The following is a 56,671-nucleotide window of genomic DNA, read 5'->3' as shown; positions in this document are numbered from 1 at the left end:
TTCCGAAGCTGCGGCCCCGCTCACACGCGAGGTCAGCCGGCAACACAAGATCGTGCACGAAGGGGCGGAAATCGGGGTGATCAAGGATTGGGACTCAGGGAAGGTGACGTTCGAAGCCAGCATCACAGACCCCAAGGCGCGCGAACACATCGTGGCGAAGCTGCAGGAGCTCATAGCAGGGGAGGTCGACCGTGCCAAGGGGAATACCAGCCCGTAACGGGCCGAATAGGGGTTGACCTGGTGGTTGGCTTAGAACTATTAGCGGAGCTGCACGACCACACAGAGGAGCAAACACCGTTTATTACCCAGCTTCAACTCCAAGGAGAGTAGGCACTTACGTTCACATCGCCCTTAGGGGCGAAGGCATCATGACTGTGGCAGCGCAGGCGTGCTGTTCCGCTAGTAGTAGCCCTAGGTGGGGACCTCCACAGTCGCCTCCAGACGACGAAAATTGGCAGGAAACGTGCTGTTCCGCTAGTAGTACGGGAGTCGAGACCCCCTGAGTTGCCCCAAACGGCTAACGATGGGTGTAAATCGTGCTGCTCCGCTAGTAGTAGTTCGAGCACATGAGACACTTCAATCGCCCTTCTGCGACGAGAGACGGTGGACACCGTGCTGTTGCGCTAATAGTCGGGGCATGGTCTTGGGGGCCGGTATGCCGATCACGGCTCCCTAGCCGGCGCGGAAGTGGGGCCCCAGCCTGGCAAATCGTGCTGCTCCGCTAGTAGCCCGTGGAGACAGACTGGCTATTCGAGAGCACACTCCGCGTCGGCAGGCGCCACACTCGCACCTTGAATGCAAAAATCGTGCTGTTCCGCTAGTACCTGGCCCTCTGTGAACAACTCTCTGGACAAGGCTGTGGAGAACCTGTGCAATGGCATAGCGGTGTGCCACTCCGCTAATAGCGCTGCCCACCTTCCGCTAATAGCGGAGGAGCACTCCGCTAATAGCGCACCAGCACAGCAGTCCGCCTGTAGCCCGCGCCAGCAAAGGCTCTCAGCGCTCCTAAGTCCCCTTTCTTAAGTCTATAAAAGTCTTGTCTTAAGAAGAGGCGAGCACCGACCTGAAAAAACGCAGCGAGCTCCCCCTCGCCAAGGATAGGGACGAAAAATCGCGCTGCTCCGCTAATAGTGCACCTTGACTTCATGGAGTGCGCAGCCTGTAATCACGGCCAACAACCAATCACGCATGGCCACCAAACCCCGATCACCGTCCGCAACTCAGCCCTCAGTCGAAATAGCGGATGAGCTGATTGAGGTGCCAAAATTCGGACTGACGGACACAACGAAGCGGCTGATCACCGAAGAGTTGTTCGACGGAACTCCCATCCCGCAAGCTAGCAATCGACTGCCCCGAACACTTGCCCCCCGAACACTCGCAGCAAGAAAAGAACGTGCCCAGCTGCCCAGGACTCAGGAGGACCACGAGGAACGCTCTGAACTGGACCGCAAGGTACTGCAGGAGGTGCTGCCGTTTTGGGACGACAACAGTAGAGGGGTCCCAAATCCGTTCATCAGGAGTGGCATCTTTAGCGTAAAGACGGGAGTCGCGCGAGAGTACCTCGACAACATCCGAATCGACAGTCTTTCGAACTACCAGGTCCGATATGAGGGCAAGGAACTACAGCAGGACGACCTCACGGTTTGGATGGCACTGATCAACCTCGCTCGCAACCAGCCAATCGCAGACAAGATCTTTTTTAGCGGCTATGAGCTCATCAAGGACATGGGTTGGCGCATGCACTCCGAAACCTACGAAAAGGTGAAGCAGAGCATTCAGAGACTAAAGGTCACGGCTATCCAGATTGCTACCTCGAATGGCGCGGCCGCATACAGCGGCTCCCTGATTCGCGCCTTCGGCTGGAACGAGATGGACCCACAGTCTGGCAACGCTAAGTGGATGGTCCGATTTGAGCCATCGGTTTCCTCACTGTTCATGGAAGACACAACGACTCTCCTCGAGTGGCAGACACGCAAGGCTATAGGCACAAGGGCAACGGTCGCGCTTTGGCTCCATGCCTTCTATTCGAGCCATCGCGATCCCATCCCGCTTCCCCTCAGCAAACTGTACGAGCTCAGCCGCTCCGGGGCCAGCCTTAGCACTTTCCGCCGAAACGTGAAGAACGCTCTGCAGACATTGAAGGAAGTCGGCTTTCTCACAGATTTCGACGTCAAGAAGGGCGACATCGTCTACGTGACGAAGCGACTCAAGGCAAAGGCCCTTGGCAACCAAAACGCGCTGCTCAGCTAATAGTTCGGTGCCTTTTTGCGCGAACGAGAACGCTGCACCAACGCCACCGAATCCGGATCCCGACAGTGGATCACCAGACATCGTGCCGCTTAGCTATTAGCGGATCAGCACGATAGACCGCCCAATACATCCCCATTCGGGCGGATATACCCCCTCGCCACGCGCACCAGCCGCCCAAAATTGCCCTATTCGCACTCGCAACCGCGGTGTGGAAGCTTTTGTAGGGGCAGCATGCAGACAGTCCAATCCACGGCATCGAAGGTCTTGCTCAACGGCAAACTCGTTGAAGCCGGCTCGCTGCGACATACGCCCCAGCAACACCAGGCGGATCTTGAGCGGATTCGAGACGTCCATGGCCATGCTCTGTGCCACTGCAAGCCACCGGGCCTTCGCCTTTTAGTCAAACGACGTGGTCCGCTGCTCCACGTGGCAGTATGGCCGGGTGAAGCTCATATGCACCGCGCAGACTGCCCATTCTTCAATGAGCAGGCCCATTACACCGGTCGCCCTGGTACGGTGTCCAAGACCGACGAACACCCCGAAAGGCCGCTCACGGCCTATAACTCGGCACGCAATCAAAATGCCGACCGCCCCGAGGCGGCCAGTTATGACATCTGGTCGCTGATCCACCACCTGTGGGAATCCAGCAGGCTGCACAGCTGGGTGCCTGGCTGGCACCGCGACTGGACCATGGCAAGGCATGTGCTGCTGCACAGCGCAGCATCCACGCGCATTGACGGTGTCGCCCTTGCGGACATACTTTATGTCCCGCCAATGTTCTCGAAGGAACGCAGGGGCGAGATCGAAGCGCACTGGGCGAAGTTCGCACGGCCACTCTGGGAACAGCCGAGGGGAGGGGAGCCAGTTGCTTCAGGTTTCATCCTAGGCCTGGTCAAAGAGATTGCGCCTACCGCAGCTGGCCACGTGCTCCGCCTGAAGCAGCACGGACCTGCGATCCTATTGGGGCGGGCACTGTCGGACAACCTCACGCGTATGTCTCGCCGCGGCTGGGCCGCAGCCACACACCCGGAGCCAGGAGCAGCCGTTGTAGCGCTCGTCAGGGTTGAGGCGTTGCGCGACAGATCCATCGTCGCCGCCGACTGCGTGCTGATGCGCACGACCAGCCGTCTGATCCCGTCCAACTGCAACGCCGAAGATTCCATAGCCGACCAGCTAATAGACACAAGCCGTGAATTCAGCCGGCCCTTGTCCTACGCACAGGCTAGCAATGAGCTTCCGACGTTCGTACTCCGGGATTCAGGAAAGACGCTCACCGAGATGTACATCTTCGGCACGGGCATGCCCGCGCACCAGCTGCTTAAACGCACGGAGACCCTGCTCATGGAAGCGCCCCGACGGAACACGAAGCTGTGGATTTGGGCTCGGAGAAACGATCCCCATCCGCCGGCCCTCCCTGAGATCGATAGGAGGGTCCGATGATGGGACTGCAGTTGATGCGACCACTGCTCACCTGGCTTCAGGGTAAAACAGAGCCACAGTCAGCAGTCATCCTGGCGCCTGTTCGAGCTGCAGCTCAGTGGCTCCATCCCCCCGTGCAGGGTGCTTTACCTACCGTTGAAAAGCATGACCTGTGGGCAGCTGGCGACACGTTGCTGGCCAAGGACGCACGCTTCAGCGGGACCATCCGCCAAACCGCCGGCACCCTGACCATTGCGGGCCATGTCGAGGGCCAGGTCCACCAGCCCAAGGACAACCAAAGCCTTCTCGTGGTTTGCCCTGGTGCAACCCTCAAAGGGGCCGCGGAGGTCGATCGCATTCACGTCTTCGGTGAGCTCGATGCGGTAGTGGACGCCACTGCAGTCTTCATTGCTCGCACTGCAACGACCAGTGGTGCCATCACGTACTCAGATCTGCACATCGTCAAGGGAGGGCACAACAAAGTTGACCTTGTACACCGCTGAACCTCTCCACCTCAACCAGCCAATCACCCATCCTGAACGAAGTCGTTCGACCCCTGAAAGAGAAACCATGAACACCAGCAGCACTACAACCGACGCACGCACCATTTCCTCCGACACCCTCGCCCAGATCACCTCTGTGATCGGTGCAGGCGTCGCCTTCGCTGGCACCTTCACTTCCGACCAGCCCGACGCAGGGCTGAAGATCGAGGGCACCTTCGAGGGCGCCATCAACTTCACCAAAGGTGGCGCAGTACACCTCGGCGCCGGCTCGTCGATCACGAAGGGCGATATCGATGCCGACTGCATCTACATCGAGGGCGACTTCGAAGGGAAGCTGCATGCGCGCAAGGCCCTGGAGATCGCAGGCACAGCCTACGTCAAAGGCGAGATTTCGTACTCCAACGACATCGATCTGCACCGTGGTGCCCGCGTGAACGGCAGCATGGCCTACAAGGGGAACCACACCCAGCAGCATGCAGCGCCCCAGTCCCCGACCGCCGACGTCCTCGTGATGAACCGCGCGCACGCTGCGACCGGCACCACTGGCAATTGAATGTCCGGCCTGGTGTGCAGAGAGGGTGGGGCGCCAACTCGGCGCACCTTCCTTCTGGCGGCCGCCTTCGCGCCCCAAGCATTCGCCCAGCCGCAAGACCAAGAGCAAAGCAACCAGTTCTGGAATCAACCTCGCTGGGTGTGGTTGACCAGGCCAGCAACCGGTGAGGAAGTGCGAACCATCTATTGGGCGGATGGCCAGCTGGTGGAGGAAGGCTATCGCAGGATCTGCTGGTTGCTACGGGATCGGCAAGCGGGGAAAGGGATGTACATGAGCATCGTTCTGTTGGACATGCTCTACGCCACGAACTCCTGGCTGACCTGGCACGGCATCCAGAGACCGATAGAGACCACCAGCGGCGCTCGCTTTCAAGAGACAAACGACAAGACGGAGGGCGCTGTACGCAACTCCAAGCACCTCGAGGGGCGCGCTCACGACGGTCGCATTCCTGGCGTCTCGCTGGAGTCGATGATGAAGTTCGGCCTCTGGCTTGGTGGAGGCGGCGTGGGCTTTTATCCGGGGAAAAACTTTTGCCATTGGGATGACGGGCGCGTACGCGCCTGGCGCGGATAGGCCGCCTTCCTTGACCCTAGAACGGTGCTTACCTTGAATTCTTCGATTGCTCATCGGCTCCGCCAAGACTGGTTCGTCGGCGCTATGTTGGCGTTGCTACTCCTGCTCATCCACTTGGGCACAGGCATGATCAGCTCGCTCGAGACCTGGTTCTACGACAAGGCACTGCTGAGCATGCAGAAGCGGCCGACAGAACAGATCGTGATCGCCGCGATCGACAACCGGAGCATCGAGAAAATCGGCCGCTATCCGTGGTCCAGGGAGGTGCACGCGAACTTGATCGACGCGCTATCTGCCGCCGGCGCCAGCACCATCGTCCACACGGGGTTGTTCCTGGAACCACAGGAAAGCCATGGGCTGAAGTGGATCCGTCGTCAGGTGGAGCTGGCCGAGTCCCAGACCCCCCTCGCTGAAAAGCAAATCCTGGGCTCGCTGCTTCGAAAGGCGAATGCTGAGCTCGACGTAGACGCAGCGCTTGCTCGAAGCATCCGCAGGGCCGGCAACGTCCAGCTGGCTTCGCTCACGCAGTGGGCTACCGGAGGGACTGGAACGGCGCCCCCATCCAGGACGCCGTCGCCGGAGTGGTTCACGTCCACCCATCCTGGCTTCAGCGTGGCGGCGCAGCGCGTTCTGCTGCCTATCGAGCCCTTCAGGGACAGTACCGCAGGCATTGGGAGCCTGGCGGGCTTGCGCGACGGCGATGGCCGCACACGGCGGGCGCCCCTGTTCATCAGCCAGCAGGGTGCCGCAATGCCCTCGCTTGCTCTCGCCACGGTGGCATTCGCCGCCGGACAAGACATCCGCAGCATCGACACCTCACAGGGGACTGGCGTCACAGTGGGCAACATGCACATCCCCACCGACGCGCATTCCATCACAATGCCCATGAAGTACGCAAGCAAGCGTGGAAGCCCTGCGTTTGACACGGTGTCGGTGGCCGACATCCTCTCCGGTCAGGTGGGTGATGACGCCGTACGCGGCCGCATCGTCGTGATCGGCGCAACGGCATCCGGCCTGGCTGCTGCTGCAAGCGCAGTCGCATCCGCGGACGATGCTTTCCCCAACCAGGTGGATCACTTGGCGCAGGAGATCTCCAGCTACATGCTCGGTCATTCCCTGTACCAGCCCAGCTGGGCCTGGGCCCTGACCGCAATGGCCTATGTGCTCAGCGCCATCTACGTAGTTGCACTGCTCCCTCGCCTGGCTGCCAAGCACGCCATCACCATCACCTTCGTGGGAGTCCTGCTCATCATAGGTGGGGTCTACGCTGGCATGTCTTCACCACTTCGGGTGTGGATTCCCATGGGTCTTCCCGTGGCCACTCTGGTGCTCGTTCACATCGCGCTCATGAGCAAGCGGTTTGTGCTTGCAGAGGCCGGGAAGCAGCGCTCTGACAGCGAGGCTTCTGAAGCCAACCGGATGATGGCTCTGTCCCACCAGGGGAAGGGTGAGCTTGATGCTGCGTTTGACCGCTTTCGCCGTGTCAATCACGGCCAGGATCTCGTCGCGAACCTCCAATCACTGGCGCTTGATTTCGAGCGAAAGCGGCAGTTCAGCAAAGGCCAGGCGGTCCACGAATTCATCCTGGGTGTCGACCCAGAACACGAGCACTCGCGGTCAGAGGCCAAGAGGCTCGCGGCGCTGGGGAACAGCCTGTTTGTGGCCGGGAACGTTGCGCAGCGGAGTATGGTCAGCACAGCAGAGGGGATGCGGTTCACGAACCCGACGTTGGGCCGCTATGAACTCGTCAGCGAACTTGGCCGCGGTGCTATGGGTGTCGTATACCTAGGTCGGGATCCACGATTGAGCCGCGACGTGGCGATCAAGACCATGGCGCTCGGTATGGAGTTCGACGGGAACGATTTGGTAAATGCCAAGGAACGGTTCTTCCGCGAGGCGAGGACGGCCGGCCGGCTGCATCATCCCAACATTGTGACGATCCATGACGTGGGCGAGGACCAGGACCTGGCTTACATCGCCATGGAACTGCTGCGCGGACAGCCGCTCGACAGTGCGATCTACAGGCAGGGTGGCCTGCCGATGAGGCAGGCTATTCAAATCGCCGTAGAACTCAGTCTGGCACTGGACCATGCGCACCTGGAAGGGGTCATCCACCGTGACATCAAGCCTGCGAACGTCCTGTACGACTCAGCCACTGGCCTGCTGAAAATCACGGACTTCGGGATCGCCCGGATTACGGACAGCAGCAAGACCAAGACCGGAGTGGTGATGGGCACGCCGGCCTACATGGCGCCGGAGCAGATTCAGGGGCACCCAATCGACGGCCGAGCAGATCTCTATGCGCTTGGTGTCATGCTGTTCGAAATGCTCGCGGGCAGGGTGCCTTTTGACGGCGACTCGATGAGCGACCTGGTGTACAAGATCGTGCATGAAGCGCCGCCAACGCTCAGTGAGTTCGTCGCCGCACCATACGGGCTGCACATCGTAATGGCAAAGGCGATGGCAAAGGATCCTAAAGCTCGGCATCAAACTGGGCGTGAGCTGGCGGGAGATCTGCAATCAGTGCTCGACCAGCTTCGAGATTGAAGTGTGCCTCGGGCACGCAGATCGAGGCGCCTAGAAGAGTCCGTGGCTGCCCAGGCTGATCCGCGCGGATCGCACTCCTTCGATGGCGACTTTGCTCGGCTTGCGCGCCGCGATTTGGCCAACACTTCACCCGCTTGCGGATTTCGAAAACGACTGGTACAAACGAGGCACTTGCTCTTAAGCAGTTCGTGCTGACGATTCAGCCCCCGGTCTCTCGACCGATTCACCCTGGTCTAACGACCTTCATCAACCCGGACGGGATCACACCCGTCGGGCAGTGGACCGTCCTTTTTTCATTTTGGAGAAATGACATGTCCACTTTCGCTGATAACGCTGCGCGCTTCCCTCTTCAAGTTGGCATCAACCTCGCTGCCAACCCTGGTCGCGTGAACGATGAAAGCTTGGAGGACCTGGAAAGCGTCGCCAAGATCTTGGTCCGCGCCGGCCAGCGCACCGCTCTCGAAGCGGTTGTGCTTGCCGACGGTGTGTCCGCGAGCGCGAAGGGCGTCATTGCCCGCGTGCTCGATAAGTCCAAGCAACGCCTCCACTGATGGAGGTCACCCGAAAGGGTTACAAAGAAAAAGCCCACCACCCCCAGTCACGGGGGTGTGTGGGCTTTTTCTGTTTCGGCCTCGCCAGCGCTACAGAGGCAGGTTCCCCAGAGCGCGGAAGCGGCCACGTGCCGGTGACCACAGAAGCGTCCCGCCGCGGGCGCATCTCCGACCTCGCCACGCAAGTCGCGCAGCAACAATGCTGACATGCACGAAATGTTGAATCTCAGCTTTTGGGGGCTGGCATCCAGAACTCCTGGCGCGCTTGGCTACTGCCGGCCGCACTTCGCTTCACTCCACCATTTCGTAGAGTGTGCAAAGTTTGGAGACGGGCTGCCCGAATTGCGAGAGGCGGCCATGCTGATGCCGAGCGTGAAAGAGGTGGTGAAGTTCAGCAAGGCCCACCGTGACCACTGGCGCAGCGACTGGGCCCTCATCCGGTCAAAGGTCATCCTCCAGGGCCTGGCCTTGCTGCAACACCAACATCCGGATCATCCCATCTGGATGGACCGCACTGCGACGCTAAAGTCGGACCTTAGCGCCCTCGGCCTCTCGGAAGTGGTGGCCGAGAGCATAGCCGGTGCGCACCTGGCCCAAATGTCAGGTGCCTACGTCGCGGTCCTGGGCGCGAGCGCGGTGCCGTCGGAAGAGGTGAGCAAGAGGGTGAAAAACCTGCACAAACGAACTGGCGGGCAGTGGCAACTGCTTCATTGGCAAGGCAGGCATGCGTCCTGGGCGGTGCACGACTGGGCGGTGGCCCACCGGATGCCAGTCAAGTATACGGGCGTGGATGGTGCACGCCTGTCAGCAGGCGCTCTTGAGGCACTACTCACGGCAGCGCACCAGTTCATCATTTTCGAGGAACGCGGAGGCCGCGGCATGGACGGTATCATCGCCACCGTCAAGCGAGCTGGAAAGCCATGTGAAGTCGCCCTCTGGAGCAAAAACAGCGGCACTTTGAACCTGTTCTAGCAAAGCCGTAAAGCCAGCGACACACCCGCTTGCAAGCCTTCTATCGGTGGATAGAATCCCACCATCAAAGTGCACCTGCACTCTGCAGCGTTGACCTATGTCAACCCCAAGCGATCCGGGCCCGCACCCTGCGTGGCCACGCGATCAAATCCAACCCCCATGGGCACCCTGCCCATGGCGGAGTGCCCGTATTTCGACACGGGTGTCAAATGAATTTTCAGGCCCTGAACGATGCGGCCGAGCGGGCGTATTCGAAAGGAGAGAACATCATTGTCTCTCTCAACGGATCGCCTCATGTGGTCTACCTGCCTGGCGGCGCGCTCACCGCGTCCCCGCTTGAATGCGTGGGCGAAACTATTGCCCTCGACGAAGATTCCTTCGCCGTTCGCGGCTTCTCCGAAGCAGTCCCGGCAACCATGTCGGCGAAGTTCTTCGAGGAGGAGCATGGACATGTATAGCGAGAGCCCTATTCGGGTCACGCTGCCTATCGACCTTGAGCGTGCCAGGAAGCAAGGCAAGGCCAAGGCTGCATCCACGAAGCGACCGGCTTCAGGGAGCAGCGCGACCACCAAGGCCGAGGCGAAGACGAAGACCAGGCCGCAAGCCAAACCTCCTGCCTCGCAGCCGCGCAACGCTGAACGCAAGACTGCGGCGCTTGGCAATCTCCTCTTCCCAGACGGCCTCTGATCCCAAGGGCTTCCGAGGGAACTGATCCCACGACTGCGCCTGGCCGCATGGCGGGCGCCATTCCCAATCCATCCATGGAAAAGCACACGGAAACCTCACACTTCCCTGAGCTGATGCGCATTGTGCGCGACAGCCTCAACCAAACCAACCATTCGGCCTCGGTCGAAGTCACGGAGCCAGGCAAGGACGTGCTTCACGGCCTTCGAGTCCACCTCGACGTTGACGTCTTCAGCTTCGCGGTGCGCCACCGCGACGACGTCGACAACCTCGAACCGCTCAACGTTGTTGAGCATGCCCGGTTGCTGGACCTTCTCTACGCGGCCCGGCAACACATGTCGCAGGACCACTGCGGCCACTTCAGCCACTGGGTCGTTGGCCGTCATTCATCTGCCGGTGTTCCGGTGCTCTACCGCTTCGCGGTGTACGAAAGCAGCAGGCACTCCGGTGACTGGCTGATCACGCAGTCCTCGGTGTAGAAGCCGACCAGCTACTGCACTGGAGGCCCCAAATGGGGCCTTTCTCAAACGCCTTGCTGCGAAGGTGCTTGCGAAAGGTTCTCGGACCATTTCTCCAGATTTAGACGGCAACGCTGTCTGACTGCGCGCTATGTGCGCGCCTATCAACCTTCACAGGGATACCAATCCCTGTAGGGGGACGGGTCTCTCTGTGCTCAATGGAGAAACCCGATGCGTATTCACACGCGCAAGGCGGTGAAGGACACCAACACGTTCTTCCTGCCTGGCTTCGAGCCAACCGACAACCTTGCAAGCACCAGCCCGGGCATCGATCAACTGCTCGGCAGTGTCGGGCCGGCTAAGAGCGTGCAGGTACACCCGATCGCGCAGGCCGCCAGCAAGGTGGCCAGCCAGATCATCCAACCAACAATCATTGAGGCCCCGGTTGCAATATCTGCGATCGAGGCGCTCTCCCTGTCCGATACCCCGGAGCAGGACGTAGCGGCCAACAAGACATGGCCTCACTTCAACGCCGACGCCGGCGTGCCGCCATCTGGCGAAGTCGAACGGCTGCAGCGCAACGTCGACATCCTGCGCCTTTCCAAGCAGCTGGACCGCGAGCAACGACCACCAACGCCGCAAGAAGCTGAGTTCATGCTCAGCTTCACGGGGTGGGGTAGTCTGGCGCGCGTCTTCGCGGGTGGCCACGAAGGCAAGTCCCTCGGCAAGTTGCACGATGAGTTGCGAGCCATACTGACGGAGAAGGAATGGGCATCTGCGAGAGCCTCGACACCGAACGCCCACTACACGGACCCCGGAATCTCACGCGCGCTTTGGGCGATCGTGAAGCAACTCGGGTTCAAAGGGGGCAGGGTGCTGGAGCCCACAGCAGGTACCGGCCTGATCCTGGCGGCCATGCCGCGCGACATTGCGTTGCGCAGCGACATAGCTGCAGTGGAGATTGACTCTGTTGCGGGGACGGTGCTCAGGCAGGTCTACGAGCCGCACGGTGTGCGTGTCCAGATCTGCGGGATTGAGACTGCACGGCTTCCAAAGGGCCGGGCCGACCTCGTGATTTCGAACGTGCCTTTTATGAACGTAAAGGTGCCGGATACATCCAAGTCGGACTATGCCGATTGGACTATTCATAACTATCTGTTTGGAAAGGCCATTGACTTGGTGCGGCCGGGCGGATTGGTGGTTTTCATCACCTCCTCGCACACCATGGATGGCAACCTGGCCGTCCGCAAGTGGCTGGATGTTCATGCCGAACTGATCGAAGCGATCAGGCTTCCGAGAGGGGCCTTCAGCCGCCAGGCGCGTACCGAAGTGGTGGCGGACATCATCGTGCTGCGCAAGCGCGCGACGCCCAAATTCAACGCTGCAAGCCAATGGGCTACAGCTGCGACAAAGGCACCGGTAGAGATGCTCATACCCGGGCAGAGCCTGATGATGCCGGGCTATCCAAACATCGAGCTGCGGCGCGATTTAAACCCCTGGTTCATCAAGAATCGATCGCGGGTCCTGGGCCAGCTGAAGCTGGAATCAGGGCAATACGGCGGCGGCGAGAAGATGCACTTGAACCCTGTGTTCAACGGCACCGACGAGCAGCTGCATGCACATCTCCTCGATCTGGCCGCGACGCTGCCGAGTGACGTGTACACCGAGGCAAGTGGCGAAAGCGGGCACCTTGTGCGCGCGGCCGCTACCGTGACCAAGGTCCTGCCAACATGCGACGCCAGACCCGGCGCATTCGTGTTGCATGGTGGCCGTCTGTGCATCAGTGAAGGCAGCGAGGCCTGGCTGGATGTCGACGAGCTCTATGCGGGAAAAGTACGCGAGCGAGTGCTTGGCTTCATCCAGGTGCGAGACGCTGCGCGTGCACTCATTGACTATCAAAGGGACAACGCCACCGATGATCGTCTAAAGCCACTTCAGCAAACACTGAATGCGGCGTATGACAGCTATGTTCAACGACACGGCTATCTGTTTGAGAAGATGAACGTGCGCGCATTTCGGAACGATCCCGATTGCCCGCTGGTCCTCAGCCTTGAGCACTACGACCCGGATACCGAGACAGCCAGGAAAGCTGACATGTTCAGCCGTCGTACGGTCAACCAGCGAAAGCTGGCCGCCCGCGCGGATAACGTCAAGGATGCGATGCTGCTCAGCCTGGCTGAGCATGGCCGCATCGAGCTAAAAGATATGGCGCAACGGATGCGCAAGACGACGGACTTCGTAGTACGCCAGCTTGCAGAGCAAGGCCTTGCATTTAAGGACCCGAGCAACGGACGTTGGGTCGAAGCCGATGCCTACCTATGCGGAAACATCCGCGAGAAGCTGATAGAGGCGGAGGCCGCCGGCTCAGCATTCATCAACAACGTGAAGGCGCTGGAAGCGTCCTTGCCGAAGCCACTTCTGCCGGGTGAGATCCAAGCACGTCTCGGAGCTCCCTGGATACCGACGAAGGTCATCAAAGACTTCATTATCGAGACGCTCGAGCTGAAGGAAGCGAAGGACGTCGAAGTCACATACACAGCGACGGGGGCCGTTTGGTCAGTGAACGCAGGGCACAGCCGGGACTACCTGGGGAGCCAGGCGCTACGCGCAGTGAAGTGGGGCACGCCAGAGCGAAGTTTCGCTACTCTTGTGGAGGCGGCGCTGAATCAGCAACCGCCTATGGTGACCACCACTGTGAACGGAAAGTCAGTACCAGACCGCAGAGCCACCATGGCCGCGCGTGAAAAGTTCGAGGCGATCCGCGAGCACTTCAGGAACTGGGCCTGGAGCAACGACGAGAGGGCGACTGAACTCGCTTCAATCTACAACAACACGTTCAATCAGATCGTGCAGAGAAAGTGGGATGGCTCCCATCTAGCGCTGCCAGGTCTGTCCGATGTGTACGAGCCATATCCTCATCAGCTCAACGCCATATGGCGGATCATCACCAGCGGCAATACGCTGCTGGCCCACATGGTTGGTGCCGGAAAGACCCTGACCATGATCGCCGCGTCGATGGAGATGCGGCGCCTGGGCAAGGCTGCGAAGCCTCTGCATGTGGTGCAGAACAACATGCTGGAGCAGTACGCTGCGGAGTTCATGCGCTGTTATCCGACGGCGAATGTGCTGATAGCAAGCAAAGACGATCTGAAGGGAGACCGACGGAGGCAGTTTGCGAGCCGGGTGGCCGGTGGAGACTGGGATGCCGTTATCATGACAATGGCCAGCTTCGAGAGGTTGGCCTGCAGACCCGAGACCGTACAGGAGTTTGTCGACCAGATGCTGAGCAAGGCGCAGCTTGCGCTGAACCTCGCATCGGATAGCCAAAGCAAGCGCTCGATCAAAGAAATGGAGAAGCGCTTGAAGACCATCGAGGCGAAGGTGGCGAAGGCCATCAGCGCTCCGGACAAGGACTCTGTTGTGCACTTCGATGACCTCGGAATCGACGGATTTTTCATCGACGAGGGACACCTTTGGAAGAGTTCCTTAAAGATCAGCAAGATGCCCCGAATTGCCGGTCTACCGACCAACTTTTCCAACAGAGCACTCGACCTTACAGTCAAGATCTTTGCACTGGAACGCACGTTGGGCCGGAGGCAGGAGAACATCTGCATGGCCACTGCCACGTGCATCACAAACTCGATTGGCGAGTTGTTCGCGATGCAGCAGTACCTCCAGCCGGAGACGCTTGAGAAGCTCGGCCTGGCTGAGTTCGATGCGTGGGCTGCTACGTTCGGAGAGACGGTTACGGGTATGGAGCTGGCGCCGGACGGATCGGGCTATCGCCTGAGTTCGCGCTTCGCAAAATTCGTGAACGTCCCTGAGTTGATGTCCATCTTCCGCATGGTCGCCGATGTTCAGACAGAGGCGATGCTGAAGCTGCCGACACCGAAGGTGGCTGGCGGAAAACCAAAGGTGGTCGTAAGTCCACGAACACCGCTGCTGCAAGAGTTCACGGAGTCTTTAGTCAAGCGTGCAGACAAGGTGCGGTCACGATCCGTGAAGCCGGACGAGGACAATATGCTCAAGATCACTCACGAGGGGCGGATGGCCGCTCTCGACATGAGGCTGATCTACCCAGATGCCGTAGTGGGTGATGACTCCAAGCTCGCAATGGTGCGGCGGGAGGTGATGCGAATCCACAAGGCGACGGCGCACAGGCGCGGAACTCAGATTGTGTTCTGCGATCTGAGCACGCCGAAAACAGTAGGCTTTTCCGTCTACAACCAGTTGAGGGAAGATCTCATTGCCGCGGGCATGCCTGCGCAGGAGATTGCCTTCGTTCATGACTATGAGACAGACAAGGCTAAGGAGCAGCTGTTCAAACAGGTGCGCGCTGGCAGTGTCCGGGTTCTCATGGGGTCAACCTCCAAGTTGGGAACTGGCACAAACGTGCAGGACTTGCTTGTGGGTCTCCATCACGTCGATGTCCCATGGCGGCCCTCTGACATTGTTCAGCGAGATGGCCGCGCCATTCGGGTGGGGAACACCTGGCCTGAAGTGGAGTTGGTGCGCTACTGCACAGAAGCAAGTTTCGACGCATTCGGATGGAATCTGCTAACTGTCAAAAGTCGGTTCATCGAGCAGATCATGGCTGGCGAATCCACGCTCCGTGAGGTAGCTGATGTATCGGTCAGCGCGCTCACGTGTGCTGAGATAACCGCCATCGCCAGCGGCAACCCGCTGGTACTTGAGAAGGCAACGATCGATGCAGAAGTGCAGCGGCTCTCGGTGCTCCGAGATATATGGAACCAGGACCAATGGCGCATCAAGAGCCAAGTCCGAAACAATGCGGCAAGGGTCGATTGGTTCAAGAGCAATATGCCAAAGCTGCGGCAAGACGCGCAGCTGGCAGCCCGGGCGGAATCGGAAGGGATTGCCTTCGTTCCGGCTAAGGGCTCCATCGCAGACGCTGCGTCGGAACGTGTGACCTTGGTCGAGCGGATTGGTGCAGCGTGCTTGAAGGCCTCGCAGCTGTCAGTGTCGATGGGAGATCTGCGCATCGGCTCACTCGGCGGCTTCGAGTTGAACTTGAGGCGATACGACCGGGCGAGCAAGAGCATTGAGCTTGTGCTGCCCAACAGCGGCGACAAAAAGATGCTGGATGATCCCCTGGTGAGCGACGTTGTCGCCAACGGAAGGAGCGTCGTGGCGATGATTGCGGAGGTTGGGCAGAGCGTGCAGTTGGCCGAACGGACCGTGACCTCGCTGGAGGAGAGCAATACTGCTCTGCAGGCCCAGCTGTCCAGCGAATTCGATCGCCAAGAGCGGCTGCTGGAGCTGGTAGCGCGGCAGGTGGCCATCAGTGCAGAGCTCGACCTCGACAAGGACGAGGCGGGCACTGCAGGCTTGTCCGAGGCGACGGAAGAAGTGGAAACGCAAGCTGTCGAAGCCTGAGGGCAATCGCGACAGAGTATTTGGCCGCACCCGATGAGGGTGCGGCCTTTTTTTTGGTCTCCACCGGCACCGCATGCGCTTGGAGAAGCCGAGCAATCGCGCTAGGATCCAGCCCAGTTCGACGCTCCGTCGATACCGCCGTCTACCTGACGGCCCTGCGCTCCACGCGCATCAATTCAACCCCTGGGTGTTCTACCCGCGGGTGGACTCCCAGTTCATGAGGAGTCCCATTGGATCCACATCAGCACCACGCTCGACCTGGCCCAGCTGGCGCCGCACGAGCGCTCTTCCCTCTCGGCACAGCCGGCATCACACCAGGTGCGCACGAAGTGTTCACGAAGCTTGCACAAAGCCCATTCGCGCTTTTGATGCGTCACCAATCTGGTGATTGGGCCCAGCTCGATGAACACGACCAGGAAGCCAATCGGCTAGCTGTTCTGCATGGTCATCGTGTCTTCTCCTGCTACCAGGTGGGAGATAGCAAGAAGGTGTACGTGATCACCGAGGCCGATCGTTCTTCGACAACGATCATTCTTCCAGAAGAATATTGACCGGCGCTTTCGCGTCCCCTTCAACACAACGGGGCGCCATGCTGGTGCCCCTCATTCGGAGTTAGAGAATGAACTTTCAAGAAATCTTCTCGATGATGGCTGCCATCGTCGAGATGCCCAACTTTCCCTACCTGCTCGCGTACAAATCGGACTTCTACAAGCTGGACCGAGAAGCACTGCAGCGGGATTGGACTCCCATGTCGCGCTTCCTTTGGGTCGTCCGCCCCCATGGATCTGATCTTTGCCAGCTAGGGGTGCATCGCAAGATGAACGAGCATGTGATGGCGGCCATCGAGTGCGGCCTTCGCGACAGCGCGGCCGGGTGCGCGATCTACCTGCTTTCCTCGAAAGGGGTGCGCTTGCTCACCAGGACCGAGGCGTTGGCGGAGGTCGACAAGATGGAGTACGACGTCCGCCCAGGGGAGGTGTTCGATGCCGGCGGGAAGCTGCTTGCCTCCTTCGTGGTTGAGCCCTACTACGCGGGTGGAAGGACCCGGGCTGTAGTTCGGTTCGGGAGCGCACACGGCGTTTCGATTCCGGCCTGGAGACATAGCGCTCTTTGCGCTATCGCGCTCAGCGAAGTGATTGTCCATTCGAGCTCGCTGTTTGCGGTCCTCGACAAGGCCTATCTCGACGAAGTGTGCATCTCGGACTTCGAGCCCTCTGAGGAGGAGGTGAGCTGTGCCTAGCAATCGCCATTGCCAGTTCATGCGCTACGTGCGCCAGCTATACGGCTGTCGTACTGAGCAGCTGATGTTTGTCTTGGCGCGGCCTGACCGCTACTCGCCAGTCTTCCGGTCGGCAGCTCTTCGCAACCTTGTGGCCCGCACGCCAGTCAACGTCACACAAGGGCGCCCCTACCTGGAGCGTCGCCGCCTCGTTCGCTGCCACTATGGCGTTTGAGCGGGATCATCAACCAATCAACAGGTCTCACATGACCCTTCACGTTTTTACCTGCAGAACTAGCAGGAGCCGGGACGTTACGGTCGAAGTCGGCTTTCAAGCCGATCGCTTTGACTTCTTCGCTCGGGTATACCTCGATGGCGAACACCAGCCCTCCTTTAAGAAGTCTGGCCTTCCAGATGGATCAGGCGTCTCCGAGTGGCTTGGTGGGCAAGGGATATCTACTCCAAGCGCGATTGTCGAAGCTGTCGATTGCGAATTTGCCGACTCGCGTCTTCAGGCGCCGGCCTGCGACCGCCGTATTCGCTTCTACTGAGCAAGAACCAGCGCAACCCTGTGCGCACCCCGTGGCCCCCCGCTGAAGAGCGGGGGGCTTTTTCTTTGGCTGCAGAGCAGCTAGATGCCCTTGACAGTTCATTGCCTCGGGGTACTTTGGAACGGTATCGACCATACCGATGAATCCATTGCGCACCATCAAATTCCCCATCTTCGGCTCGCGGCTTCCAGGCGAGGGAGGCTTCTTTGGAGCTGTGATCAAAGGCCCGGCCGGCGACGGTACGGATGACTACGTTACGGTGGTTTCTGACCGAGAGGTCGGCGAGTTGGAAGGCATGGTGTGGTCCGATGGCGACCTCTGGCAACCTGTCGACGCGGTTGGGGACGATGGGCTCGCGAATACGGCCGTCATGGAAGATGCGGGGCTGCAGCTGCCGAGGCTGGCGCGCAGCGCGACCGCCGACGGCCACAGCGACTTCTACGTTCCGTCCGCACTGGAGCTTCGCGCTCTGCAGGCGGTTGTGCCTCATCTGTTCGTTGCGGCCTACTATTGGTCTTCGACTGCATTAGCGGGGACGCCGGACGCTTGGGCGGTGTGCATGGAGCGAGGACTGATGCTGGCAGTCCCGAAGGGCGAGAAACGACGAGTCCGGTTGATCCGAAGGATTCCGCTTGCGTTGTTCGAAGTGGTATTTCCCTTCCCAGGCGATGCAGTCCATTGAGCTCGCGTGCTTGGCATCCGACCATCGCCACTCGCACAGATGGCGAGCACCACAGGGAATTGACGTGAGCGCCTTTCTACCTACACTGATCGCACTTGTGGCTCGCCGCAGCATCGTCTTGATGACGATCCCACCAAAGCAGCAACTTCAATAGTTCTGCACTCCTTCATCACCCATCGGGCCACATGCCCGTCTGGGATGTGGCCTCTTCAGAGGACACACCAACATGAAGTTCGTCAAGCATTTCGTCCATACCCAGACCTTTGATCGCGCTGGGCTGGTCAAGGCGAAGACCCGCAGCCATTTCAAGCGCATTGAGCGCAAACAGCAACGTGCAGCACTGCGCGCCGAGCTCCACCGCGCTCTGGTCGAAGAGCGCCTCGAGGAGATCCGCTGCAGTGCCGAGGCTGCAGCAGCGTCACACCTGGCGCTGGTCGAACGCACCCTGCGCAAGGCTCGTACTTCGAGCAAGCGCCATGTGCGCAGTCAAAAAGCCAGCGCTCGCAAGAGCGACGCGCACAGCTTTGATCGCCATTCGTTCGAGTGCTTGCACCGGACATCATGTATCACTAAACCAATTTAGGCTGGTGAACCACGCCGCACCTCGTGATCATCTCAACGACGAAGCTGTTTTCTAGCGAGCCTAGTCATGATCAAACATGCTGTCTTTACCGCTTGGCCGCAGCCTCCATCCTGACTTTTCGGCGAGGGGACTTGACGGGTCCGCATCCAACTGAGTCAGGCGGCGGCATCGCGCATCTGGCGCGCATTCGGACTGCAGCCCCATCGACAGGAGACCTTCAAGCTCTCCAGCGATCCGCTGTTCGTTGAGAAGGTATGCGACATCGTGGGGCTGTACATGGATCCGCCGAGGCCATGGTGTTGTGCGTAGATGAGAAGAGCCAGATTCCGGCGCTGGATCGCACACAGCCTCTGCTGCCCTGTGCCCAGCGGCTGACGGTGAAGGAACCCGGCAAGGAAGACCCCGTCTTGCGGACGCCATCAACCTTTTGCACACGGGCGCCCGTGCTGGTGAGGCTTACAGTATGTCGGGCCGAAGTGTATGAGCGAACCCAAGGCCCTCCAACACGCGATCCACGTCAGCTACCAAAATGCCCGTTTGTCGATGCGTGAGAGAAGCGACGCGAGTACAACCAGCGACTCGCCATCGACGTTGATCGGCGTGCCGCCGGCGCCCGCCGGTATCGTTCCGTTGGAGTGCTCCATGGCTCTGGCCATGACCTGATCCATCAAGCTGATCCTCGGAACGAGTACATAGCGCACCTCGCAATTCAACCCATTTGCGATTTTGGCCAGCGTGTTCAGGGAAATCGAGCCATCGGCTTCCGATTGCTCAAGTTTTCGCACGCCCTGCTGAGAGATGCCGATACGACGCCCCAAGGTCTCAGAGTTCATACCTAGGGCCAGGCGCACAGTCTTCACCCACCCGCACCTGGGCGTGCCAAAACCCTGCAGCTTCGCTAGCTCGCGAAACTGGCTGTCGAGCTCAACCAAACGGGAAATATCCAATCGACTCATCAGGGGCGGGTGGGGGCGAAAGTTCAAGACAACGCTATGGTTGCGCGCATGTCGCAGCAAGGCAACCGGGAGCTTTCGATTTGCGCAGGGCCGTCTTCAAAAGCGGTCCACACAGAGAAAGTTCAGCTATCTTCGCACGCTCAGTCCCAAACGAGACCAACTAGTCCTTTAAATTTTTGACGAGCATGCTGCAGTTAGACAAAGAACAAATCGGCCATTTCACTGAGATGGACCTGACGGAAATCCTCGAAACCGGTGGCTTTGACGCGATCCTTCCGAAAAGCCTGAGCGACGGACAGTTGGTCTGCGTTTCAGATCAACTTCGGGCCATGCTGTGGGGCGAAGGCACACGGGGTCCCGACGGTGAACCAAATGCAGCGATCGCGATAGCGCTGCTGTTGATCGCAAATACACATCCAACGCCTCCTACGAATGGAAAACACATTTTTGAAGGGAGTCTTGAGCAGTTACGCGACGTGATGATGGTGCTGAGCATGGCCGCCGACCGCGAGATCGTGAACAGGCTACTCAATCGCCCCAACGAGGACGAATCGTTGTCCATGCTGACAGGAATTGAAGCCATCATGGTCGGAGAACGCTCCCCACCGCAGGCAAAAAGGGCTAAGCGACGTCCTCGGGCAGCAGTGTAGAGAGATCGGTCCGAACTGACTTCAGCACCTTCTCAATCGATGCTGCATCAAATCTGCGCGCGTATGCCACGGCAAGGAGAGTCATTGGATGAACCTGCAGGCCTTCAGCGAGGTGTTCCAACATGCCAATGCTGGGGAGCTGCTCGCCCTGCTCGAGACGCCCAACGTGCCGTCGGCTGATCGCCGGTGTCAGATCCTCCTGGGTAAAGCCGCGAGCGTCACGCAGCTGCTTGAGCGCGCGGCCAACAGCAGCTTTTGGCGGATCTGACTTTCGAGTGGGCATTCACTCGATTTCCGCTTATGGCGACTAAAAAGACCACGTCTAACTAGTCGCATTTTGGTGGAAATTTGATGATTTTCGTTCTCAAATCGCCGCCGGCGATTCTTCGGTCAACGGCGGCCAAGCAGTGGACTGACCCCTCAATCTGGTCGAGAAGTAAGTCTGAAGACGAGTGGCGCCAACCCAGTGCGAACGGGTCGAAGGCCTGCTTGGCGAATCATTCAAAACGAGTTCAGCACCTTGCAGATCCTATTTCTCAATAACCGTCCTGCCCCCGATGTTCAAGTGCAGCCTGAGGTCGAACTTGACCGTTGGCGAATCCTTCTGCGAGCAACAGGGACACTGCATGTCGTCGCGATGATCAGCCCAATGACACTTAGAGTCACATCGCCACTGATTGCAATCGATCTTGGGCGAGCAATGGTCAAGACGGGGTCGGGCCGCAGCTATCACCTTTCAGCACCACCCGAGGACGATGAAGATCTGCGAGCGCTGATGGAGCTTCGCGGCAGGCAAGACCTCGGGGCGATATCAGCCGATATGAGTGATGGCGTTTGGCAAGCCATCTCTCTCGGCGCGTGGCCAAACCGTGGCGCCGGGACACAAGGTCCTGGTACTTGGGAACCACGACCTCAAGCGCAATGGCAAGTGCCTTTACGTGAGGGAACGCGTGCTGCAGGGGCGGCAACAACTGTTCAAGGCAGTGGTCCCATTTCTGCTCTGGCAAGACATGGGTCGGCTCGTGTTTGCGAGCCACTACCCGGCGACGGTGGACCAAGGTTTCCGCCGGCTCGTGAACTATCACGGCCACTTGCACCGCGACGTGCTGGCTCCCATCGACATCACCCACTTCGTGAACGTCGGGTGGGTCACACAAGGACTGGTATGCCTCTGAACCCCAAAGCCGTCAAACGGCGAACCGAGTTTTCTGGACGAGCATGCTTCGATAGCCGCTACCGCTTTCCCTTGCCGGAGATGGGTTGGAAGGTGGGGACCCGCGTGTACTTCTCGCGGCTGAGCCCTGGCAAGGGCTTCATGGTCCGCATCAAACCAGGGCCGCTACTGAAGGGGCGGCTGATCTCCAGTCGGATTCAACGAATCGGCTTTGTGCTGTCCACCAGGGTGCGCAAGAAGCCACGCAGGAGTAGCTCGTGAATCCAAGCAATCCACCCACCGGAACCAACATGAAACTGCTCATCCTGTCTGACCTGCACGTAGAGTTCGAACCCTTCGTGCCCGATCCAGTGGCCACCGCGGAGGCCGATGCGGTAGTGCTTGCCGGCGACATCCACAAAGGCCTCCAGGTGGCGCGCTGGGCGCGTGAGACCTTTGCGGACAAGCCGGTCGTACTTGTCGCGGGAAACCACGAGCTCTACGGCGGGCACTGGGAGCACACGCTCGATGAAATCCGTGAGGCCGCGCTGCACGAGCAGGTGCACTTCCTGGAGAACGACGCCGTCGTGATCGGGGGCGTGCAGTTCCTCGGCGCGACCCTGTGGACCGATTTCGAATACTTCGGCGCCGACACCGTGCCAAAGTCCATGGCTGAGGCGCGGAGGTTCATGGCGGACTACCGCACCATTGAAGGCTGCACGCCCGAAGCCACTGTCGTGCGCCACAGGGTCAGCCGCGCCTGGTTGGAAGCAGAGCTGGCAAAGCCAGGAGCGCCGAGGGACCGGGTGGTGGTCAGCCACCATTACCCCCGCAAGAGGTCGACCCCGCAGAAGTACAAGGACCAACTCTCTACAGCCGCCTTCGGCTCAGAGCTGCCGGACGAATTGCTCGACCGGGCCGGGTTGTGGATCCATGGGCACACGCACTCATCGTTCCAGTACCAGGTGGGTCATTGCCTTGTAGTCTGCAACCCGCGCGGGTATCCGGGATGGGCTGACGGCGAGTACGAGAACCGGGAATTCAACCCCCGGCTTCTGTTGGAGCAGACGGCGGACGGTCGCTGGATTCCTGATGACCCACAGACAGGCGACGCAAAGGAGCGCCCGTGAAGCTGCTCGTGTACTCTGACCTGCACTTGGACCTGTATCCCTTCAGGCCGCAGCTGAACGCGGTCTTTCTCAAGACCGTCGATGTGGTGGCCCTGGCCGGCGACACCACCGAAGGCACGGGCGGGTTGCGCTGGGCGCGTGAGACCTTCCCGGACAAGCCCATCATCTACGTGGACGGTAACCACGAGTTCTACGGCCAGCACTGGGACAAGCACATTGATGTGATGCGCAAGCTCGCCCAGGACCATGAGGTCCACTACCTGGAGAACGATTCTGTCGTATTCGGCGGTGTGCGGTTTCTGGGGTGCACGCTGTGGACCAACTTTACGCTGCACGGCGCCGATGCCAAGCTGCTGGCGATGAACACGGCGCGCCAGCGCATGAGTGACTACCAGCGGATCAAGATCACTCGGCCGCCGGAGACGTACAGGCAGGAACGCAAGCACCGCCTAGTGCCGGCGATGGCTGGGCGTCGGCACGCTGCGAGCAGGCAGTGGTTGGAGGAACAGCTGGGCCTGGGTGATCCGGAGAACACGGTGGTGGTCACCCACCATGCCCCGCATGCCCGGTCGATACCAGACGAGTTCGAGGGGCACCCGCTGTCACCTTGCTACGCGAGTGACCTGGAGGTGCTGATGGGAAAGGCCAGTACCTGGATACATGGGCACATCCATGACAGCCTGGACTACGAGGTGCGGGGGACCCGGATCGTCACCAACCCCCGCGGGTATAAGCTCGTCGGGGGCGGCATGCAGAACCCGGAGTTCCGGGTGGACTTCTGTGTATATGTGGATTGAACGGAAGCTGCCGCGCGTTTGCAAGCACGCGGGGTGGCAACCTACCGATGGCTCGTGCGCCGGTGCCGCCTGCGTAATCGCATTTGAATTGTTTTTGGAGGATCATCGACATGAGTAGCACAAGATCACGATGCAGACAGGCATGAAGGACGGCATACGCCGTCCTTTCTTTTCGTGCGGACGCGAGGTGCTTCCGCCCGACCATGTCTATCGTCAAATCGACGCCTGGTTGACCCGGCGCATCAGCGCCTCGCCCGACTCCTTGCGTTCGCTGTAGCGGTCCACCAGGTACGGCGACACGTCGCGCGTGAGCAGGGTGAACTTCATGAGTTCTTCCATCACGTCCACGATGCGGTCGTAATAGGCCGAGGGCTTCATGCGGTCGTCGTCGCCGAACTCCTGGAAGGCCTTGGCCACCGAGGACTGGTTGGGGATGGTGAGCATGCGCATCCAGCGGCCGAGCACGCGCATCTGGTTCACGGCGTTGAACGACTGCGAGCCGCCGCACACCTGCATCACCGCCAGGGTCTTTCCCTGCGTGGGACGCACGGCCCCCTGGGCCAGCGGGATCCAGTCGATCTGGGTCTTGAGGATGCCGGTCATGGCGCCATGGCGCTCGGGCGAACACCAGACCATGCCCTCGGACCAGGCGGCCAGGGTGCGCAGCTCCACGACCTTGGGGTGCGTGTCCGGGGCGCCGTCAGCCAGCGGCAGGCCCTCGGGGTTGAAGATTTTCACCTCGGCGCCCAGCGCCGTGAGGATGCGTGCGCCCTCCTCGGTGGCCAGGCGGCTGAACGAGCGCTCGCGCAGGGAGCCGTAGAGCATGAGGATGCGCGCGGGATGGGTGGACGCCAGCGGTGCGGACAGGCGTGCGGTGTCGGGCACCTGCAGCAGTTGGGGATCGAGGTTGGGCAGGTCTGGATGCATGAGGCCGGTAAGTGTTAGAGAAGGCCGCGTACGGAAGGACGCGGCCAGAGCGCGGTCAGCTGTGCGCGATCCTGTTCAATTGCGCTTGCAGGTCCGCGTCGCTCAGCTCGGCCAGGGGCAGCTCCAGCAATTGCAGCATGCGGTAGCCGATGGCCTGGCGGGTGATCTCGAAGGCCTGGCGTTTGGCCTCGTCGCCGCCCTGGGCATTGGAGGGATCGGGGTAGCCCCAGTGCATCTGGATGGGCGTGCCCGGCCAGTACGGGCAGACCTCGCTGGCCGCGCTGTCGCAGACGGTGATGACGATGCGCATCACCGGCGCATCGGCGGCGGTGAACTCGTCCCAGCTCTTGCTGCGAAAGGCGTCCGTCCTGACGCCCGCGCTGGCCAGCGCTTCAAGCGCCAATGGGTTGATGCGGCCACTCGGTGCGCTGCCGGCGCTGTGGGCCTGCACATCCAGGCCGCGGACCTTGGCCAGGTGGTTGAGCATGCCTTCGGCCAGCACGCTGCGCGCGGAGTTGTGCGTGCAGAGGATGAGGATGTGGGTGGTCATAGACTTGGAAAATGAAGCGCTGGTGGTGGTGCTTATGCGCGACCGATATCCTCGACTTGGCGCTTGATGGCCAGCGAGTCTAGCTTGTGCAGCGGCAAGGCCAGCAGCAACTCAATGCGCCGCTTCAGGGTAAGGGCTGTGTCGCGGAAAGCCTTCGCCACCTCATCGGGAGTTCCCTCGACAGCGGAGGGATCCGGTACGCCCCAGTGAGCACTCATGGGCTGGCCCGGCCAGATGGGGCAGACTTCGCCAGCGGCGTTGTCGCACACGGTGAACACGAAGTCCAGTTGCGGAGCGCCTGGCGCAGCGAACTCTTCCCAGTTCTTGCTGCGGGCATCGACAGCTGAAACGTGCAGCCGCTCCAGAGTGGCAAGTGCCAGAGGGTTAACTGTCCCGGAGGGGAAACTGCCAGCAGAGTAGCCTTTGAATCGCCCCCCGCCGAACTGATTCAAGATGGCCTCTGCCAGGATGGAGCGGGCAGAGTTGTGGGTGCAGATGAACAGCACGTTGTAGATTTTTTCGCTCATGAGAAGGCTCCTTGGCCAGTTGGGGTGGAGGGGAAATCCTTGAGACGGGTGCCAGGGGGCGTGATCAAAGAGGCTTCTTGATCGAGTCCGTCTGTAGACAATTCAGACAGGCGTTCGATGCCAGTCGGCTCTTCTCTCAACAACGGCACCACGGCGTAGCGGTCGGCATGCTCGTGGGCTACTGCGTCAATCTCTTGCAGTTCGTTGCGGGCTCTTTGTTGAAGCAAGGCGGAGCCGGGGCGTGCTGCCGCCACGCTGTTGTTCACGATCCAGGCCCAGGGGATGATGCCTGCGCGTCTCAAGTCAGATTGCAGGCTTGCGGCCTCCAGCACAGGTGTGGTCTCGGCCAGCGTCACCACGATCACTTTCGTCTTGGCTGGGTTCTGCAGATCCATGAGGGGGGTCGTGTAGTGAAGTCCGGCGCTGTCCATCTGCCGCGCGATTTCGCGGTGGTAGGCACCCGTAGCGTCCAGCAGTAACAGCGTATGACCCGTGGGCGCCGTGTCCATCACGACGAACTTCTTGCCTGCTTCACGGATGAGCCGTGAGAAAGCCTGAAATACGGCAATCTCCTCGGTGCATGGCGAGCGAAGGTCTTCTTCCAAGAGCGCTCTCGATTGCGGGTCCAGCTTCGCTCCTTTAGTGGCGAGCACCTGCTGGCGATATCTCTCAGTTTCCACGTGCGGATCGATACGCCCCACCAGAAGGTTGTCCAGAGTTCCCGCAAGGGTCTCAGTCAAGTGGGCGGCCGGATCCGACGTCGTCAACAACACGGGTAAACCGCGCTGGGCCAGCCCTACGGCGATGGCGGCTGCGAGGGTCGTCTTGCCCACCCCGCCTTTCCCCATCAGCATGATCAGGCCATGGTCTTCCTTGGCGAGCTCAGCCACCAGACTGCCCAGGTGTGGCGCGATAACGGGCGGGGCATCGAGTACGGCTTCTGCTGGAGACTCATCCCCATCCAGCAGCGCGCGAAGTGCCTCTACGCCCACCAAGTTGAAAGGCTTGAGTGCAATCCGGTCCGTGGGAAGAGCGAGCAGTGCCTCGGGCATCCCCTCCATGGCGACAGTCTCGCGGCGAAATATCGCGGCGGCGACGTCGTCCAGAAGCGCTTCGCTCTCGGGAAGCATGCCGTTGACCACGAGATGTTGCCGCTCAATACCGGTATCAGAAAGCTCGGCATAGGTGCGCGCGGCCTCACGCAACGCAGCACCTTGGGCGCGCGCCACAAGCACCACGCGCGTGCGCAATGGATCGGCCAAAGCGGCTACCGCTTCGCGGTACTGTGACTGCTGCTTTTGCAGCCCGGCCAGCGGGCCAAGACAAGACGCGTCACCTTTGCCTGCGTCGAGAAACGCACTCCATGCACCAGGCAATTGCAGCAACCTGATGGTGTGGCCTGTCGGGGCGGTGTCAAACACCACATGATCGAAGTCCTTGTCCAAGGATTCACTGGTGAGCAAGGCCGTGAACGCATCGAATGACGCGATCTCCGTGGTGCAGGCGCCCGACAACTGCTCCTCTATCCCGGTGACCACCTCGGGGGGAGCACACCTCTGACCGGTGCAACGATGTTCTCGCGATAGGCAAGTGCCGTCTCCTCGGGATTCAACTCCAACGCAGACAGCAACGCCACACTCGGCACAGGCGTCAAATGGTTGCCAATGGCGATGCCGAATACTTGACCAACGTTCGATGCGGGATCCGTGCTCACCAGCAGCACTCGCGATCCCGACTCAGCGAGATGGACTGCTACGGCACAGGCGATCGACGTCTTGCCGACACCGCCCTTGCCTGTGAAGAAGAGAAACCGGGGAGGTGCGTCAAGGATGTGCATAGGGACAGTCAGCTTCAGCAGCGCCCGCCGCCTGCGCAGCAGCTGCGCACGGCGCCGGCAACGCTCTCAGGCGCGATGTCTGCCCACCGAGCGAGTTCTCCTCGCTCCGGGTAGCGCCCAGCCAGTACGACGTGCCCGTCCACCAGGACCAATGGCAGCGACTCGATGCCGGAGGTCTCCAAGAAATGCTTCACCAGCGGGGACCCCGCAAACGCCATGGGTTGCTGGGCAAGGTTGAAACGCTCTATCTGAGCTCCCTGTCCTTGAGCCCATCGCACATCGGCTGCGAAGTTCACAAGTGCCTGGTCGGTATCCACACCACACACCCCAGAACTGCAGCACATCGCAGGATCGAAAATTTGGATTGTTTTCATTTCGATATTCCATTAAACATTGAAATAATGACCGAAAGAAGACAGGCGGTCGAGTCCTGCCTCAGGCCACAGTTGCAACCTTCGAAGACCTCTTGGCCTTTGCGGGGGACTCCATCGGCGCCACGCCATCACCGCAGCCCGCTGACTCGCTCAGCTCGACGCACTGACCTGGATTGCCGGCGCAGCACTCCGCAGTCAGGTAGGCGATCACCTCGACCATGACGGAGATATTGGCGCGATATCGCTGGTAGCGCCCCTCCTGCTCCACCGTCAGCAACGAAGCATGGGTCATTGCCTTGAGGTGGAACGACAGATTGGTAGGAGGGACGTCCAAGGCAGTGGAGATTTCCCCCGCGACCATGCCGGCAGGGCCTTGCTTCACAAGCAGACGGAATACATCGAGCCTCACAGGTGAGGACAGCGATTCAAAGACGGATATTGCAGCTGTTTTTTCCACAGGACGACTATACAACAATCGTTGTAATGTCGTGCATCACCTTGCGTGGAAGGGGCATATGAAGGCCATGGCGTCTACCGGCCTACCTCTGGAACTCAGGAGGGCTGGGGTGCAGTTTGTTTTGCCAGGTCCCGGGTCTGGGCGAGCTTGTCTTCCACGCACTGGGGCAATTCGATCCCGCATTCCTCCGGCGAGCCATTGCAGCAATGCTCGGCGAGGAAGGCCAGCAGCTCGTTCATCCGCGGAAACTGTGCTCGATAGAACACGAACTTCCCATCCTGTCGACCAGTGATCAAGCCCGCATGCGTGAGCTCTTTCATGTGGAAGGACAGGGTCGCAGGCGCCAGCTGGAGTTGTTCTCCGATCTTTCCGACCGACATCCCGGATTCGCCGGCCACGACGAGCAGGCGATAGATGCCCAGGCGTGTTGGTTGAGCCAATGCGGCAAGGGCAACGACGGCTTGATCAGTATTCATCAGGGACGCGCGGGAGCACCAGACATGGTGGCATGTGGAGTTAAACGGCAGATTATCGCCAGAGCATATGACAGTTTCGTGGCGATCTGATTCGCATCTTCGCTCGTGCCCGTCCTTGGTCTGTCACGAATTTGTCACCAAACCTGCACAGAATTCGCTTCGACATATCCACATTTCTAGTTATGTCGGCAATTTACCAACTACCTATCGAGGCTCCCATGGAAAAAATGTCCTTCAAGCTCGCGCTCGCTTGCGCAGCGTTCGCGTCGCTGACCGCAGTCCCTGGATACGCACAGGTCGTGAAGATCGATGGATCCTCAACCGTGTTTCCTCCCACCGAGGGCGTTGCCGAAGACTTCCAGAAGATGAAGAAGGGAGCCATGAAGGTCACCGTCGGCATCTCTGGCACGGGTGGCGGCTTCAAGAAGTTCTGCCGCGGCGAGACGGACATCTCCAATGCGTCGCGCCCTATCCTGAAGGCCGAGATGGACGCCTGCAAGGCCGCCGGCGTCGAGTATTTCGAACTGCCCGTGGGCTTTGACGCACTGACCGTCGTGGTCAACCCAAAGAACACCTTCCTCAAGCAGTTGTCGGTTGCAGAGCTCAAGACGATGTGGGAGCCTGCAGCACAGGGCAAGATCACCTCGTGGAAGCAAGTGAACCCTGCCTTCCCTGATGCCCCGCTCAAGTTGTATGGCGCAGGCTCGGACTCGGGCACGTTTGACTATTTCACCGAAGCCATCAACGGCAAGGCCAAGGCCAGCCGCGGTGACTACGCCGCTACCGAAGACGATCACGTCACGGTCAAGGGCGTTGCGGGCGACGTCAATGCCATTGGCTACCTGGGTTTTGCCTACTACGCCGAGAACCAGAACACCCTCAAGGCACTGCCCATCGTGGAAAAGGCTGGCAAGGCAGCTGTCGCCCCCAACGAACAAAACGTGATCAACGGTTCTTACCAGCCGCTGGCACGCCCCATTTTCATCTACGTCAACTCCAAGTCGCTGGAGCGCGCAGAGGTCAAGGAATTCGTCGCCTTCTACATGAAGGAAGGCTCGCGGATCATGAAGGAAGTCAAGTACGTGCCACTGCCCGCCAACGCCTACAAGAACAACGAAGAGCATCTGGCCAAGGGCAAGAAGGGCACTGTGTTCGGCGGCGTTGCGGAAGTCGGCGTCACCATCGAAGAACTGCAGAAGCGCGAAGCCAAGTTCTAAGCACGGCATAGCCCACAGGTCTGCGTCGCAGGCCTGTGGGTTCAACCAAAGCTTTATTCAGGACCACCCTAGTGAGCACTTTGCCAGCCGCCCCCCTTGGCGCCAGGACCAGCCCGCCCCGTGCAACGGGCGCGGCGAAACTGGCCCAATATGCACGCAACAAGAAGATCCGCAAGCAAAAGGAAACACTCATCGAGTTCGTCCTTCTGATGTGCGCGTGCGTGTCCGTATTCACCACCATCGGCATTGTCTACATCCTGGTCAAAGAGTCCGTGGTCTTTTTCCGCGCAGTACCAATCTGGCAGTTCTTGACCGACAAGCAATGGACACCACTTTTCTCTGACGCCCACTTCGGCATCTGGGTGCTGATGTCCGGAACACTGACCAGCTCACTGGTGGCATTGGCCGTGGCCATCCCGCTGGGCACCATGATCGCCATCTACCTCTCAGAGTTCGCTCAGCACCGAGTGCGCGAGGTGCTCAAGCCGGTATTGGAGATCCTGTCCGGGATTCCCACCATCATCTACGGCTACTTCGCCCTGATGTTCGTGACGCCACTGATCCAGAAGATCTACCCAGGCCTGCCGACGTTCAACATCCTGTCCGCCGGCTTGGTCATGGGGGTGATGATCATCCCCTACGTCTCTTCGCTCGCCGAAGATGCGATGCGCGCGGTTCCCATGAGCTTGCGCGAAGGCTCGTATGCCATGGGCGGGACGCGGCTGCAGACAGCCATGCGGGTCGTAGTGCCGGCCGCAACATCCGGCATTGCCTCCGCCTACATCCTCGGAATCTCGCGGGCGGTCGGCGAGACCATGATTCTGGCCGTCGCAGCAGGCATGCAGCCCAACCTCACGCTCAACCCCCTGGAACCCGCAGCGACCATCACCGCGTACATCGTGCAGGTGGCACTGGGCGACCTTCCCCACGGAAGTGTCGGTTACCAGACGATCTTTGCCGCAGGGCTGTCCCTGATGGTGCTGACCTTGACATTCAATCTGATCGGCCACTGGATGCGCCGCCGCTATCGGGAGGTGTACTGATGAACGCGAAGACGAATGCGCTGCGTGCTTCGATACGCACCAGAAAGCGCTGGGACCTGCTGTTCGGCGCGCTGGGCATCCTCTCCATCATGGTCGCAGTGATGACGCTCCTGGTGTTGTTCCTCGACATGGCGATCACGGGGATACCGCGACTGAGCGTCGAGTTCTTCACCTCTTTTCCCTCGCGCCGAGCGGCCAATGCAGGCATTCTCTCCTCGTGGGTGGGATCGATTCTGGTGATGATGGTGACTGCTGCAGTGGCGGTTCCGATCGGCATCAGCAGTGCCATCTACCTGGAGGAGTACGCGCGCAAGAACTGGTTTACCGATGTCATCGAGATCAACATCACGAACCTGGCCGGGGTTCCATCCATCATCTACGGCCTGCTCGCCCTGGGCCTGTTCATCTATACGTTCGGTCTTGGCCAGAGCATCCTGACCGCCGGGCTGACGCTGGCTTTGCTGATACTCCCCATTGTCATCACGACCACGCGGGAAGCGCTGCGCTCCATTCCGGTTCATGTCCGCGAAGGGGCATACGCCTGCGGTGCCTCCAGGTTCCAGGTGGTGAGCCACCACCTGGTGCCCTATAGCCTGCCTGGCATCCTGACGGGCGTGATCATTGGCATGTCCCGTGCCATTGGTGAGACGGCGCCCATCATCACCATCGGGGCATTGACGTTCATCGCCTTCCTGCCCCCGGTTCCATTCAGCGGCACGCCACCGGCAGGAATGTTTGATTGGTTGACGTCACCTTTCACGGTGATGCCGATCCAGATCTTCAACTGGACGTCCCGGCCCGACCCCGCCTTTCTCCAGAACGCCGCTGCAGCCAGCTTTGTTTTGGTCCTTATGACTCTTTGCATGAACGCGGCGGCCATCTGGTTGAGATACCGTCTGCGCAAAAACATCAAGTGGTGAACTGCCCATGATCACAAAAACAACTCCACATCGCCATTTTGCCGCCCACGACGCAGCGCAAGAGGCAGACGAGCCAGTTCCGCCGACCAAAGCCGAGTCCCGCGACCTGGAGTTCCACTACGGCGACTTCAAAGCACTCAAGGGCATCTCCATGCCCGTCTACGAAAACAAGGTCACTGCGCTGATTGGCCCCAGCGGCTGCGGAAAATCCACGTACCTGCGCTGCTTCAATCGCATGCACGACCTGTACCCCGGAAACAAGTACGGCGGCAGCATCCACCTGTTGCCGGACGATGTGGACCTGCTCGATCCTGCGGTGGACCCCATCGAAGTGCGCATGCGCATTTCCATGGTCTTCCAGAAGCCCAACCCGTTTCCCAAGTCGATTTTCGAAAACGTGGCCTACGGCCTGAAGGTGCGGGGAGAAAAGTCGGGCAGCTACATGGAGGACAAGGTGGAGGCCGCCTTGAAAAGCGCCGCGCTCTGGAACGAAGTGAAGGACCGCCTGGGCGAGTTGGCCATGAACCTGTCGGGTGGCCAGCAGCAGCGCCTGTGCATCGCCAGATCGCTGGCAACCGACCCTGAGCTCATCCTGTTCGACGAGCCGACTTCTGCGCTCGACCCGATCGCCACCAGCAGCATCGAGGAGCTGATTGCAGAAATGAAGTCCAAGGTCACCGTGCTGATCGTGACCCACAACATGCAGCAGGCCGCACGGGTGTCCGACTACACCGCCTACATGTACCTGGGCGAGCTGGTCGAGTTCGGCATGACCAAGGACGTGTTCATGAAGCCGCGTCGGCGCGAAACCGAAGACTACATCACGGGCCGTTTCGGTTGAATGCCCCGATGCCCCGCCGGCACCTGGACCATCAGTTTGACGCCGAGCTCGAAGACCTCACCCGCAGGGTGCTGAGTATGGGCGGCTTGGTGGAGAACCAGGTGGCACAGGCGTTGTACTGCGTGGCGTTCCCCACGCCCGAGGTGGTCGACAGGGTGTTGCACAGGGAGCGGGACGTCAATGCCCTGGAGCTGGAGATTGACCGTGAAGTGTGCGCCATCATCAGCCGCAGACAACCGACAGCTGTGGACCTGCGACTGCTCATGGCGCTGTCGAAGACCACGGCCAATCTCGAACGTGCGGGGGATGAGGCGGTAAAGATTGCGTGCATGGCCAGGGCGGTCCGCGAGCACAGCTGCAGCAAGGACTTTCCGACGTCGAGCCTTCGGCTCGCGGGAGAGTTGGCGGCCGTCCAACTGCGCAATTCGCTGGATGCGCTTGCAAGGATGGATGCCCCCTCCGCCCTGAACTCGCTCGCCGAGGACTTGGCGATCAAGGCTGCGCTGGAGGAGTTTGTACGCTCCATGGTCGGTCACATGGCAGACGATCCTGCCAGCATCCAGGCAGGCCTGAACCTGCTGTTTGCAGCCAAGGCCATCGAGCGCATTGGAGCCCATGCCAAGAACCTGGCGGAGTTCACGATTTACGCAGCCCAGGGACTGGACGTACGGCATGTCAGCACTGCAGGCCGATTGCTACCCGCAGCGCCACCAACCCAAGGTCGGCTGCCAGAACCGTTTGGCCCGCCGGATCTCAGGCTACCCGCTTCCCTTGCGCGTCGATAACCAGCTCGCCATCTTCCTTGGCGAACGGGCCGGGCAGCGCGGGCAACAGGTCCAGCACCGCCTCGGAGGGGCGGCACAGCCGCGTGCCGGCGGGCGTCACGACGATGGGCCGGTTGATCAAGATCGGGTGAGCCAGCATGGCATCGATCAACTGCTCGTCGGACAGAGCAGGTTCCTGCAGGCCCAGCTCGTCATAAGGCGTGCCCTTTTGCCGCAGCAGCGCGCGCGCGGGGATGTCCATGTCGGCGAGCAGTTCAATCAGCTTCTCGCGGCTGGGAGGCGTCTTGAGGTACTCGATGACAGTGGGCTCGATGCCGGCGTGGCGGATCATGGCCAGCACGTTGCGCGACGTACCGCACGCCGGGTTGTGGAAGATCGTGATTGGTTGAGAAGGTTGCATGGAATCAATTATGCAACTACTATTGAAATATTCAAGCGCTGGGCGCTTTTCTCTCGCCCGTAGGGCGAGCAGCTCGCCCAATCGCCGTTCACCAAACCCCCGCGCGTTTTGCTCATGATCCCCGGATCTTGAGTGTCCTCACGCAAGCAACAAGAAAGAGAAAGCAGATGCTTCTGGCTCTGTCGATATTCATCGCCACCATCGCGCTTGTCATCTGGCAGCCGCGTGGGCTGGGCATCGGCTGGAGCGCCAGCGCGGGCGCCGCCGTGGCGCTGCTCACCGGCGTCGTGCAGGTGTCCGACATTGCCGTGGTATGGCAGATCGTGTGGAACGCCACGGCCGCCTTCATCGCCATCATCATCGTCAGCCTGCTGCTGGACGAGGCGGGCTTCTTCGAGTGGGCGGCCCTGCATGTGGCGCGCTGGGGGCGCGGCAGCGGCCGCATGCTGTTCGCGCTCATCGTGCTGCTGGGCGCGGCCGTGGCGGCCGTGTTCGCCAACGACGGCGCGGCCCTCATCCTCACCCCCATCGTGATCGCCATGCTGGTGGCACTGGGCTTCAGCCCCGGCGCCACCCTGGCGTTCGTGATGGCGGCGGGCTTCATTGCCGACGCGGCCAGCTTGCCGCTGGTGGTGTCCAACCTGGTGAACATCGTCTCGGCCGACTTCTTTCGCATCGGGTTCAATGAATACGCCTCGGTCATGGTGCCGGTGAACATTGCCTCGGTGGCGGCCTCGCTGGCCATCTTGCTGCTGTACTTTCGCCGGGAGATTCCGGCAACCTACAACCAGGACCAGCTCAAGCTGCCGGCCGCTGCCATCCGCGACCCGGCCACCTTCAAGACGGGGTGGGTTGTTCTGGTGCTGCTGCTGGTCGGCTTTTTCGGGCTGGAGCCGCTGGGTGTGCCGGTCAGCGCCACCGCAGCCGCAGGTGCCATCCTCCTGCTGGCCGTGGCGGGCCGGGGCCACGTGATCAGCACAAAGAAGGTGCTGCGCGAGGCACCCTGGCAGATCGTGGTCTTCTCGCTGGGCATGTACCTGGTGGTCTACGGGCTGCGCAACCAGGGGCTGACGGCGTACATCAGCCAGTGGCTCAACGCCTTTGCCGGCTACGGCATCTGGGGCGCGGCCATGGGCACCGGGGTGCTGACGGCGGTTCTGTCATCCCTCATGAACAACATGCCCACGGTGCTGGTGGGCGCGCTGTCCATCGATGCCTCTGCCGCCACCGGTGTGGTCAAGGAGGCCATGATTTACGCCAACGTCATCGGCAGCGACCTGGGGCCCAAGATCACCCCCATCGGTTCGCTGGCCACGCTGTTGTGGCTGCATGTGCTGGCGCGCAAGGGCATCCGTATCAGCTGGGGCTATTATTTTCGCGTGGGGGCGGTGATCACGGTGCCCGTGCTGCTGGTCACCCTCGCGGCGCTGGCGCTGCGCTTAACGATGCGCTAACGCTGCCTCGCGGGCCCAGGGGCCCAGGGGTGTCGGCGCCCATGGAGCAATGGGCGCCGCACTCTTTTGCACGGCCAAAAGCCTGTCACTTCATCTGCAGGATCCACACCACCAGCGCCCGCGTATCGGCATCAGACAGGCCTGCATTGGGTGGCATAGGCATGGGCCCCCACACCCCGCTGCCACCCTTCTTCACCTTCTGCACCAGTTTGTCGGTCGCACCTTTGTCATTGGCGTACTTGGCGGCGATCTCCTTGAAGGCCGGCCCCACGATTTTGGTGTTTTTGGAATGGCAGGCCATGCAGTTGCTCTTGGTGGCAAGGGCATCGCTGGCCTGGGCGGCGGGAGTGGCGAGAAGGAGCAATCCTGCAATGCAGGAAACTTGGGAGATGGAACGAAGGGCGGGTAGGGCCATAATCTCGCGATTATAGCCCCCCTAAGAACCGTGCGTGCGAGTTTCCCCGGCACACGGCTCAAGCACGACCCCTGGACTGTTGGATTGCTCCAACGACCCAGATTTAAAGCCCCCGTGCTGGGGCCGGCTTGGTTACCTCCAAACCTAGGGCGTGGACACGCCTGTGACAGACCGAATGCAGAAGCACCCGGTTGGAGAGAGCATCGCTCCCTCCCAGCCGCCTGTAGAGGATATGGTGGTCCTCACAGTCTTCACCGGCTGCGTCGATTTGTTGCTGACAGAGAGCGCAATGCCCGTCCTGTTGCATCCATAGAGTGAGCCGCTCGTAGTCCCAGACGGCTTTATCCATCCGATCCCTTCTTAGCTTTTCCCCATAGGCTTCCCAGGCTGGGTCAAAGGGGTTGTAGTCCCCCTTCACCTTGACGTGGCGAACAATTTTCGTGTCCGCCAGCTTGTACAGGCGAACCTGTACCTTTTCGCCCCAGCGATCGACGTCTGTTCCCGCAAATTGCCGGCGAGTGCCGGCGTTGTCCCAGTAGTGGTCGTAAATCCACTGCCTGATCTTGCGGGGGTGCCGGCGGTGACCCCAACGCATCAACCGCCAGAAGATCTGGTAGTCCAATTTGTTGAAGATCACTTTGGCCACGACGCCCTGGTGGTATCTGGCCCAACCTTTCACGATTGGGTTCAGGCGCTTTATCAGCGTTGCTGTTGGAAGACTCAGCGATGTGACGATGACCTCTCGGACCTTGCCATAGAACGCTTTCACGTTCTTGTGACTCGGTTTGATGAGTAGCTTGTCCGCGTATTTACGGAAATTCCACCCTAGGAAGTCAAAGCCCTGGTCGATATGCACGATGCTGGTTTTCTCCTCGGACAGTTGCAATCCCCGCTCGCGCAGGAATTCCGCTACCCAAGGTTTGACCATGGTTTCCAGCACCTCTTTGGAGTCGCCAGTCACCACAAAGTCATCCGCGTATCGGATCAGGTTTACCTTCATCTTTACAGCCCCTTTGACCCCCAGTTGCTTCTTGAGAAACTTCTGAAGACCCGTTTCGAGACTGTTCAAGGTGATGTTCGCCAGCGTCGGAGAAATGATCCCGCCCTGCGGTGTTCCTTCCTCCGTGCGATGGAGCTGACCCCTGTCCACTACTCCTGATTTCAACCATTTCTGAAGAATCTGCTTGTCCATGTGGACATGTTTAAGCAGCCACTCGTGGTTGATGTGGTCGAAGAACCCGCTGATGTCCGCGTCCAGTACCCATTGAGACGAGTCTTTCTTGGATAAGCACGCGAACAGGTGTTGCCGCGCGTCATGCGTTGAGCGCCCTTTCCGAAAGCCGTAGCTGTTCGGGTCGGACTTGCATTCCACTGCGGGTTCGAGAGCCAGCAGGTATAGAGCCTGCATGGCCCGATCCTTCATGGTCGGGATGCCCAAAGGGCGTTCCTTTCCATTTGCCTTGGGGATGTAGACCCGCCGCAATGGGCGGGCCTTGTATCCGTGCGAGCAAAGACCACTGATCGCCTTCCACTTCTTGTCTGGCGTGTCCCAAAGTTCGCGGTCGACGCCACTCGTCCGCTTCCCTTGGTTGTCGGTAACTTTCCTGACAGCCAATGCTTTGCACTGCCAAGACCGGATGAGATTTCTCTGGAGCCGCTTGACTCTTCGGAAATCCTTCTCCATTTCTGCCTGCGCTATGCGCATCTGCGCCTTCCCGACAAACAACAGCACCTGCCTCCAATCGATGGAATGCCATTCGCTGTGTTCATCTGGAGGCGCAGCACCCTTGCGGATGTTTTCCATACCATCCTCCAGTTAGGAGACCCGTATAGATGCACCCGCCCCAGAGGGTGAGTACACCCGCTGGGTTTGTTGAAAGTCGCAGCGGCTTCACGCTGCCGCACCTAGGGCAAGTCTGCTGGCTTTCGCCAAAGGGTGACGTCTAAACCCCTATCCAACCCATTACAGGCTGGCGTTCGCTTTCTACCCATTCCTCTACCCTCTACACCGTGGCCTTTGCTTGCGCGCGGGTTGCCCGGGTCTTGCGACTCGGGCGATGCATAGGGCTTACCTCGTTTCCCGAAGTGTCCATCCGGCTGGCGGGCCAGACGATGGGGTTAGGGACGCTCTCTCTGCCGGGTGCAAATGTGGGAACGTGCTGGGTTCCATGACACACAGCACCACTGCACCGTGCCTTTTGGCCGCAGCTCCCTGATCTCTCAGGAGTTAGGAGTTAGCTGCTTATTGATCACGACAGTTCACGCGAGCGTTCAGATATCTTTCCCGTACCCTATTCCTCGGCCCCCTACCTGCGTCCTAATCGCAGGTTCGACCCAGCTGACGCTGAGACTGTGTGCCGAGGCACAGGGTGTTTATCCGCAGCTTCACACCCCTCGGTTACCCAAGGAGCATGTGCGGACGAGGACATGCCGTTCCAGGCATGGTTCTAGTAGAGAACAAGACACTTCGAGCGGTTGCGCTCATTTCAGTGCTGACCATCCCAACCGTCCACTCCGAAGAATGTCAGGGGGCAGTGATCGTGCAAGAGTGTCTCTTTTGGTGCTGAAAGATGGATCCCTTTGGGATACAGCTCCGCAAACGGTCGCCCTGAGGGCAATCGTGCGTGACAGCTAAAAGAGAGCCTTTCGGCTGTCACAAATGCTCCGTATCGCTACGGAATTCATCGTTCTGTAAGGGAAACGACGACACTGTTGGGGCATCACGAGGATGCAATGAAGCGACATCGAGTCGCACCATGGAGTTCAAAGTGGACAGGTTCTTGCAAAATTCACGCGGACAGTACGCGTAAGACGGAATCGGGATTGGGGCGTTGGCGCTCGCGAGGCGGTGCAGAGGACGTGCCCAGTGCGATGAAGCAGATGGCACGCTGGTGTCGTTCCAGTCCGAACAGGGAGCGCACGGCGTTCGACCCCAGCGACCGGCCGCTGGTCAGGCCGCTCGCAAAGCCCATGGATGTTGCAGCGAGCAAGATGTTCTGGATCGCGCACCCCAGGGACACAAGGCGCTCCTGGTCGGTGATGCCGCTGGCGCCGTCATCAGCGTGCATGACGGCAACCAGCAGGCAGGGCGCGCGCTCGGCCTTCTCGGCGGCAGCCGTGGTCTGGACCTCGGTTGCGCCGGGATCGCGCTCGATCAATGCCGCTGCGAACGCTCGGCCAAGCGCCTGCCGCATGTCTTTCGGAACGAGCATGAAGTGCCACGGAACCAGCAGGCCATGGTCGGGGGCGGTGACTGCTGCCTCCATCAAAGACGACAGGGCGCGCGCATCGGGCCCGGGCTCGGAAAGCCGCCTGGGAGATGTGTTCCTGCGGCGTGCGAGCAGTGCCGTGAGCCCTGCCTCTGCCCGCACGCTGGTCCTGGGCTGGAGCGGGGCCTGGTGGGCTTCGGGTACCCCCACCGCCGGGTTGGGCCCCGCACTCATGCAAAGTGCCTATCCTTGAAGGACACGGTCGCCTTGTAGTCGGCCAATGTGCCCACCCGCCGGATGCTCGCCCAGGCACCCTTGTAGTAGGGGATCACATTGCGATCCGTCCAATCGCTGGTCACATTGCCTGCCGTGCCGTTGAAGTAGCCGAACAGCATGAAGGTTTGCCCCGCCTTGATCGACTTGGCGGGGTACACCATGGCGTAGGTGCTACCGTAGTCGTTGAACACCTCGACAACATCGCCAGCGGCCAGGCCCAGGGCCCCAGTGTCGTTTGGATTCATTTCCAGGTAAGCCATTGGGTAACGGTCCTTGACCTGCTCGTTGTACTGGTCGTGGTAGGCCGTCTGCCATACCTCGTTGGCACGGCCATTGTTGATCCAGAACTTGTGCTTCGTCTTCTGGGCCGCAACGGGTGCGGGCAGGCCATTCCAGCTGGCCGGCTTGAACGCCGCCTTGCCGTCCTTGGTGTCGAACTTGCCATCGCCATAGAGCATGGGTGTGCCAATCAGCTTTCCGCCCTTGACCTCGACAATCGGGAGCTGAACCCCATCGTTGCCCGCCTTGCGCAAGAGCTCGTAGGTGGCCAGGTAGCCTGTGTCACCGCCCTGGCTGTCGATATCGCCAGCACCGGGTCGACCCGCCCGGCGAAAGCCGTCGTTGAAGGCATCTTCTTCCGTCTTCCAGTCGAAGCCGTTGAACCGTGCCGCCATGCTGGCGTTACCAGCCTGGGAGTACAGGGCCTTGAGGGTGTTGGCGATGTCCGCTGCGATCAGACAGTCGGGCTTGGCGGAGCCCGGTGGATCCATGAACCGCTCGGACAGGCGAAGGCGCCGCTCCCCATTCATCGAGGTGAGGTTCATCTCCCCAGGCTGCGCCGCTGGAAGCAGCATGTGCGCGGCCTCTGCCAGCTTGGTCGGGTACAGGTTGATGCCGACCACGAACAGGCCGCCCTTGTTCTTGCAGGCGTCATAGATGACATCCACCATCGCCGCCACATCCGCCCCGCGGGCCTTGGCCATGGCCTCGCGCACGATGTTGGCGCGGCGCGTCAGCACTTCGCGGTGCTGCTGCGCGTTGTTGGTCGACTGGAAGGGGTTGGTTCCCCAGATGGTGTACATCAGGCCGCGGCCCTGGATGACCTCCTGGTCGATGTAGATCTTCTTGTCGCCTGGGTAAGGCGGACGCGTGTAGCCCTCCTGGTGTCCGCCCATGCGAACGACCCCGGTCCCACGGCGCCCCACGTTCTGCGTGGCAATGACCAGGCTCACCAGGGCGCTCTGGATCACATAGTTGTCATTGCCCCAGATGATGCCCTTCTCGTACGCATGCATCGTCCTGGGATGGTGCCCCGAAGACTTCGGCTTGTAGGCCCACTCGGCCGCCTTCTTGATCTTGTCGATGGGCAAGCCCGTGATCTTGGACCCTTCTTCAAGGGACATGCGGTTGGTCTTCATGGCCTCTTCAAAGCCCGAGGTGCGCGAGCTGATGAAAGCCTTGTCGTGCCATCCCTGGTCCACCACGTAGGTGAGCAGCGTGTTGAACAGGGCGGTGTCCGTGCCCGGCTCCAGGTCCAGGTGCAACACGTTTTCCTTGCCGGCGACCTGCTCGGCAATGGCGATGGTGGAAGTGCGCCGTGGGTCGACCATGATCAGCTTGGCCGCCGCCGCAGCCTCGCCTGGAAACCACTTCTTCTTTTTGTCCGACGTACCGCCAGACAGATTCGGCACCCAGTGGTTGAGAAAGTAATTGGTCTGGGTTTCGTAGGGGTTGCACCCTGTCGCCACGATGCAATCGGCTACCTGCGCGTCTTCGTAGCTGTTGTTCAGCTCGCCAATCCCCATCTCTCGTGTGGCATGGCACTCGGAGTTGTACGCTGGGCGGTTGTGGATCCGCACCATGGGGGTTTTCAACGCCGAGAACATCAGCTTGCCGGTGCCCCAGGTGTTCTCGAAGCCGCCGCCCGCACCGCCGTGATCGAAGCAGTCGTACATCACGCCTGCGGGCCCGTCGGTGTCGAGGATCTTTTTGGTCACGCCTGCGTAGATGGCCAACGCTTCGCTCCATGTCGTGTCAAACCAGTCCACGCCCCTGAAGATGCGAGGCGTCTTCAGGCGATCTTTGCCGATCCCGTCGGCGGTGTACATGTACGAACCCATCTTGCCGCCGCGCGTGGAAGACAAGCCGCTGTTGACCACGCACGCCTTGTCCGGCAAGACCATGATGTTCCACCGCTTGCCTGAGTGGTCAGTGATGGTGTTGGTCATGGCCGGGGTCATGGTGATCGCCATGGGCGGCACCTGCTTGCGGAAATCCACACCCAGCGCGTTCTCGCCCGGTGCGCGCCCGCCTTCACGGTTCACGTCCCATTTGTAGACGTGGTAGCCGCAACCAACGATGCAGAAGTGGCATGTCATGTTGCTCTTTTGCGCGTCCTTGGGAGGCAGCGCGATACGGTCCCGGATGTCAGTGCTCATGGTGTCGCTTCCTCACAGAACGTTGGATTGGCGGCCGTACAGCAGGCCGTTGATGGCGACGGCCTGCACGCTGTCCGTGCGTGCGTCGTACTCCAAAAGAATCCTCGGCAGGTCTTCCGTTGCCTGGCCGCACACCATCTGGCCGCTGTTCTCGGGGTCGAACACCGAGAAGTGGCAACCGCACTTGAATGTTTTGGTACCGCCGTCGTAGGTCACGGGGCAGCCCATGTGCGTGCACATGGCGCTGTAGGCAACGATGTCCTTGTCAGGGCCGACACCGCCCGGAACCGGCGCGCCCATGCGGATGGCATAGCACATGGAGCTGGCATCGGGATAGTTGAACGTAACGGCTTCGTTCACCGGCATGGTGCGGGCCTTGCCGACTGCCCGGCGCGGGTAGTTCAGCGTGGTGGCGCCCGCGCCCGCTGTGCTGGAGGGCGCCGCCTGGGCGGAGCCCAGGTGGGTCGTGGCCAAGGCAGCGGCGCTGCCCCCGCTGGTCATCATGAAGATGCGCCGGCTGAGTTTTGGGTTTTCCATCGTGTCTCCGTTGTGTGTGCTGACAACGGATAGGCGCAAGTTGGATGCCTGCACCGGAAACCAATGATTTCAATCACTTAGCGGAGGTCATCCACGGGTATGTCCGAATTTGGTAACGACCGCAAAGCAGTTAAGTTACGGTTTCGTAACCACACTACCCACGATGCAACGAAGAACCGTGCTCCGGGTGCTGCCCGCCCTGGCTTGCTGCGCCGGCGCAGCCAGTGCCCGCAATGTGCCGCGCATTCGCATTGGACTGACGGCAGTGATCCTCGCCGACCAGGCGGCGTTTCTGTCCCGCTGGGGGAGCTATCTCTCCGGCCGTACGCATGCCGATGTGACCTTCACCACCCGCGAGTCGTACCAGGAAATCCTGGACCTCCTGTTCGGCGGACATCTGGAAGGTGCCTGGGTGTGTGGTTACCCGTTCGTTCGGCAGCGGGCCCGGCTGGAGTTGCTGTCGGTACCCTTGTTCGAAGGCCAGCCGCTCTATCGCTCCTACCTGATTCGCCCGATGGGACAGCGCCAACAAATCGAGGGCTGGGCCGACCTGAAGGGGCGCGTGCTGGCGTACTCGGATCCGCTGTCCAACTCAGGTTGGCTGGTGCCGCAGGCCCAATTGCGGCAGGCAGATCTTCGAGCCCGCGACCTTCGCCGCTCTTTCTTTGCCCATGGCCATCGCAACGTCGCAGAAGCCGTGGCCGCACAACTGGCCGATGCGGGGTGCATCGACGGCTATGTGTGGGAAACCATGCGCCGCCAGGGCATGGCTGCCGCATTTGCCACTGAGGTGGTGTGGCGATCCGAGTCCTTCGGCTTTCCGCCGTTGGTGGTGCGAAGCGGCATGTACGACGCTGCAGCCCGGCGCCTGCAGTCGGCCTTGGCGGGTATGGACCAGGACGCACTTGGAAAGAGCCTGCTGCAGGCCCTCAACCTGGATGGGTTCGCACAGGAGCCTGCCAGCATCTTTGCATCCATCGAACGCCTCGCCGACGAGCAGGCGCAGGCGGGTTGAGCCCATGTTTCGCCGGCTTCCCTACCGATTCCAGGTCCCGCTCGGACTGGTATTGGCCGTGCTGGTTTCGGCCTTGCTGGTATCTGCTGTGGCGGCCCAGATTTCCGCGCGCTCCGCCCGGCAAGAAGTATTGACCACCGTGCGCCAGGCCATGGTGCTTCTGAGGGCCCAGGCCCGGCCCCTGCTCGCCGCCGACGACACCTGGCGTGCATACACCCTGCTGCGCGACACGGCGGCCCTGCTGCCGGGCATAGAGCGGGGCCAGACACGCGCGGCAATCCTTGACGCGAAGGGGCGCTTTCTCGCAGGTTCTGATCCTTCCAGGCTGGTGACCGGGGTGATGGCACTGAGCGAGTCACCGCATGCGAAGCTTGCTCTGGCTGCGAACGATATTCGCGAGCGGGTCGAGCATCCGGCCGACGATGGCGCGCTGACACTTGTGGAGCCCATCCGCAGCGAGGACGGTGGGTTGCTGGGATTCGTCTACGTCGAGATCGATGCCCCAGCCTTTGCAACCGACTGGGTGGCCGTTGCCCAGCCTGCGGCGATAGGCGCGCTGCTGGCCGCCGCACTGCTGGTGCCAGCCGGGTGGCTTCTGGGCGAGCGGATGGGGCGACCCATCGCGCACATCGCCAGTTGCATTGCACGCATCGGCCGCACCGATGCCGCGCAGCTGAGTGCCCAGTTGCCTGTGGCCAAGGATCCCGAGCTCAATCGCATCGGTGACGCGGTCCGGCGCCTGCTGTCAGAACTGCAGGTGCGCCAGGAGGCTGAACAGCGCGCGCTTTCGGCCGAGCGCCTGGCTGCGGTGGGGCGCATCACTGCAGCAGTTGCGCACGAGATCAACAATCCGCTGGCGGGCCTGCTCACCGTCGCCCAGACCTTGCGCATCCACGGCGCAACCGAGGAGACGCGGATTCGCAGCATCGATCTGATCGACAGAGGTCTCAAGCAGATCCAGACCATGACCGCTGCACTGCTGCCCCAGGCGCGTGTGGAGGATCGGGCCCTGCAGCCTGGCGATATCAACGACGTCGTCACGCTGGTCCAACCCGAAGCACAGCGTCTGGGCGTGCAGATCAGCTTGCACATGGACATCTCATCGGCCTTTCGCGTTCCCTCGGCAGTGGTGCGTCAGGTCATGCTCAATCTGTTGCTGAATGCCATCAAGGCCGCTGGCGATGGCGGGCAAGCGCATGCCAGGGTACAGGCAGACGCACAGTTCCTGAAAATCATCATCAGCAACACCGGCTCGCGCCTGACGGCCGCTGAACTGGAGACACGGGTCGCCTCAGAGGGAGGCAACGATCCCCGAGGATTCGGCCTGTGGATTTGCCGCGAAATTGCCAACCGGTTCGGTGGTCGCTTTCTCCTGGTCGCCGATTCGGCCACCGCGACCGAACTCTGTTTCTGTATCCCCAACCTCAATGCAAATGAGCAAGTCACTGTTACTCGTTGAAGACGATCCGATCATGGGCGAATCGCTGCAGCAGCGCTTCGAACTGGAGGGCTACCAGGTGGTCTGGTGCCGCCGCCTGGCCGAGGCCGCCGGCCGCATCGCCGAGCCATGGTCCGTGGTCATCAGCGACGTGCGCTTGCCCGACGGATTGGCCACCGACTGGTTTGCGGGTTTGCCGCCGGCAAGCCGTTCCATCCCATGGTTCTTCCTGACCGGCTATGGCAGTGTGAATGACGCAGTGGCGGCCATCAGGGCGGGAGCTCGGGAGTACCTCACCAAGCCCTTCGAGATCGAACGCCTTGTGGAGCAAGTACATGGCTGCACCTCCGCCAGCCGGCCTGAGACCGACGAGGCCGTCCTTGGGGTATCGCAGTCGATGCGCAGGATCGAAGAAATGATCCGCAAGGTCGCAGGGCAGAAGTCTTCCGTGCTTCTCACGGGCGAATCGGGCGTAGGCAAGGAAGTGGCAGCGCAGTTCATCCACAGCCTGGATCCACGCAAGGCCAAAGGCGACTTCGTTGCCGTCAACTGCGCGGCTGTACCCGAGAACATGATGGAGGCGGAGTTCTTCGGGTACGAGAAAGGGGCTTTCACAGGGGCGCAGCGCGCGCACCGAGGCTTCATGGAACGCGCGCACGGCGGTACGCTGTTTCTGGATGAGGTGGGCGACCTGCCGCACCACATGCAGGCCAAGTTGCTACGGGCTCTTCAGGAGCACTGCTTTTTCCGGCTGGGGTCGGAGCGCACCACAGTCAGCGATTTTCGGGTGATTGCCGCCACCAACCGCGACTTGTACGCGGACATGCTGGCCGGGTCATTCCGGGAGGATCTTTTCTACCGCCTGGCTGTCATCAATCTGCGATTGCCGCCGCTGCGTGAGCGGCCTGAAGACATACGCTGGCTTGCCGAGCGCATGCTGGGACAACTGACGGCCGAGCATGGCCGGGTGCTCGCAGTGTCGGAGCCGTTCATGCGAGATCTGATGGGGAGAACCTGGAAGGGCAATGCGAGGCAACTGCGCGCCTACCTGGAGCAGGCAGTCGTTCTCAGTGACAAAGGCGTCATCGATTTACCGCTGGACATGGAATCGCCGGCCACGCGAAATCCATCGCATGGGCATGAGGACGAGGCGGCGGGTTTTGTGCCCCTGCAGGCAATGGTGGAGGAAGCGGAACGGCGCCACATACAGCGCGCACTTGAGCGTGCGGACGGCAGTGTGTCTGGCTCGGCTGAGCTTCTGGGCATCAGCCGCAAGACGTTGTGGGAAAAGATGAAGCGATTCAAGGTGGTGGGCACGGACGCCGCGAAGTCAACTGCGTCCTGATCTGTGCAGGTCAGCGTCAGGCGAATGCACTCACTGGGCTGCAAATATGAACGGCCTGCGGCTGGTAGCCCTGGGCACCGGCGCCGGGGGACGAGGCAGGATCCCCGCGTTGGTGAGATCGGTGGTCAAGGGTTTGCGTGAAAGCCGATAACCCACCAACCTCACCGTCTGGATCATGGAATCCATTCCGGTCGGTGCAAGGGCCGTTCTGAGGCGCTTGATGTGGGCATCGATCGTGCGTTCGTCGATCGCCTGGTCCTCGCCCCACACTCTGTTGCGGATTTCCAGCCGTGTGTGGGCCACTTCCGGCTTGCTCATGAAGAAGTGCAGCATCCGAAACTCCGTGGGCCCGATTTCGATACGGACTTCCCGATGTCCGACAACGCAGGTGACCTCGTGCCGGGCCGGGTTCAACGTCAGAGCATTGACGGTCACCTCGCGGTCCGATATCTCTGGCGCGCGCCGGCGCAATACCGCCATCATTCTGGCCATCAACAGTGCTGGCGAAAAAGGTCGGACCAGGAAATCATCTGCGCCTGCTTCGAGCGCTTCAATGGCCTGCTGCTCGCCCTCATCCTGTGCGATGGCGATGACCGGTGTGTGGGAATGGGCCAGGGACGTTCGAAGGCTCTCGATGAATGCCTCTGGCGCTGCCTGGGCAAACGACCAGTGGACGACGATCAGGTCTGGTTTGGTCCGGCACAGGCAGTCGCTCGCCAAGGAGGGTTTGGCCGCCTGAAACACGGAAAAGCCGTTCTGCGACAGGTAGGTGGCGGTAATTTGCCTCGCCAGACTGTCGCCATCAATGACGAGGACGCTTCGCGGAAGAATTCGCGCATTCATCATGGTCAAACCTTGCGGGAGGATCACATTTCGGTCGCCCAATCTGTGATCCAGTTAGTTCGGCGCTTCACGCCGGGGTGTCCACTGCTTCACAAAGGGCTGGCCCATGCCACTGCATCGGCCAGCCCTGTCTCTCAAGGCCGATCAGCTACCGATACGGCCGCCGTCGTTCTTGGTGATCACGATCGTGGCAGAGCGAGGACGCTTGCCAGGGCCGTAGCCGGCGTTGGTGGGCCATTGGCTCGTGTACTTGGCGGGGTCACCGATGTTGGCGTGCGCAGTGTTCTCGCCGGGGTGTTGGATGTTGATGAACATCGCCTTGCCATCCGGGGTTTCGCACAGGCCCGTAATTTCGGATCCGACAGGTCCCACGAGGAAGCGCTTGAGCGTCGACGGGGTCGGTGCCTTGCCCACCTCGGTGACGACGTCGAGCTTGCTGCCATCGGCCTTGGTGTAGCTGAGCGTCTTCTTGCCGCCGTCGCCCACACGGCCTGGAATGGCCGCCAGCATCATGTTGTTCGTGATATCGGTGTAGGCACCGTCATCGGTCTGGATCCAGCAGATACCGGTGGAGGGGCTGAACACCAGACCGTCCGGGCTGGAGAAGTCCTGGTCGGCAGTCAGGCTGGAGATGTTCACCATGCCCTTGTCGGCGCCGGCTTCCGCGCCGAACAGGTAGATGTCCCAGGTGAACGAGGTTGCGGCGCCGCCTGCGCTGCCTTCCTTCATGCGCAGCAGGTGGCCATTGGGGTTGCCTGGCTGTGCGGTGGAGCCCTTCATGTCGGTGTAGACACGTGGATTGGAGGCATCAGGGGCCAACTGCGTGGAGCCCGATGGCTCGACACGGCGGTTGCTGTTGTTGGTCAGGGTCTGGTAGATCTCGCCGTTGGCCGGGTTCACACCACCCCATTCAGGGCGGTCCATCTTGGTGGCGCCTACGGCGTCGCCTGCAATCCGTGCGTTCACCACGATGTCGGCCTGGTCGGCAAACTTGTAGCCGGCGTAGTTGGCGATCAAAGGGTTGGCCAGCGACAGCTCGATCCATTGCCCGGACCCGTCGGCGTTGTACTTGGCGACGTACAGCTTGCCGTTGTCCAGGTACTTGTCACCGGTCGCCATGCGATCAGCGGGGTTGGCGTCAGCGGCGGACCACAGTGCGGTCGACACGAACTTGTACATGTACTCATTGCGGGCATCGTCGCCCATGTACACAGCCAGGGGTTGGCCCACCACTGGCGTGCTGAAAGCGGCGCTTTCATGCGCAAAGCGGCCCAGGAAGGTGCGCTTCTTCGCGAGCTTGGATTTGTCCAGAACGTCGATTTCGACGATGTAGCCCATGCCGTTCATCTCGTTGCGGTAGTCGTCGCTTCCGTTGGCCGAGGCTCCCAGTTTGCTGTTGATCCAGCGCGCGTATTTGTCCTCGGTGCCGCCACTTTCCCAGCCGTGGCGCGAGGCTGCGCCCTGGTTACGGCCGTAGCGGTTGAGCGACGTGACGCTCTTGTCATTGCCACGGGCGGCATTGTCGGTCGACGAGCGGGTGAAGTAGCCAAACCAGTTTTCTTCACCGGTGAGGAAGGTGCCCCACGGCGTCTTGCCCGTGCCGCAATTGTTCAAGGTACCGCGGGTCCTGGTGCCCGTGGGCGAGAACTTCGTGACCATCAGCGCGTTGCCGCGTGCTGGCCCGGCAACTTCCATCTCGCTCAATGCCGTGAGGCGGAAGTTGAACGCGGACGACTGCACCGTGGCCCACTTGCCAGCAGTCTTCCTGACCTCAACGACGGAAATGCCGTGGGCTGCAACTTCTTTGTCGATCTCGCTGGCGGGACGCGGCAGCGTGGTGGTGCCACCATTGGCATGCATGAAGAACGAGCTCAGCGTCTCGTCAGTCGTGGCTTCGTGGTTGACGGCCAGCAGCCCGCGGTCCGTCGAGGATGCCGACAGCTTTCCATCACTGCTCAGGCCGAACCATTCCATGCCGTCATGGTGGTCGCCCGCACGGTTTTCATAGTCAGCGTCGGTGCCGTCGTTCTTGAAAGCGGGGGTTGTGGCCGCCAGCGGATCACCCAGCGCATAAATCACGCTGGCCGTGTAGCCAGCAGGTACGATGACCGCATCGGCCAGACTCTTGCCAACGGCGGTGAAGCCCAGCAAGGTTTCCCCTGGAACCGCGGCCACTTCGTCATCGCCGCCACCACAGGCTGCCACCGCGAAGCTACCGAGCAACGCCGTCCCCACGGTGCCCACGCCCCCGCGAAGCAGGCCGCGACGGCTCAGGCGTGCTGCCAGGACCGAGTCGAAGGTTGGATTGCTGGACGTGTTCGAGTTCTCGTCATTGAAATCAATGGTGGCCGCATCGAGCTTTTTCATCGCACTACCCTTTTAGATATTTGGAAATGTCGAATCTAAGAGGGTTGTGTTACGACTATGTGACGGTTTACAGGCGCCGCCGACCGAAGCACCGCCGACGCTGAATGCGTTCGGATCGGGCGACGTCGGCTCGCCAGCAGCAGATCGCATTCGATTCGGGGACACCACCTCGCGCTGCCCCATGGATTGGGTCGATGAATGCTGGCTCTGCGGCCCCTTGCGGCTGAAAGAGAGACTACTTGAATGCTTGAAATTCGACGCCTACGGCCCAGAGCCAGGCACCAGAAAAACTGCGCGCTTGTCCTGGGGCATCTGTTCCAGCTCATCGGGTGTCAGGCGCGCATAGAGTTCGACCTGATAGCCCGTGGGATCCCGAAGCCACAATTCGTGCAGCGGCGTGCCGTGCCAGGTGGTTCGCGGAGGCTTGACCACCTCGAATCCCTGTGCGAGCGCGCTGTGGTAGCTTGCGATGATTGCCTCGCGATCGCGCAGTCCCAAGCCCAGGTGGTAGAGGCTATACGTGTCGAGCGGCTGGCCGCTGTCGTTGACCACCAGCACCAGGTTCAATCGCAGCGCTGGTGAGAGAAAGGTCGCGAACCTGGCCGTTCGGTCCTTGGGTGATGTTCCCAGCAACGCCGCATAGAACGCGATGCTGGCATCGAGATCGGCGACCCGGATGCTGAGGTGGAACTCGGCGTGGCGAGGGTCCAAAGGGGACAAAGGCGTGATGGTCACGGGCGGTCCTTTCAAGCTGCTGGGTCGAGTTGACGATGTACAGATGCCTCGGCGCTGCGCCCTGCGCGCAGGAGCCGTATGGCGCTGAAGGCCCAAGCTCGGCGCGGCCGTCAGCCACTGGGCACTCCCCTGCAAATGGCTGAGCGCCAGCCCAAGGCAAAGGCGCTGTGGTCTGCATCAAGCGCGCCGGCAGCATCTGTCTATGTAGCGCTACCGGACCAGTGCGGGGCGTCGTGGTTTCTTAGGCACAGCTAGCGGACAGGGGGCGGTCGATTGGCGCACCAACAACCGCCGGCTTCGGGCCACAACCGCAACCCGCCTCACAGCCGGTCTTCTCGACTTCGTCGACAGCGCGCAAGGCAGAAGTGTTTGTCCTGACGGGGCCGCCGCAGCAAGCACCACCACCGGTGATCAGGTCGGGGCTTGCCAGGTCGACGGAGCAGACCCCCGTCTCCGGCAACTCCAGCTGCACATCGTTCGCAGCGGCCAGGTCACCTGCCAAAGCGGCCACGACGGAGCGGGCTTGCTCGTAGCCGGTCGCCATTAAAAAGTTCGGCGCACGGCCATAGCTCTTGGCACCGATGGCGTAGAAGCCGGCTTCCGGGTGTGCCAACTCATGATGGCCGTGCGGGCGTACCGTGCCGCAACTGTGAACGTTGGGGTCAATCAGCGGCGCCAGCGCATCAGTGCTCTCTAGCCAGGGGTCGAAGCGCAGCCGCAATTCGCGAAGCATGCCCAGATTGGGCCGCGAACCCGTCGACGCGATGATCTGGTCGATACCCCGGATAGCCGGCTTGGAGCTATCGGTGGCCATGAGGCGCAGGCCTTCGGACACGTTCTCTTCTGGTGCGATCTCGTGGATGCCGAAGCCCATGTGTAACTCCATCCGCCCCTGTTCGACCAGTACACGAAGCCGCGACCCCAGTTCGCCCCGGGCGGGCAGGCCATCGTTCTCGCCACCGCCAAACAGCCGCCGCAAGTCGGTCCCGCGCACAGCCCAGGCCAGCTTCGTACCAGGCGACTGTTCGGCCAGCGTCGCCAGCGCGAGCAGATTGCCGGCAGCCGAATGACCTGCCCCCACTACCAGCACCTTGCGGCCGGCGTATCGCGCACGATCAGCGCCCAGGATGTCGGGTATGCCGTGAGCGATGCGCTCGCGGACTGCTGTCTCGGTTTCACCGTCGGCCGGCAGGCCGTGGATTCCCAGCGGATTAGGTTGCGACCAGGTGCCCGAGGCATCTATCACAGCACGGGCGCGCTGCTCGCGTAGGCCGCTGGCGGTCTGCACCTGCAACAGAAAATCGGCCTGCTCACGGCCTGCGGTCTTGGCCTTGTCAAAGCCGACCTTCGACACCGCTAGCACCCGCGCGCCGAAGTGGATGTGCGGAGCCAGAGCTGGCGTGCGCGACAGTGGCGTGAGGTAGTCGTCGACAAGCTCCCCGGCTGTGGGCAGCCGCTCATCCTCGGGGGCCTTCCAGCCCGAGGCGGCCAACAACTCGCGCGCTGCACGATCAATGTTGTAGCGCCAGGGCGAGAACAGCCGCACTTGCCGGTACTTGTCCAAGTGATTGGCGACGCCCGTGCCAGCTTCGAATACAACGACAGGCAGGTGGCGTCGCACCAAATGGGCCGCAGCGGCCAAGCCTACCGGGCCGGCACCAATGACCGCCACTGGAGAATGAGAGATGGGGATTGAAGTCATGATTCTGCTAAGTTCGTAGTTCGTCGAATTCGAACGATGGTTGAAAGATGTCCATCAGATCTGGATGCTTCACAAGGCCGTGACCAATGGACTCAATGTGGCCAGCCGGTTGGTGCTGGCGCAGAGGTAGAGCGGGTGCGCATGCTCGGCCGGGGCCAGCACTGGGCCGCTTCCTTCAACACGTTGGCGCGCGAATCTTTGGGAGCACCACATCACCGCACCAGAACTTTTGCTTCAGTCCTGCGGTGTGCCAAATGTTGCGGGATCAGCATGCGCGCCATGTGCATGGAAAGCTAGATATAGATGCGATTCATGTAGGCCTCCTTTGGTTTGCTCCTCGCCGCTGTGCGGTTGACCATTCGCAGGGATAGACGCTGTCTACGACCCAAGGTGGCACGGTTGATAGGACTCGCCGAACTGGCGCCGGAAGCGCGCATTGCCACCTTTGGCCGCCAGAACCGTCTTTGCCTGCACAACCTTGTCCAGGAGCATGAATGAAGTCACAAGCAATACACCTCGCAGCAGCGTTTGCCGCAGGGCTGGCAGCGTCAGCTGCACTTGCGCAAGCGCCTGCCGCCCCCCAACGGCCCCGCGACGCTGTCGAGTTGGGCCGCTACCTGGTAAAGACCACCGGCTGTAATGACTGCCACACGGCGGGCTACAACGAGTCGGCCGGAAAACTGTCCGAATCAAAGTGGCTCACGGGCGACACACTGGGTTGGCGCGGCCCTTGGGGAACCACCTACGCCACCAACCTTCGCCTGTACTTCGCAAACATGGACGAGGCCCAATGGCTGCAACATGCGAGAACCATGACGCCACGCCCACCCATGCCCTGGTTCAACCTTCGCGCAATGTCCGACACCGACCTGAGCGCCATTTATCGCTACGTCAAAGCAGCAGGCCCGGCGGGCCAGCCGGCCCCTGCCTACGTGCCGCCGGGCAAGACGCCGGCAGGCCCCTTTGTACAGTTTCCGTGATGCCCGGCATGTCAACCGCCATGCCGCCGCCCCTGCCCATCAATTGGCAGCCCAAGCCGCTGACCAGCGCCCGCAGCGGCGTGCAGGTGCTACCCGACGGCAGGCTGCATTGCTGGATCGAGCATGAGGTATTGCAGGGCATCACGCCGCGCATGTTGGCCTGGTGGTTCCAGCACCTCGAAGGTGACATGGACTTCGAAGGTGGGCGTTGGCCTCGGTACCGAGTCTGGCACCCGCGAGACCATGTACAGGTGTCGTACACGCGGCGCCTGGGCGATGGCAGTATCGGGGTCGGTGCGCAGTTGCACATCGTGGAGCTGCTGAACCGCAATCCGGGCTACCGGGTCGACGTGCTGAGCGACATCGTGCGGCTGGATGAACAGGGTTTTGGGCATCGACCCCGTCTGCATGGCCTGCGCTTGGCAGCCATGGACTACCGCTTCGAGGCCGTACCGGAAGGCACACGCTTTATCAACAGCCTGACAATCGGCCTGGCCTCGGATTGGGCTCGGCCCCTGAATCGCCTGATCCGCCGCTTTGTCTTCGACACCGCACGGGGCGACGCATGGATCCTTCATAACGTCGAAGAAGTGGGGCAGTTGGAACGCTTTCTGCCGGACTTGTACGCACGCGAATCAGTGACTGACGCGTCGGCGTGAGGCGCGTGGACCGGGCTCGGTTCAAGGGGTATCAGATCCAAGCGCCACGTCTATCTCCTGCGCTGTGGCACGGGCGCTGCGCATGACGCCGATCAGCGTGGCTGAGGCCATGCCGGTCCAGTCGCCATAGCCCACAAGCCACAGTTGCGGCTCGACCAGGCTTCGGGTGCCGTGCGCCGCAACCTCGACCCGGCCATGCGCGTCGATCACTCCCAGCGGCGCCAAATGTTCCAATGCAGGGCGGAAACCGGTGCACCAGATCACCACGTCGAAGGCGGATTCACTGCCGTCGCGCCAGCGCACACCGTTGGCCACGAAGCGCTCAAAAGGCTCCCGTGCCACCAGCACCCCGCGCGCGCGCGCTTCGATTACCGGTGGCACCATCACGATGTCGCCGAAGCCGCCCGGTAAGGCATCGACCGTGCGCCCCTCCTGCTGGGCACGCCAGCGCTCTGTAGCCCTCTGGAACAGCACCGAACCATCCACGTCGTCGGGCAGGAAGCGAGGCGGTTGTTCTGTTACCCAGGTGGCGGTCTGCGCCAGCGTTGAGACCTCGGCCAGGATTTGCGCGCCGGAGTTTCCACCGCCGACCACCAACACACGCTGGCCCGCCAGGGGTGCGGTGTCTACATACTGGGCCGAATGAAATTGCAAGCCCTGGAACTGCGCGCTGCCCGCGTAGGTCGGAATGTAGGGGCAGCGCCAGTTGCCGGTGGCACTGACCACCGCCCGCGCGTGCCAGGCTTTGTCGGCCGACTGGACCAGCAGCCCCTGCTCATTGCGCGTGACAGTGTCAACCCACACAGGCCGCTGCACTGGCATGGCATAGCGTTCCTCGTAGCGCTGCAGATAGTCCAGCACCTGGTCGCGCGTGGGGTAACGGTCGGTGCCTGGTGGCATGGGCCAGCCCGCCAGCGAGCTCCAACTGGCAGACGAGAAAAGCCGCAACGACCGCCAGCCATGGCGCCATGCGCCTCCAGGACCGGTCTCCGCGTCGAGGATCTGGAAGCTGCGTCCAGTGCGGCGCAGGAAATAGCCCACAGACAGCGCAGCCTGTCCGCCGCCAATGATAATCACGTCGGTGTTGTGCATGGGATTGATCATCGCAGTTACCAAACCTGTTGGACTGGCGGAAGCGCCTCACCAGGGGGGGATCCTCGGAACACCATTCAAAATGGGAACCGGTCCTGGTCGCTTTGGTGCGCCGATCGCGTGTGAATGCCCATGTTTCGCAACGCGGACCGGGACAGGCCGATTTCTCTCAGCTCGATCTCGCTGAGGTAGCCGAGATAGCGCGCGTCGTGCCGGTCCCGGCGCCAGGCGGCGATGGCATTGATCGCCCGGCCCCGAAGCCGTTCAATACTGGCGCGCAGCGACATGCGCCGCGTGGGGATGATCGTGGCACAGCCGGGGATGCTGGTGCGGGCTACGGCGGGCGTGTTGAACATGGTAGGTGTCTGGTGGAGAATTGGGTATCTGCAAAGACGCCGTCGGCCTTTCAGGGTCGCAACGCAGCCCGTTGGTGCGCCTGCAAATGGCTCTTGCCGTCATCAGGCGTTGTCACCTTTGGCTTGGCCGCACGTCTAAGTGTCGACTGGCCGCTACCGCGGCCCAAACGGAGCAGCAAATGACAATCAACGTATGGGCTCCAGACGACAACGTAGAGAAGCGCTTGCCGGACGCCAGCGTCGCGGTTGCCGAGCGCGATCTGCTTTCGTGTGAGCGAGACTGCGCAGGCGACATATCGCCCTGTGGGCATTTGCCGGCTTCCATGCAGGTGCCCAAACCCATCCGCACCATCACTGAGGCATACGCTGAGTTGCGTGGGTCGCTACTGGCGTATCTGCGCAAGCACACCGGGGATGCCCAGGTAGCAGAGGATCTTCTGCACGACGTCGTCATCAAGGCGCTACTCGCTAGCCGCGATGAAACCCAGGCACCGCAGAACCTGACGGGCTGGCTCTATGCCGTGGCCCGCAACGCTGCGATGGACCACCATCGCCGGCAGCGACCGACCGACGAACTGCCAGAGGACCTTGCCTCGCCTGTGGCCGATGATGACGGCGCCGCAGTCGTCGAATTGGCCAACTGCCTGCGGCCAATGGCGGAGCGGTTGCCCGATACCTATCGCGCCACGGTCATCGCATCTGAGCTTGACGGTCAACCCCTGGCGCGTGTGGCCCGCGACCAAGGCCTTTCGCTGTCGGCGGCTAAGACCCGCGCCAGCAGGGGACGACGCTTGCTTCGTCAAGAACTGTTGGATTGCTGTCGCGTGGCGTTGTCAGCCAAGGGCCAGGTTCTCGACTACGACACCGCGGCTGCTGCCCAATGCGCCCCTGTCACATCCTGCCGCTCACGTGCCGAGTCCGCCAAGGACTGTCAGCCACCTGGATTGGCGGCAGCTGAAAAACTCTGACACCTTTTATTGTCGTCTCCGTCTTTGCAACGTGCCCAATGGGTCGCACCCTCAGAACGGAGATATTGATGCCCCCCCTTCAAAGTACCTCACCGGCAGCGGTGGAGCCTGCGCTTAGCCTGTACTACCACCCGGTCTCGACCACCAGTCGTCCCATCATGATGTTTGCCGCCGATCACGAGCTGGCCATCGAGATGCTGGTGGTGGACCTGTTCGCGGGTGAGCAATTCAGCCCGGATTTCACCGCGATCAACCCGAAGCAGGCCGTGCCGGTGCTGGAGCATGGCGGGTTCCGACTCACCGAGTCTTCGGCTATTCTGAAGTACTTGGCCGACCACGTTGGGTCAGCTACTTACCCTTCAGAGACCCAAGCGCGAGCCAGGGTAAACGAGGCGATGGACTGGCTGAACACCGGACTGTCGCGCGAACTCCTCTTCGGGCTGGCCTATCCGCAGGTGTTTCCCCAGTACCGCCGACCCACGGCCGAGGCACAGCAAGCGGTGCTGTCATGGGCGCAGCCGCGGGTGGAGCGGCTGCTCCGTACCCTCGATGCCGACATGATCGGGCCAAACGGTCGCTTCCTGGTGGGTGAGCACATCTCACTGGCCGACTACCTCGGCCTCGGAATCCTCACGGTAGGTGAAGCGGCCGGCGTTGACTACGCGCCCTGGCCGAACCTGCAGCGCTGGCTGCGTACCATGAAGGCACGCCCCGCCTACATCAACACCCACGCGATGTTCCATGCCGTGTTGGGCGGGCCTCGCAAAGCGGTGGCAGCTGAAACGATGGCGGACTGAGCCATGAAAGCGCCTAACTTGCCCGCCATCTACGGCCTGCACCACAACGCTTGGCGCTGCAGT

General features: G+C 61.1%; 53 protein-coding genes and 2 pseudogenes (1 of these 55 cut by a window edge). 34 read left to right on the top strand and 21 right to left on the bottom strand.

Going from position 1 to position 56,671, the window contains the following annotated elements; translation table 11 throughout:
• The 17 genes and pseudogenes from AC0IZS_RS33460 to AC0IZS_RS33380 form a co-directional block, all read left to right on the top strand.
• Positions 1–217 carry the end of a ParB/RepB/Spo0J family partition protein gene (locus AC0IZS_RS33460; RefSeq protein WP_471639692.1) on the top strand. 815 nt of this gene lie to the left of the window's left edge, so only the last 217 of its 1,032 coding nucleotides appear in the window; the start codon falls outside the window, past its left edge; the stop codon is at positions 215–217.
• A gap of 971 nt (positions 218–1,188) precedes the next feature.
• Complete coding sequence (gene trfA, locus AC0IZS_RS33455) at positions 1,189–2,250, top strand: plasmid replication initiator TrfA (protein WP_471639691.1); 1,062 nt, start codon at positions 1,189–1,191, stop codon at positions 2,248–2,250.
• Positions 2,251–2,481: 231 nt separating this feature from the next.
• The gene (locus tag AC0IZS_RS33450; RefSeq protein WP_471639690.1) at positions 2,482–3,690 is read left to right on the top strand and encodes a DUF1173 family protein; all 1,209 of its coding nucleotides are present in this window, start codon (positions 2,482–2,484) and stop codon (positions 3,688–3,690) included.
• Complete coding sequence (locus AC0IZS_RS33445) at positions 3,687–4,172, top strand: bactofilin family protein (RefSeq protein WP_471639689.1); 486 nt, start codon at positions 3,687–3,689, stop codon at positions 4,170–4,172. The genes AC0IZS_RS33450 and AC0IZS_RS33445 overlap by 4 nt, the downstream gene beginning before the upstream one ends.
• A 67-nt stretch (positions 4,173–4,239) precedes the next feature.
• Positions 4,240–4,725, top strand: coding sequence for a bactofilin family protein (locus tag AC0IZS_RS33440; protein WP_436220315.1), 486 nt, complete (start codon positions 4,240–4,242; stop codon positions 4,723–4,725).
• Positions 4,726–5,298 (top strand): YcbK family protein, encoded by a 573-nt coding sequence (locus AC0IZS_RS33435; protein ID WP_471639688.1) that lies wholly within the window; start codon positions 4,726–4,728, stop codon positions 5,296–5,298.
• Between the two features lie 84 nt (positions 5,299–5,382).
• Entirely contained in the window at positions 5,383–7,845 is a 2,463-nt protein-coding gene (locus AC0IZS_RS33430; RefSeq protein ID WP_471639800.1) for a CHASE2 domain-containing serine/threonine-protein kinase, read from the top strand.
• 311 nt (positions 7,846–8,156) lie between these two features.
• Positions 8,157–8,396 (top strand): hypothetical protein, encoded by a 240-nt coding sequence (locus AC0IZS_RS33425; protein WP_471639687.1) that lies wholly within the window; start codon positions 8,157–8,159, stop codon positions 8,394–8,396.
• A 207-nt stretch (positions 8,397–8,603) separates the two neighbouring features.
• Complete coding sequence (locus AC0IZS_RS33420) at positions 8,604–9,368, top strand: hypothetical protein (protein WP_471639686.1); 765 nt, start codon at positions 8,604–8,606, stop codon at positions 9,366–9,368.
• A gap of 209 nt (positions 9,369–9,577) precedes the next feature.
• On the top strand, positions 9,578–9,826 hold the full coding sequence (locus tag AC0IZS_RS33415) for a hypothetical protein (RefSeq protein ID WP_471639685.1): 249 nt from the start codon (positions 9,578–9,580) through the stop codon (positions 9,824–9,826).
• 303 nt (positions 9,827–10,129) lie between these two features.
• On the top strand, positions 10,130–10,531 hold the full coding sequence (locus AC0IZS_RS33410; protein WP_471639684.1) for a hypothetical protein: 402 nt from the start codon (positions 10,130–10,132) through the stop codon (positions 10,529–10,531).
• Between the two features lie 210 nt (positions 10,532–10,741).
• Entirely contained in the window at positions 10,742–15,907 is a 5,166-nt protein-coding gene (locus AC0IZS_RS33405; RefSeq protein ID WP_471639683.1) for a helicase-related protein, read from the top strand.
• Between the two features lie 329 nt (positions 15,908–16,236).
• Positions 16,237–16,458 carry a plasmid related protein gene (locus tag AC0IZS_RS33400; protein WP_436220323.1) on the top strand — a complete coding sequence of 74 codons (222 nt, stop codon included), beginning with the start codon at positions 16,237–16,239 and terminating at the stop codon, positions 16,456–16,458.
• Positions 16,459–16,526: 68 nt separating this feature from the next.
• Positions 16,527–17,147 carry a hypothetical protein gene (locus tag AC0IZS_RS33395; protein WP_436220324.1) on the top strand — a complete coding sequence of 207 codons (621 nt, stop codon included), beginning with the start codon at positions 16,527–16,529 and terminating at the stop codon, positions 17,145–17,147.
• A gap of 669 nt (positions 17,148–17,816) precedes the next feature.
• Positions 17,817–18,359, top strand: a complete 543-nt coding sequence (locus AC0IZS_RS33390) for an Lcl C-terminal domain-containing protein (RefSeq protein WP_471639682.1) — start codon at positions 17,817–17,819, stop codon at positions 18,357–18,359.
• Between the two features lie 226 nt (positions 18,360–18,585).
• Positions 18,586–18,942, top strand: coding sequence for a hypothetical protein (locus AC0IZS_RS33385; RefSeq protein WP_471639681.1), 357 nt, complete (start codon positions 18,586–18,588; stop codon positions 18,940–18,942).
• Positions 18,943–19,110: 168 nt separating this feature from the next.
• Positions 19,111–19,301 (top strand): annotated as a pseudogene (locus AC0IZS_RS33380) (IS630 family transposase); the annotation flags it as partial.
• Between the two features lie 162 nt (positions 19,302–19,463).
• Here AC0IZS_RS33380 and AC0IZS_RS33375 read toward each other — a convergent pair.
• A complete protein-coding gene (locus AC0IZS_RS33375) occupies positions 19,464–19,898 on the bottom strand; it encodes a helix-turn-helix domain-containing protein (RefSeq protein ID WP_471639680.1) in 435 nt (144 codons plus the stop codon).
• 185 nt (positions 19,899–20,083) lie between these two features.
• Between AC0IZS_RS33375 and AC0IZS_RS33370 the strand changes: the two genes are divergently transcribed.
• Positions 20,084–20,548, top strand: coding sequence for a hypothetical protein (locus AC0IZS_RS33370; RefSeq protein WP_471639679.1), 465 nt, complete (start codon positions 20,084–20,086; stop codon positions 20,546–20,548).
• Here AC0IZS_RS33370 and AC0IZS_RS33365 read toward each other — a convergent pair.
• Positions 20,520–20,831, bottom strand: a complete 312-nt coding sequence (locus tag AC0IZS_RS33365; RefSeq protein WP_471639678.1) for a helix-turn-helix domain-containing protein — start codon at positions 20,829–20,831, stop codon at positions 20,520–20,522. The two genes, AC0IZS_RS33370 and AC0IZS_RS33365, sit on opposite strands and share 29 nt — an antisense overlap.
• 544 nt (positions 20,832–21,375) lie before the next feature.
• On the opposite strand from AC0IZS_RS33365, the gene AC0IZS_RS33360 reads away from it, so the two are divergent.
• From AC0IZS_RS33360 to AC0IZS_RS33350, 3 genes are all read left to right on the top strand, one after another.
• Positions 21,376–21,723: a metallophosphoesterase family protein gene (locus tag AC0IZS_RS33360; protein ID WP_471639677.1), complete on the top strand. Its 348-nt coding sequence runs from the start codon at positions 21,376–21,378 to the stop codon at positions 21,721–21,723.
• 289 nt (positions 21,724–22,012) lie between these two features.
• A complete protein-coding gene (locus tag AC0IZS_RS33355) occupies positions 22,013–22,831 on the top strand; it encodes a metallophosphoesterase family protein (protein WP_471639676.1) in 819 nt (272 codons plus the stop codon).
• Positions 22,828–23,628: a metallophosphoesterase gene (locus tag AC0IZS_RS33350; protein ID WP_471639675.1), complete on the top strand. Its 801-nt coding sequence runs from the start codon at positions 22,828–22,830 to the stop codon at positions 23,626–23,628. The genes AC0IZS_RS33355 and AC0IZS_RS33350 overlap by 4 nt, the downstream gene beginning before the upstream one ends.
• Before the next feature lie 213 nt (positions 23,629–23,841).
• On the opposite strand, the gene arsH is transcribed toward AC0IZS_RS33350, so the two are convergent.
• From arsH to AC0IZS_RS33315, 7 genes and pseudogenes are all read right to left on the bottom strand, one after another.
• The gene (gene arsH, locus AC0IZS_RS33345) at positions 23,842–24,555 is read right to left on the bottom strand and encodes an arsenical resistance protein ArsH (protein ID WP_471639674.1); all 714 of its coding nucleotides are present in this window, start codon (positions 24,553–24,555) and stop codon (positions 23,842–23,844) included.
• 55 nt (positions 24,556–24,610) lie between these two features.
• Positions 24,611–25,105, bottom strand: coding sequence for an arsenate reductase ArsC (locus AC0IZS_RS33340; protein WP_471639673.1), 495 nt, complete (start codon positions 25,103–25,105; stop codon positions 24,611–24,613).
• Positions 25,106–25,137: 32 nt separating this feature from the next.
• Complete coding sequence (locus AC0IZS_RS33335) at positions 25,138–25,632, bottom strand: arsenate reductase ArsC (RefSeq protein ID WP_034372850.1); 495 nt, start codon at positions 25,630–25,632, stop codon at positions 25,138–25,140.
• A gap of 95 nt (positions 25,633–25,727) precedes the next feature.
• Positions 25,728–27,469, bottom strand: a pseudogene (gene arsA / locus AC0IZS_RS33330) (arsenical pump-driving ATPase); the annotation flags it as partial.
• Between the two features lie 14 nt (positions 27,470–27,483).
• Positions 27,484–27,843, bottom strand: coding sequence for an arsenite efflux transporter metallochaperone ArsD (arsD, locus tag AC0IZS_RS33325; RefSeq protein ID WP_471639672.1), 360 nt, complete (start codon positions 27,841–27,843; stop codon positions 27,484–27,486).
• 61 nt (positions 27,844–27,904) lie between these two features.
• Positions 27,905–28,300, bottom strand: a complete 396-nt coding sequence (locus AC0IZS_RS33320) for an ArsR/SmtB family transcription factor (RefSeq protein WP_471639671.1) — start codon at positions 28,298–28,300, stop codon at positions 27,905–27,907.
• A gap of 95 nt (positions 28,301–28,395) precedes the next feature.
• Positions 28,396–28,776 carry an ArsR/SmtB family transcription factor gene (locus AC0IZS_RS33315; RefSeq protein ID WP_471639670.1) on the bottom strand — a complete coding sequence of 127 codons (381 nt, stop codon included), beginning with the start codon at positions 28,774–28,776 and terminating at the stop codon, positions 28,396–28,398.
• Between the two features lie 218 nt (positions 28,777–28,994).
• Between AC0IZS_RS33315 and AC0IZS_RS33310 the strand changes: the two genes are divergently transcribed.
• The 5 genes from AC0IZS_RS33310 (at position 28,995) to phoU (ending at position 33,582) form a co-directional block, all read left to right on the top strand.
• Complete coding sequence (locus AC0IZS_RS33310) at positions 28,995–29,993, top strand: PstS family phosphate ABC transporter substrate-binding protein (RefSeq protein WP_471639669.1); 999 nt, start codon at positions 28,995–28,997, stop codon at positions 29,991–29,993.
• A 71-nt stretch (positions 29,994–30,064) separates the two neighbouring features.
• Positions 30,065–31,036, top strand: a complete 972-nt coding sequence (gene pstC / locus AC0IZS_RS33305) for a phosphate ABC transporter permease subunit PstC (RefSeq protein WP_471639668.1) — start codon at positions 30,065–30,067, stop codon at positions 31,034–31,036.
• Positions 31,036–31,956 (top strand): phosphate ABC transporter permease PstA, encoded by a 921-nt coding sequence (pstA, locus tag AC0IZS_RS33300; RefSeq protein WP_034372833.1) that lies wholly within the window; start codon positions 31,036–31,038, stop codon positions 31,954–31,956. The genes pstC and pstA overlap by 1 nt, the downstream gene beginning before the upstream one ends.
• Positions 31,957–31,963: 7 nt before the next feature.
• Positions 31,964–32,797 carry a phosphate ABC transporter ATP-binding protein PstB gene (gene pstB / locus AC0IZS_RS33295; protein ID WP_471639667.1) on the top strand — a complete coding sequence of 278 codons (834 nt, stop codon included), beginning with the start codon at positions 31,964–31,966 and terminating at the stop codon, positions 32,795–32,797.
• 8 nt (positions 32,798–32,805) lie between these two features.
• Positions 32,806–33,582 carry a phosphate signaling complex protein PhoU gene (phoU, locus tag AC0IZS_RS33290; RefSeq protein WP_471639666.1) on the top strand — a complete coding sequence of 259 codons (777 nt, stop codon included), beginning with the start codon at positions 32,806–32,808 and terminating at the stop codon, positions 33,580–33,582.
• Here phoU and arsC read toward each other — a convergent pair.
• A complete protein-coding gene (gene arsC / locus AC0IZS_RS33285; protein WP_471639665.1) occupies positions 33,551–33,982 on the bottom strand; it encodes an arsenate reductase (glutaredoxin) in 432 nt (143 codons plus the stop codon). The two genes, phoU and arsC, sit on opposite strands and share 32 nt — an antisense overlap.
• 167 nt (positions 33,983–34,149) lie before the next feature.
• Here arsC and AC0IZS_RS33280 point away from each other — a divergent pair, with 167 nt between their 5' ends.
• The gene (locus AC0IZS_RS33280) at positions 34,150–35,436 is read left to right on the top strand and encodes an arsenic transporter (RefSeq protein WP_471639664.1); all 1,287 of its coding nucleotides are present in this window, start codon (positions 34,150–34,152) and stop codon (positions 35,434–35,436) included.
• Between the two features lie 85 nt (positions 35,437–35,521).
• Here the strand turns inward: AC0IZS_RS33280 and AC0IZS_RS33275 are convergent, their stop codons facing one another.
• The 5 genes from AC0IZS_RS33275 to AC0IZS_RS33255 all read right to left on the bottom strand — a co-directional run bounded on the left by AC0IZS_RS33275 (position 35,522) and on the right by AC0IZS_RS33255 (position 42,311).
• A complete protein-coding gene (locus AC0IZS_RS33275) occupies positions 35,522–35,851 on the bottom strand; it encodes a c-type cytochrome (protein WP_471639663.1) in 330 nt (109 codons plus the stop codon).
• A 103-nt stretch (positions 35,852–35,954) separates the two neighbouring features.
• Positions 35,955–37,655 (bottom strand): group II intron reverse transcriptase/maturase, encoded by a 1,701-nt coding sequence (gene ltrA, locus AC0IZS_RS33270; RefSeq protein ID WP_471639662.1) that lies wholly within the window; start codon positions 37,653–37,655, stop codon positions 35,955–35,957.
• Positions 37,656–38,640: 985 nt separating this feature from the next.
• Complete coding sequence (locus AC0IZS_RS33265) at positions 38,641–39,222, bottom strand: nitroreductase family protein (RefSeq protein ID WP_471639661.1); 582 nt, start codon at positions 39,220–39,222, stop codon at positions 38,641–38,643.
• A 68-nt stretch (positions 39,223–39,290) separates the two neighbouring features.
• Positions 39,291–41,774, bottom strand: coding sequence for an arsenate reductase (azurin) large subunit (locus tag AC0IZS_RS33260; RefSeq protein WP_471639660.1), 2,484 nt, complete (start codon positions 41,772–41,774; stop codon positions 39,291–39,293).
• Between the two features lie 12 nt (positions 41,775–41,786).
• Positions 41,787–42,311 carry an arsenate reductase (azurin) small subunit gene (locus AC0IZS_RS33255; protein ID WP_471639659.1) on the bottom strand — a complete coding sequence of 175 codons (525 nt, stop codon included), beginning with the start codon at positions 42,309–42,311 and terminating at the stop codon, positions 41,787–41,789.
• A 163-nt stretch (positions 42,312–42,474) separates the two neighbouring features.
• On the opposite strand from AC0IZS_RS33255, the gene AC0IZS_RS33250 reads away from it, so the two are divergent.
• From AC0IZS_RS33250 to AC0IZS_RS33240, 3 genes are read left to right on the top strand one after another with little or no spacing between them, the layout of a single operon-like run.
• The gene (locus AC0IZS_RS33250) at positions 42,475–43,326 is read left to right on the top strand and encodes a PhnD/SsuA/transferrin family substrate-binding protein (RefSeq protein WP_471639658.1); all 852 of its coding nucleotides are present in this window, start codon (positions 42,475–42,477) and stop codon (positions 43,324–43,326) included.
• A gap of 4 nt (positions 43,327–43,330) precedes the next feature.
• Complete coding sequence (locus AC0IZS_RS33245) at positions 43,331–44,785, top strand: sensor histidine kinase (protein WP_471639657.1); 1,455 nt, start codon at positions 43,331–43,333, stop codon at positions 44,783–44,785.
• A complete protein-coding gene (locus tag AC0IZS_RS33240) occupies positions 44,754–46,109 on the top strand; it encodes a sigma-54-dependent transcriptional regulator (protein ID WP_471639656.1) in 1,356 nt (451 codons plus the stop codon). The genes AC0IZS_RS33245 and AC0IZS_RS33240 overlap by 32 nt, the downstream gene beginning before the upstream one ends.
• Positions 46,110–46,139: 30 nt before the next feature.
• Here the strand turns inward: AC0IZS_RS33240 and AC0IZS_RS33235 are convergent, their stop codons facing one another.
• The 4 genes from AC0IZS_RS33235 to AC0IZS_RS33220 form a co-directional block, all read right to left on the bottom strand.
• Positions 46,140–46,955, bottom strand: a complete 816-nt coding sequence (locus AC0IZS_RS33235; RefSeq protein WP_471639655.1) for a winged helix-turn-helix domain-containing protein — start codon at positions 46,953–46,955, stop codon at positions 46,140–46,142.
• A 141-nt stretch (positions 46,956–47,096) separates the two neighbouring features.
• Entirely contained in the window at positions 47,097–49,319 is a 2,223-nt protein-coding gene (locus AC0IZS_RS33230; RefSeq protein WP_471639654.1) for a PhoX family protein, read from the bottom strand.
• Positions 49,320–49,580: 261 nt separating this feature from the next.
• On the bottom strand, positions 49,581–50,054 hold the full coding sequence (locus tag AC0IZS_RS33225) for a VOC family protein (protein WP_471639653.1): 474 nt from the start codon (positions 50,052–50,054) through the stop codon (positions 49,581–49,583).
• Between the two features lie 241 nt (positions 50,055–50,295).
• Positions 50,296–51,756 (bottom strand): FAD-dependent oxidoreductase, encoded by a 1,461-nt coding sequence (locus AC0IZS_RS33220; RefSeq protein WP_471639652.1) that lies wholly within the window; start codon positions 51,754–51,756, stop codon positions 50,296–50,298.
• Between the two features lie 494 nt (positions 51,757–52,250).
• Here AC0IZS_RS33220 and AC0IZS_RS33215 point away from each other — a divergent pair, with 494 nt between their 5' ends.
• On the top strand, positions 52,251–52,736 hold the full coding sequence (locus AC0IZS_RS33215) for a c-type cytochrome (RefSeq protein WP_471639651.1): 486 nt from the start codon (positions 52,251–52,253) through the stop codon (positions 52,734–52,736).
• 8 nt (positions 52,737–52,744) lie between these two features.
• Complete coding sequence (locus AC0IZS_RS33210; RefSeq protein ID WP_471639650.1) at positions 52,745–53,395, top strand: DAPG hydrolase family protein; 651 nt, start codon at positions 52,745–52,747, stop codon at positions 53,393–53,395.
• Between the two features lie 21 nt (positions 53,396–53,416).
• Here the strand turns inward: AC0IZS_RS33210 and AC0IZS_RS33205 are convergent, their stop codons facing one another.
• Both AC0IZS_RS33205 and AC0IZS_RS33200 read right to left on the bottom strand, forming a co-directional pair.
• Positions 53,417–54,487 (bottom strand): ArsO family NAD(P)H-dependent flavin-containing monooxygenase, encoded by a 1,071-nt coding sequence (locus AC0IZS_RS33205; protein ID WP_471639649.1) that lies wholly within the window; start codon positions 54,485–54,487, stop codon positions 53,417–53,419.
• A 77-nt stretch (positions 54,488–54,564) separates the two neighbouring features.
• Entirely contained in the window at positions 54,565–54,843 is a 279-nt protein-coding gene (locus tag AC0IZS_RS33200) for a hypothetical protein (protein WP_471639648.1), read from the bottom strand.
• 179 nt (positions 54,844–55,022) lie between these two features.
• Here AC0IZS_RS33200 and AC0IZS_RS33195 point away from each other — a divergent pair, with 179 nt between their 5' ends.
• Together AC0IZS_RS33195 and AC0IZS_RS33190 are read left to right on the top strand one after the other, a co-directional pair.
• Positions 55,023–55,811, top strand: coding sequence for a sigma-70 family RNA polymerase sigma factor (locus tag AC0IZS_RS33195; protein ID WP_471639647.1), 789 nt, complete (start codon positions 55,023–55,025; stop codon positions 55,809–55,811).
• A gap of 38 nt (positions 55,812–55,849) precedes the next feature.
• Complete coding sequence (locus AC0IZS_RS33190; protein ID WP_471639646.1) at positions 55,850–56,608, top strand: glutathione S-transferase family protein; 759 nt, start codon at positions 55,850–55,852, stop codon at positions 56,606–56,608.
• Positions 56,609–56,671: the final 63 nt, after the last annotated feature.

This window comes from Acidovorax sp. AC410, from assembly GCF_979253235.1.
This window is presented reverse-complemented; position numbering and strand designations above follow the sequence as displayed.

What these genes read in the sequence shown, in the direction of transcription:
- AC0IZS_RS33210 (WP_471639650.1), top strand. Translation starts at nt 52,745, where the DNA reads ATGTCAACCGCCATGCCGCCGCCCCTGCCCATCAATTGGCAGCCCAAG.
- AC0IZS_RS33260 (WP_471639660.1), bottom strand. Translation starts at nt 41,774, where the DNA reads ATGAGCACTGACATCCGGGACCGTATCGCGCTGCCTCCCAAGGACGCG.
- AC0IZS_RS33420 (WP_471639686.1), top strand. Translation starts at nt 8,604, where the DNA reads ATGCACGAAATGTTGAATCTCAGCTTTTGGGGGCTGGCATCCAGAACT.
- AC0IZS_RS33425 (WP_471639687.1), top strand. Translation starts at nt 8,157, where the DNA reads ATGTCCACTTTCGCTGATAACGCTGCGCGCTTCCCTCTTCAAGTTGGC.
- AC0IZS_RS33445 (WP_471639689.1), top strand. Translation starts at nt 3,687, where the DNA reads ATGATGGGACTGCAGTTGATGCGACCACTGCTCACCTGGCTTCAGGGT.
- AC0IZS_RS33385 (WP_471639681.1), top strand. Translation starts at nt 18,586, where the DNA reads ATGAAGTTCGTCAAGCATTTCGTCCATACCCAGACCTTTGATCGCGCT.
- arsD (WP_471639672.1), bottom strand. Translation starts at nt 27,843, where the DNA reads ATGAAAACAATCCAAATTTTCGATCCTGCGATGTGCTGCAGTTCTGGG.
- AC0IZS_RS33335 (WP_034372850.1), bottom strand. Translation starts at nt 25,632, where the DNA reads ATGAGCGAAAAAATCTACAACGTGCTGTTCATCTGCACCCACAACTCT.
- AC0IZS_RS33440 (WP_436220315.1), top strand. Translation starts at nt 4,240, where the DNA reads ATGAACACCAGCAGCACTACAACCGACGCACGCACCATTTCCTCCGAC.
- AC0IZS_RS33315 (WP_471639670.1), bottom strand. Translation starts at nt 28,776, where the DNA reads ATGAATACTGATCAAGCCGTCGTTGCCCTTGCCGCATTGGCTCAACCA.
- arsH (WP_471639674.1), bottom strand. Translation starts at nt 24,555, where the DNA reads ATGCATCCAGACCTGCCCAACCTCGATCCCCAACTGCTGCAGGTGCCC.
- AC0IZS_RS33450 (WP_471639690.1), top strand. Translation starts at nt 2,482, where the DNA reads ATGCAGACAGTCCAATCCACGGCATCGAAGGTCTTGCTCAACGGCAAA.
- AC0IZS_RS33280 (WP_471639664.1), top strand. Translation starts at nt 34,150, where the DNA reads ATGCTTCTGGCTCTGTCGATATTCATCGCCACCATCGCGCTTGTCATC.
- AC0IZS_RS33240 (WP_471639656.1), top strand. Translation starts at nt 44,754, where the DNA reads ATGCAAATGAGCAAGTCACTGTTACTCGTTGAAGACGATCCGATCATG.
- AC0IZS_RS33220 (WP_471639652.1), bottom strand. Translation starts at nt 51,756, where the DNA reads ATGACTTCAATCCCCATCTCTCATTCTCCAGTGGCGGTCATTGGTGCC.
- AC0IZS_RS33195 (WP_471639647.1), top strand. Translation starts at nt 55,023, where the DNA reads ATGACAATCAACGTATGGGCTCCAGACGACAACGTAGAGAAGCGCTTG.
- ltrA (WP_471639662.1), bottom strand. Translation starts at nt 37,655, where the DNA reads ATGGAAAACATCCGCAAGGGTGCTGCGCCTCCAGATGAACACAGCGAA.
- AC0IZS_RS33200 (WP_471639648.1), bottom strand. Translation starts at nt 54,843, where the DNA reads ATGTTCAACACGCCCGCCGTAGCCCGCACCAGCATCCCCGGCTGTGCC.
- AC0IZS_RS33410 (WP_471639684.1), top strand. Translation starts at nt 10,130, where the DNA reads ATGGAAAAGCACACGGAAACCTCACACTTCCCTGAGCTGATGCGCATT.
- AC0IZS_RS33390 (WP_471639682.1), top strand. Translation starts at nt 17,817, where the DNA reads ATGAATCCATTGCGCACCATCAAATTCCCCATCTTCGGCTCGCGGCTT.
- AC0IZS_RS33215 (WP_471639651.1), top strand. Translation starts at nt 52,251, where the DNA reads ATGAAGTCACAAGCAATACACCTCGCAGCAGCGTTTGCCGCAGGGCTG.
- AC0IZS_RS33230 (WP_471639654.1), bottom strand. Translation starts at nt 49,319, where the DNA reads ATGAAAAAGCTCGATGCGGCCACCATTGATTTCAATGACGAGAACTCG.
- arsC (WP_471639665.1), bottom strand. Translation starts at nt 33,982, where the DNA reads ATGCAACCTTCTCAACCAATCACGATCTTCCACAACCCGGCGTGCGGT.
- pstA (WP_034372833.1), top strand. Translation starts at nt 31,036, where the DNA reads ATGAACGCGAAGACGAATGCGCTGCGTGCTTCGATACGCACCAGAAAG.
- AC0IZS_RS33275 (WP_471639663.1), bottom strand. Translation starts at nt 35,851, where the DNA reads ATGGCCCTACCCGCCCTTCGTTCCATCTCCCAAGTTTCCTGCATTGCA.
- AC0IZS_RS33375 (WP_471639680.1), bottom strand. Translation starts at nt 19,898, where the DNA reads ATGAGTCGATTGGATATTTCCCGTTTGGTTGAGCTCGACAGCCAGTTT.
- AC0IZS_RS33340 (WP_471639673.1), bottom strand. Translation starts at nt 25,105, where the DNA reads ATGACCACCCACATCCTCATCCTCTGCACGCACAACTCCGCGCGCAGC.
- AC0IZS_RS33310 (WP_471639669.1), top strand. Translation starts at nt 28,995, where the DNA reads ATGGAAAAAATGTCCTTCAAGCTCGCGCTCGCTTGCGCAGCGTTCGCG.
- AC0IZS_RS33205 (WP_471639649.1), bottom strand. Translation starts at nt 54,487, where the DNA reads ATGCACAACACCGACGTGATTATCATTGGCGGCGGACAGGCTGCGCTG.
- AC0IZS_RS33360 (WP_471639677.1), top strand. Translation starts at nt 21,376, where the DNA reads ATGGCGTTTGGCAAGCCATCTCTCTCGGCGCGTGGCCAAACCGTGGCG.
- AC0IZS_RS33405 (WP_471639683.1), top strand. Translation starts at nt 10,742, where the DNA reads ATGCGTATTCACACGCGCAAGGCGGTGAAGGACACCAACACGTTCTTC.
- AC0IZS_RS33250 (WP_471639658.1), top strand. Translation starts at nt 42,475, where the DNA reads ATGCAACGAAGAACCGTGCTCCGGGTGCTGCCCGCCCTGGCTTGCTGC.
- AC0IZS_RS33235 (WP_471639655.1), bottom strand. Translation starts at nt 46,955, where the DNA reads ATGATGAATGCGCGAATTCTTCCGCGAAGCGTCCTCGTCATTGATGGC.
- pstB (WP_471639667.1), top strand. Translation starts at nt 31,964, where the DNA reads ATGATCACAAAAACAACTCCACATCGCCATTTTGCCGCCCACGACGCA.
- AC0IZS_RS33255 (WP_471639659.1), bottom strand. Translation starts at nt 42,311, where the DNA reads ATGGAAAACCCAAAACTCAGCCGGCGCATCTTCATGATGACCAGCGGG.
- AC0IZS_RS33395 (WP_436220324.1), top strand. Translation starts at nt 16,527, where the DNA reads ATGAACTTTCAAGAAATCTTCTCGATGATGGCTGCCATCGTCGAGATG.
- AC0IZS_RS33355 (WP_471639676.1), top strand. Translation starts at nt 22,013, where the DNA reads ATGAAACTGCTCATCCTGTCTGACCTGCACGTAGAGTTCGAACCCTTC.
- AC0IZS_RS33365 (WP_471639678.1), bottom strand. Translation starts at nt 20,831, where the DNA reads ATGCCCACTCGAAAGTCAGATCCGCCAAAAGCTGCTGTTGGCCGCGCG.
- AC0IZS_RS33190 (WP_471639646.1), top strand. Translation starts at nt 55,850, where the DNA reads ATGGGTCGCACCCTCAGAACGGAGATATTGATGCCCCCCCTTCAAAGT.
- AC0IZS_RS33370 (WP_471639679.1), top strand. Translation starts at nt 20,084, where the DNA reads ATGCTGCAGTTAGACAAAGAACAAATCGGCCATTTCACTGAGATGGAC.
- AC0IZS_RS33435 (WP_471639688.1), top strand. Translation starts at nt 4,726, where the DNA reads ATGTCCGGCCTGGTGTGCAGAGAGGGTGGGGCGCCAACTCGGCGCACC.
- AC0IZS_RS33430 (WP_471639800.1), top strand. Translation starts at nt 5,383, where the DNA reads ATGTTGGCGTTGCTACTCCTGCTCATCCACTTGGGCACAGGCATGATC.
- phoU (WP_471639666.1), top strand. Translation starts at nt 32,806, where the DNA reads ATGCCCCGCCGGCACCTGGACCATCAGTTTGACGCCGAGCTCGAAGAC.
- trfA (WP_471639691.1), top strand. Translation starts at nt 1,189, where the DNA reads ATGGCCACCAAACCCCGATCACCGTCCGCAACTCAGCCCTCAGTCGAA.
- AC0IZS_RS33245 (WP_471639657.1), top strand. Translation starts at nt 43,331, where the DNA reads ATGTTTCGCCGGCTTCCCTACCGATTCCAGGTCCCGCTCGGACTGGTA.
- AC0IZS_RS33415 (WP_471639685.1), top strand. Translation starts at nt 9,578, where the DNA reads ATGAATTTTCAGGCCCTGAACGATGCGGCCGAGCGGGCGTATTCGAAA.